51 protein-coding genes (2 of these 51 only partly in view) are annotated in these 57,500 nt (G+C 71.1%); 31 read left to right on the top strand and 20 right to left on the bottom strand.

Translation table 11 applies throughout. The features are described 5' to 3' along the window. The 12 genes from GA0070619_RS15025 to GA0070619_RS14970 form a co-directional block, all read left to right on the top strand. A protein-coding gene (locus GA0070619_RS15025) for an alpha/beta hydrolase family protein (protein WP_088951820.1) crosses the window boundary here: on the top strand, positions 1-879 show its 3' portion. The gene continues 21 nt to the left of window position 1, outside the view; the window shows 879 of its 900 coding nt (coding positions 22-900); its start codon lies off the left edge, out of view; the stop codon is at positions 877-879. Between the two features lie 136 nt (positions 880-1,015). Then, positions 1,016-1,801: an ABC transporter ATP-binding protein gene (locus GA0070619_RS15020; protein ID WP_088948641.1), complete on the top strand. Its 786-nt coding sequence runs from the start codon at positions 1,016-1,018 to the stop codon at positions 1,799-1,801. Beyond that, on the top strand, positions 1,798-2,529 hold the full coding sequence (locus GA0070619_RS15015; RefSeq protein WP_231927426.1) for an ABC transporter ATP-binding protein: 732 nt from the start codon (positions 1,798-1,800) through the stop codon (positions 2,527-2,529). Before GA0070619_RS15020 ends, GA0070619_RS15015 begins: the two co-directional genes overlap by 4 nt. A gap of 30 nt (positions 2,530-2,559) precedes the next feature. Beyond that, a complete protein-coding gene (locus GA0070619_RS15010; protein WP_088948640.1) occupies positions 2,560-3,438 on the top strand; it encodes a branched-chain amino acid ABC transporter permease in 879 nt (292 codons plus the stop codon). Further along, positions 3,435-4,532, top strand: coding sequence for a branched-chain amino acid ABC transporter permease (locus GA0070619_RS15005; protein WP_088948639.1), 1,098 nt, complete (start codon positions 3,435-3,437; stop codon positions 4,530-4,532). The genes GA0070619_RS15010 and GA0070619_RS15005 overlap by 4 nt, the downstream gene beginning before the upstream one ends. A gap of 83 nt (positions 4,533-4,615) precedes the next feature. Continuing rightward, positions 4,616-5,902: an ABC transporter substrate-binding protein gene (locus tag GA0070619_RS15000; RefSeq protein WP_088951818.1), complete on the top strand. Its 1,287-nt coding sequence runs from the start codon at positions 4,616-4,618 to the stop codon at positions 5,900-5,902. Between the two features lie 145 nt (positions 5,903-6,047). Continuing rightward, the gene (locus GA0070619_RS14995) at positions 6,048-6,815 is read left to right on the top strand and encodes an SDR family oxidoreductase (protein ID WP_088948638.1); all 768 of its coding nucleotides are present in this window, start codon (positions 6,048-6,050) and stop codon (positions 6,813-6,815) included. Between the two features lie 94 nt (positions 6,816-6,909). Next, entirely contained in the window at positions 6,910-7,521 is a 612-nt protein-coding gene (locus tag GA0070619_RS14990; RefSeq protein ID WP_088948637.1) for a TetR/AcrR family transcriptional regulator, read from the top strand. A 64-nt stretch (positions 7,522-7,585) separates the two neighbouring features. Beyond that, positions 7,586-10,408 (top strand): AAA family ATPase, encoded by a 2,823-nt coding sequence (locus GA0070619_RS14985; protein ID WP_088948636.1) that lies wholly within the window; start codon positions 7,586-7,588, stop codon positions 10,406-10,408. A gap of 46 nt (positions 10,409-10,454) precedes the next feature. After that, positions 10,455-11,603 carry an acyl-CoA dehydrogenase family protein gene (locus GA0070619_RS14980; protein WP_088948635.1) on the top strand — a complete coding sequence of 383 codons (1,149 nt, stop codon included), beginning with the start codon at positions 10,455-10,457 and terminating at the stop codon, positions 11,601-11,603. Between the two features lie 17 nt (positions 11,604-11,620). Continuing rightward, on the top strand, positions 11,621-12,085 hold the full coding sequence (locus GA0070619_RS14975) for a MaoC family dehydratase (protein WP_088948634.1): 465 nt from the start codon (positions 11,621-11,623) through the stop codon (positions 12,083-12,085). Positions 12,086-12,459: 374 nt separating this feature from the next. Beyond that, the gene (locus GA0070619_RS14970; RefSeq protein WP_088948633.1) at positions 12,460-13,827 is read left to right on the top strand and encodes an endo-1,4-beta-xylanase; all 1,368 of its coding nucleotides are present in this window, start codon (positions 12,460-12,462) and stop codon (positions 13,825-13,827) included. Positions 13,828-14,046: 219 nt separating this feature from the next. Here the strand turns inward: GA0070619_RS14970 and GA0070619_RS14965 are convergent, their stop codons facing one another. From GA0070619_RS14965 to GA0070619_RS14955, 3 genes are all read right to left on the bottom strand, one after another. Next, on the bottom strand, positions 14,047-15,186 hold the full coding sequence (locus GA0070619_RS14965) for a cellulose binding domain-containing protein (RefSeq protein WP_414855630.1): 1,140 nt from the start codon (positions 15,184-15,186) through the stop codon (positions 14,047-14,049). Positions 15,187-15,464: 278 nt separating this feature from the next. Then, positions 15,465-16,454 carry an acetylxylan esterase gene (locus GA0070619_RS14960; RefSeq protein ID WP_088948631.1) on the bottom strand — a complete coding sequence of 330 codons (990 nt, stop codon included), beginning with the start codon at positions 16,452-16,454 and terminating at the stop codon, positions 15,465-15,467. A gap of 22 nt (positions 16,455-16,476) precedes the next feature. Further along, a complete protein-coding gene (locus tag GA0070619_RS14955) occupies positions 16,477-17,514 on the bottom strand; it encodes a LacI family DNA-binding transcriptional regulator (RefSeq protein ID WP_088951817.1) in 1,038 nt (345 codons plus the stop codon). A 318-nt stretch (positions 17,515-17,832) separates the two neighbouring features. Here GA0070619_RS14955 and GA0070619_RS14950 point away from each other — a divergent pair, with 318 nt between their 5' ends. From GA0070619_RS14950 to GA0070619_RS14910, 9 genes are all read left to right on the top strand, one after another. Beyond that, complete coding sequence (locus GA0070619_RS14950; RefSeq protein WP_088948630.1) at positions 17,833-20,208, top strand: beta-xylosidase/alpha-l-arabinosidase; 2,376 nt, start codon at positions 17,833-17,835, stop codon at positions 20,206-20,208. A gap of 9 nt (positions 20,209-20,217) precedes the next feature. After that, positions 20,218-21,207 (top strand): ABC transporter permease, encoded by a 990-nt coding sequence (locus tag GA0070619_RS14945; RefSeq protein WP_088948629.1) that lies wholly within the window; start codon positions 20,218-20,220, stop codon positions 21,205-21,207. Beyond that, the gene (locus GA0070619_RS14940) at positions 21,204-22,115 is read left to right on the top strand and encodes a carbohydrate ABC transporter permease (RefSeq protein ID WP_088951816.1); all 912 of its coding nucleotides are present in this window, start codon (positions 21,204-21,206) and stop codon (positions 22,113-22,115) included. The genes GA0070619_RS14945 and GA0070619_RS14940 overlap by 4 nt, the downstream gene beginning before the upstream one ends. A gap of 55 nt (positions 22,116-22,170) precedes the next feature. Continuing rightward, complete coding sequence (locus GA0070619_RS14935; protein WP_088948628.1) at positions 22,171-23,808, top strand: ABC transporter substrate-binding protein; 1,638 nt, start codon at positions 22,171-22,173, stop codon at positions 23,806-23,808. Positions 23,809-23,934: 126 nt separating this feature from the next. Continuing rightward, positions 23,935-24,624 carry a DUF624 domain-containing protein gene (locus GA0070619_RS14930; RefSeq protein ID WP_088948627.1) on the top strand — a complete coding sequence of 230 codons (690 nt, stop codon included), beginning with the start codon at positions 23,935-23,937 and terminating at the stop codon, positions 24,622-24,624. Beyond that, positions 24,621-24,818, top strand: a complete 198-nt coding sequence (locus tag GA0070619_RS14925) for a hypothetical protein (RefSeq protein WP_088948626.1) — start codon at positions 24,621-24,623, stop codon at positions 24,816-24,818. The genes GA0070619_RS14930 and GA0070619_RS14925 overlap by 4 nt, the downstream gene beginning before the upstream one ends. Next, positions 24,815-26,950 carry an alpha-glucuronidase gene (locus GA0070619_RS14920; RefSeq protein ID WP_231927425.1) on the top strand — a complete coding sequence of 712 codons (2,136 nt, stop codon included), beginning with the start codon at positions 24,815-24,817 and terminating at the stop codon, positions 26,948-26,950. The genes GA0070619_RS14925 and GA0070619_RS14920 overlap by 4 nt, the downstream gene beginning before the upstream one ends. A gap of 306 nt (positions 26,951-27,256) precedes the next feature. Continuing rightward, the gene (locus GA0070619_RS14915) at positions 27,257-28,642 is read left to right on the top strand and encodes an extracellular catalytic domain type 1 short-chain-length polyhydroxyalkanoate depolymerase (RefSeq protein ID WP_088948625.1); all 1,386 of its coding nucleotides are present in this window, start codon (positions 27,257-27,259) and stop codon (positions 28,640-28,642) included. Positions 28,643-28,679: 37 nt separating this feature from the next. Further along, positions 28,680-30,062, top strand: coding sequence for an endo-1,4-beta-xylanase (locus GA0070619_RS14910; RefSeq protein ID WP_088948624.1), 1,383 nt, complete (start codon positions 28,680-28,682; stop codon positions 30,060-30,062). A gap of 160 nt (positions 30,063-30,222) precedes the next feature. Here GA0070619_RS14910 and GA0070619_RS14905 read toward each other — a convergent pair whose 3' ends face one another. Both GA0070619_RS14905 and GA0070619_RS14900 read right to left on the bottom strand, forming a co-directional pair. Next, a complete protein-coding gene (locus GA0070619_RS14905; RefSeq protein WP_088951814.1) occupies positions 30,223-30,666 on the bottom strand; it encodes a hypothetical protein in 444 nt (147 codons plus the stop codon). Positions 30,667-30,766: 100 nt separating this feature from the next. Beyond that, a complete protein-coding gene (locus tag GA0070619_RS14900) occupies positions 30,767-31,462 on the bottom strand; it encodes a methyltransferase domain-containing protein (RefSeq protein WP_088948623.1) in 696 nt (231 codons plus the stop codon). Positions 31,463-31,490: 28 nt separating this feature from the next. On the opposite strand from GA0070619_RS14900, the gene GA0070619_RS14895 reads away from it, so the two are divergent. Further along, positions 31,491-31,898 (top strand): MerR family transcriptional regulator, encoded by a 408-nt coding sequence (locus tag GA0070619_RS14895; protein WP_197699650.1) that lies wholly within the window; start codon positions 31,491-31,493, stop codon positions 31,896-31,898. On the opposite strand, the gene sthA is transcribed toward GA0070619_RS14895, so the two are convergent. From sthA to GA0070619_RS14880, 3 genes are all read right to left on the bottom strand, one after another. After that, positions 31,895-33,298 (bottom strand): Si-specific NAD(P)(+) transhydrogenase, encoded by a 1,404-nt coding sequence (gene sthA / locus GA0070619_RS14890; protein ID WP_088948621.1) that lies wholly within the window; start codon positions 33,296-33,298, stop codon positions 31,895-31,897. The genes GA0070619_RS14895 and sthA overlap by 4 nt on opposite strands. Positions 33,299-33,440: 142 nt before the next feature. Then, a complete protein-coding gene (locus GA0070619_RS14885) occupies positions 33,441-34,079 on the bottom strand; it encodes a response regulator (protein WP_088948620.1) in 639 nt (212 codons plus the stop codon). Further along, complete coding sequence (locus GA0070619_RS14880) at positions 34,076-35,278, bottom strand: sensor histidine kinase (RefSeq protein WP_088948619.1); 1,203 nt, start codon at positions 35,276-35,278, stop codon at positions 34,076-34,078. Before GA0070619_RS14880 ends, GA0070619_RS14885 begins: the two co-directional genes overlap by 4 nt. 146 nt (positions 35,279-35,424) lie before the next feature. Between GA0070619_RS14880 and GA0070619_RS14875 the strand changes: the two genes are divergently transcribed. After that, complete coding sequence (locus GA0070619_RS14875; RefSeq protein WP_088948618.1) at positions 35,425-36,183, top strand: ABC transporter ATP-binding protein; 759 nt, start codon at positions 35,425-35,427, stop codon at positions 36,181-36,183. Then, positions 36,180-38,711, top strand: a complete 2,532-nt coding sequence (locus GA0070619_RS14870; protein ID WP_088948617.1) for an FtsX-like permease family protein — start codon at positions 36,180-36,182, stop codon at positions 38,709-38,711. Before GA0070619_RS14875 ends, GA0070619_RS14870 begins: the two co-directional genes overlap by 4 nt. 23 nt (positions 38,712-38,734) lie before the next feature. Here the strand turns inward: GA0070619_RS14870 and GA0070619_RS14865 are convergent, their stop codons facing one another. Further along, entirely contained in the window at positions 38,735-39,157 is a 423-nt protein-coding gene (locus tag GA0070619_RS14865) for a DUF2000 domain-containing protein (protein WP_088948616.1), read from the bottom strand. A 50-nt stretch (positions 39,158-39,207) separates the two neighbouring features. On the opposite strand from GA0070619_RS14865, the gene GA0070619_RS14860 reads away from it, so the two are divergent. Next, on the top strand, positions 39,208-40,041 hold the full coding sequence (locus tag GA0070619_RS14860) for a helix-turn-helix transcriptional regulator (protein WP_088948615.1): 834 nt from the start codon (positions 39,208-39,210) through the stop codon (positions 40,039-40,041). On the opposite strand, the gene GA0070619_RS14855 is transcribed toward GA0070619_RS14860, so the two are convergent. From GA0070619_RS14855 to GA0070619_RS14825, 7 genes are all read right to left on the bottom strand, one after another. Then, positions 40,019-40,852 (bottom strand): helix-turn-helix transcriptional regulator, encoded by an 834-nt coding sequence (locus GA0070619_RS14855; protein WP_088951813.1) that lies wholly within the window; start codon positions 40,850-40,852, stop codon positions 40,019-40,021. The genes GA0070619_RS14860 and GA0070619_RS14855 overlap by 23 nt on opposite strands. 165 nt (positions 40,853-41,017) lie before the next feature. Beyond that, positions 41,018-42,442 carry an aldehyde dehydrogenase family protein gene (locus GA0070619_RS14850; RefSeq protein ID WP_088951812.1) on the bottom strand — a complete coding sequence of 475 codons (1,425 nt, stop codon included), beginning with the start codon at positions 42,440-42,442 and terminating at the stop codon, positions 41,018-41,020. Between the two features lie 84 nt (positions 42,443-42,526). Further along, entirely contained in the window at positions 42,527-43,492 is a 966-nt protein-coding gene (locus GA0070619_RS14845; RefSeq protein WP_088948614.1) for a quinone oxidoreductase family protein, read from the bottom strand. Continuing rightward, positions 43,489-43,851, bottom strand: a complete 363-nt coding sequence (locus GA0070619_RS14840) for a hypothetical protein (protein WP_088948613.1) — start codon at positions 43,849-43,851, stop codon at positions 43,489-43,491. Before GA0070619_RS14840 ends, GA0070619_RS14845 begins: the two co-directional genes overlap by 4 nt. Beyond that, entirely contained in the window at positions 43,848-44,714 is an 867-nt protein-coding gene (locus GA0070619_RS14835) for a DODA-type extradiol aromatic ring-opening family dioxygenase (protein ID WP_088948612.1), read from the bottom strand. Before GA0070619_RS14835 ends, GA0070619_RS14840 begins: the two co-directional genes overlap by 4 nt. Positions 44,715-44,744: 30 nt before the next feature. Next, positions 44,745-45,515 carry a citryl-CoA lyase gene (locus tag GA0070619_RS14830; protein WP_088951811.1) on the bottom strand — a complete coding sequence of 257 codons (771 nt, stop codon included), beginning with the start codon at positions 45,513-45,515 and terminating at the stop codon, positions 44,745-44,747. Further along, on the bottom strand, positions 45,500-46,636 hold the full coding sequence (locus tag GA0070619_RS14825; RefSeq protein ID WP_088948611.1) for a CaiB/BaiF CoA transferase family protein: 1,137 nt from the start codon (positions 46,634-46,636) through the stop codon (positions 45,500-45,502). Before GA0070619_RS14825 ends, GA0070619_RS14830 begins: the two co-directional genes overlap by 16 nt. Before the next feature lie 198 nt (positions 46,637-46,834). Between GA0070619_RS14825 and GA0070619_RS14820 the strand changes: the two genes are divergently transcribed. The 5 genes from GA0070619_RS14820 (at position 46,835) to GA0070619_RS14800 (ending at position 53,076) form a co-directional block, all read left to right on the top strand. Next, positions 46,835-48,271: an amidohydrolase family protein gene (locus GA0070619_RS14820; RefSeq protein WP_088948610.1), complete on the top strand. Its 1,437-nt coding sequence runs from the start codon at positions 46,835-46,837 to the stop codon at positions 48,269-48,271. A gap of 3 nt (positions 48,272-48,274) precedes the next feature. Next, positions 48,275-49,078: an IclR family transcriptional regulator domain-containing protein gene (locus GA0070619_RS14815; protein WP_088948609.1), complete on the top strand. Its 804-nt coding sequence runs from the start codon at positions 48,275-48,277 to the stop codon at positions 49,076-49,078. A gap of 79 nt (positions 49,079-49,157) precedes the next feature. Continuing rightward, on the top strand, positions 49,158-49,733 hold the full coding sequence (locus GA0070619_RS14810) for a DinB family protein (protein WP_088948608.1): 576 nt from the start codon (positions 49,158-49,160) through the stop codon (positions 49,731-49,733). Between the two features lie 109 nt (positions 49,734-49,842). Then, complete coding sequence (locus GA0070619_RS14805; RefSeq protein ID WP_088948607.1) at positions 49,843-51,093, top strand: HNH endonuclease signature motif containing protein; 1,251 nt, start codon at positions 49,843-49,845, stop codon at positions 51,091-51,093. A gap of 402 nt (positions 51,094-51,495) precedes the next feature. Next, positions 51,496-53,076 (top strand): DHA2 family efflux MFS transporter permease subunit, encoded by a 1,581-nt coding sequence (locus GA0070619_RS14800; RefSeq protein WP_088948606.1) that lies wholly within the window; start codon positions 51,496-51,498, stop codon positions 53,074-53,076. Between the two features lie 60 nt (positions 53,077-53,136). On the opposite strand, the gene GA0070619_RS14795 is transcribed toward GA0070619_RS14800, so the two are convergent. From GA0070619_RS14795 to GA0070619_RS14780, 4 genes are all read right to left on the bottom strand, one after another. Then, a complete protein-coding gene (locus tag GA0070619_RS14795) occupies positions 53,137-53,598 on the bottom strand; it encodes a DUF5709 domain-containing protein (RefSeq protein WP_088951810.1) in 462 nt (153 codons plus the stop codon). Between the two features lie 120 nt (positions 53,599-53,718). Beyond that, positions 53,719-54,603 (bottom strand): alpha/beta fold hydrolase, encoded by an 885-nt coding sequence (locus GA0070619_RS14790; RefSeq protein WP_088948605.1) that lies wholly within the window; start codon positions 54,601-54,603, stop codon positions 53,719-53,721. Positions 54,604-54,716: 113 nt separating this feature from the next. Further along, a complete protein-coding gene (locus GA0070619_RS14785; protein ID WP_088948604.1) occupies positions 54,717-55,640 on the bottom strand; it encodes an RNA polymerase sigma factor in 924 nt (307 codons plus the stop codon). Between the two features lie 94 nt (positions 55,641-55,734). Then, positions 55,735-56,703: a helix-turn-helix transcriptional regulator gene (locus GA0070619_RS14780; RefSeq protein ID WP_088948603.1), complete on the bottom strand. Its 969-nt coding sequence runs from the start codon at positions 56,701-56,703 to the stop codon at positions 55,735-55,737. Between the two features lie 62 nt (positions 56,704-56,765). Between GA0070619_RS14780 and GA0070619_RS14775 the strand changes: the two genes are divergently transcribed. Further along, positions 56,766-57,500, top strand: the 5' portion of a protein-coding gene (locus GA0070619_RS14775) for an epoxide hydrolase family protein (protein ID WP_088948602.1). It continues 399 nt past the right edge of the window; the window shows 735 of its 1,134 coding nt (coding positions 1-735); the start codon lies at positions 56,766-56,768; its stop codon lies off the right edge, out of view.

The raw sequence follows: 57,500 nt of genomic DNA, 5'->3' as shown, positions 1-57,500 counted from the left end.
CGTCCCCGTTCCGTCGCCGCCCGCGCGACCCGGTTCGCGCTGGCAGCCGTCCTGGCCGCCGGCGGCGTCCTGGCCGGATCGTCCGGCGCCGCCCAGGCCGCGGGCCCGTACGAGCGGGGCCCCGCCCCGACCACCGCGATCCTGGAGGCCAGTCGCGGTCCGTTCGCCACGGCCTCACAGAGCGTGTCCTCGCTCAGCGTCACCGGCTTCGGCGGCGGCGTCATCTACTACCCGACCAGCACCAGCGAGGGCACCTTCGGCGCCATCGCCATCTCGCCCGGCTACACCGCCTCCTGGTCCAGCATCAGCTGGCTCGGACCGCGGATCGCCTCGCACGGGTTCGTGGTGATCGGCATCGAGACCAACAGCCGGCTGGACCAGCCGGACAGCCGTGGCCGGCAGCTCCTCGCCGCGCTGGACTACCTCACCCAGCGCAGCTCGGTGCGTACCCGGATCGACAGCAGCCGACTCGCGGTGGCCGGTCACTCCATGGGTGGCGGGGGCAGCCTGGAGGCGGCCTCGTCCCGGCCGTCGTTGCAGGCCGCGGTGCCGCTCGCGCCGTGGAACCTGGACAAGAGCTGGTCCGAGCTGCGGGTGCCCACGCTGATCATCGGCGGGGAGAGCGACTCCGTGGCGCCGGTCTCGTCGCACTCGGTGCCGTTCTACAACAGCATCCCGGCCTCGGCCGAGAAGGCGTACCTGGAGCTGAACGGGGCGAGCCACTTCTTCCCGCAGACGACGAACACGCCGACCGCCCGGCAGATGGTGGCCTGGTTGAAGCGGTTCGTCGACGACGACACCCGCTACGAGCAGTTCCTGTGCCCCGGCCCGAGCGGTTCGCAGATCCAGGAGTACCGCAACACCTGTCCCAGCGCCTGACCGTGGTCGCGGGGCGGTCGCCGGTGGCGACCGCCCCGTCCGCGTGTGGGGCCGGGTATTGAAGGTCTTGACGCGATACCCGAGAAACGTACACTGCGAGTGTAAATAAACACCCGCCACGACAGAGGGATGGGTGATGGAGCGCGGCCTCGAACTGCACCACATCGGCGTCCGTTTCGGCGGCCTCACCGCCCTCGACGACGTCTCACTGCGCGTGCCACCCAACCGGGTGGTGGGCGTCATCGGGCCCAACGGCGCCGGCAAGACCACCTTGTTCAACGTGATCTGCGGCTTCGTCGCACCGGAGACGGGTTCGCTCACCCTCGACGGTCGACCGCTGCGGCCACGGCCGCACCGGCTGACCCGGCTCGGCATCGCCCGAACCCTCCAGGGGACCGGGCTCTTCGCCGGTCTGACCGTGCTGGAGAACGTGATGACCGGCGCCTCCCACACCGCCCGGGCGGGCTTCGTTCCGGCGCTGCTCGGGCTGCCGGCCAGCGACCGCGACGAGCGCCGACTGCGCCGCGACGCCCTGGACATCCTCGACGACCTGGGGATCGCCGGGCACGCCGAGGCCGCACCGACCACACTGCCCTTCGCCGTACGTCAGCGGGTCGCCCTGGCCCGTGCGCTCGCCGCGCGACCCCGGCTGCTGCTGCTCGACGAACCCGCCGGTGGCCTCGGTGCCGACGACATCGCCGAGCTGGCCGAGCTGGTCCGACAGCTGCCCCGGCGCGACGACAACCCCTGTGCGGTGCTGCTGGTCGAGCACCACATGGACCTGGTGATGGCGGTCTGCGACGAGCTCGTGGTGCTCGACTTCGGCCGGGTGATCGCCGCCGGCACCCCCGACGAGATCCGCGACGACCCGGCGGTGACGGACGCCTACCTCGGCGCCGCCGTCGAGGAGGCCTATCCGTGAGCGCGGACAGCACACCCGACCTGCTCGTGGTGCGCGGGCTGGTGGCCGGTTACGGTGCCGCGCCCGTGTTGCAGGCCATCGACCTCACCGTCCCGGCTGGCACGATCGCCGCGGTCGTCGGTGCCAACGGCGCCGGCAAGACCACACTGCTGCGCGCGCTCTCCGGCATGATCCGCCCGGTCGCCGGCCAGGTGCTCCTCGCCGGGGAGGACCTGCGCGGCACGCCTGTGGAGCAGCTCGTCCGACGCGGCATGGCGCACGTGCCGGAGGGACGGGGCGTGATCAGCGAACTGACGGTCGACGAGAACCTGCGCCTCGGCGGGTTGTGGCGACGCGACCGGGCCGACGCCGGGCGCGCCCTCGACGAGGTCTACGAACTCTTCGAGCCCCTGGCCCGGCGTCGCAAGCACCTCGGCCACCAGCTCTCCGGCGGTGAGCGGCAGATGCTCGCGCTCGGTCGGGCCCTCGTCGGCCGGCCCCGGCTGCTGCTGCTCGACGAGCCGTCGCTCGGCCTGGCGCCGCGGGTCGTCGCCCGGACCATGGCACTGCTTCGTCAGCTACGCGACCGCACCGGCCTGACCGTGCTGCTGGTCGAGCAGAACGTCCGCAGCGCGCTCGCCGTCGCCGACCAGGGCGTCGTGATGTCCCTCGGCCGGGTGGTGATCGCCGCCCCAGCGGCGAAGCTGCGTGACGACGTCGACCTGCGCCACGCGTACCTCGGTTTCTGACCACCACCTCGTCCCCCGGAGGGAGGACTGTTGGACCGCTTCGTCTTCCTCACCATCGACGGCCTGTCCCGAGGCGCGGTGTACGCCGCGTTCGCGCTGGCCCTGGTGCTCATCTGGCGGGCGGCGCGGGTCGTCAACTTCGCCCAGGGCGCGATGGCCGTCGCTGCCGCGTACGTCGCCTACACCGTCTCCGCCGCGACCGGTTCCTACTGGTTGGGCTTCGCGGTCGCGATCGTCGCTGGCCTGTTGCTCGGTGCGCTGGTGGACCGCGTCGTCATGCGGCACGTCGACCACACCTCACACCTCAACCCCGTGATCGTCGCGCTCGGTCTGGTGCTGTTGATCCAGGCAGTGCTGGGCATCGTGTACGGCAACGAGTTCCGCCCCGCCGAGGCGCCGTTCAGTCGGTCCGCTCTCACCGTGGGCGGGGTGGCCGTGCTGTCGCCGTACGACCTGTTCGTCTTCGCCACCATCGTGGTGGTGGTCAGCGGGCTGGCCTGGATGTTCGCCCGTACCCCGGTGGGGTTGCGGATGCGCGCGGCGGCCTTCGCCCCCGAGGTGTCCCGGCTGCTCGGGGTCAACGTCGGTGGCATGTTGACCCTCGGGTGGGCGCTCGCCTCCGGGGTGGGCGCGCTGGCCGCCATGCTGGTCATCCCGACCGAGCTGGGCCTGCACCCGCACGCGATGGACCTGGTGTTCGTCTCCGCGTTCACCGCGGCGGTGGTCGGTGGGCTGGACAGCCCACCAGGGGCGGTGGTCGGTGGCCTGGTGGTGGGTCTGTTGCTCTCCTACGTGAGCGGTTACGCCGGCAGTGACCTCACGCCGCTCGCGGTGCTGGTCCTGCTGCTGGCGGTGCTGCTGGTCCGGCCCGGTGGGCTGTTCGCCCCGGTCGCGGCGAGGCGGGTGTGAGCGCCACGAGGGCGGCCCTGCCGCCGACACAGCAGCTCGTCGACAAGGGCCGACCCGTCGACCGGCGACGCGGCTCGACATTGCTGCGCCACCTCGCGATCGTGCTCGTCGTCGGGCTCCTGCTGGTCGGGGTCAGCTACGCCGTCGAGCCGTTCCGCAACTTCCAGCTCGCCACCGTGGCGGCCTACCTCTGCGCGACCGCCGGGCTGACCGTCCTCACCGGCCTCAACGGTCAACTGTCGCTCGGGCACGGCGCGTTGATGGCCACCGGGGCGTACACCGTCGCGCTGTGCCAGAACGCGTTCGCCGAGCGGGGGATGACCGGCGGCTGGCTGTTGCCGCTCTCGCTGGTCGCGGCGATCGTCAGCACCGTCGCGATCGGCGCGGTCGTCGGCGTGGCGGCGGCCCGGCTGCGTGGTCCCTACCTGGCCGGGGTCACCCTGGCGGTGGCCGTCGTCGTGCCGGCGTTGGCCGTCACCTTCGACGGCGTCTTCAACGGTGAGCAGGGGCTGTCGGTGCCGGTGGAGCCGCCGCCGATGTCGCTCGGCCCGTACTTCCCCTACGAGCGGTGGCAGCTCTGGCTCACCGGCGCGGCCACCCTGCTCGCCCTGCTGCTGCTGGCCAACCTCATTCGCAGCCGGTACGGGCGCACCTTCCGGGCGGTCCGGGACGACGAGGTGGCGGCCCGCCTCGCCGGCATCCACGTGGCCCGCACCCAGGTCCTCGCATTCGTGGTCAGTGCCGCCACCGCCGGGCTCGGCGGGGCGTTGCTGGCGGTGCTCGCGCAGAGCGTCTCGCCCGGGGCGTTCTCGTTGACCCTGTCGCTGTTCCTGCTGATGGCCGTCGTGATCGGCGGTCTCGGCCGGCTCACCGGCGCGCTCTGGGGGGCCGTCCTGCTGGTCGCGCTGCCCGACCTCACCCACTCCGCGACCGAGATGCTCACGCTCTCGCCCGCGGTGGCGCAGCGGCTGGAGGGAAACCTGCCGCTGGCGATCTTCGGCCTCACCCTGATCGTCGTCATGATCGCCGCACCCGGTGGCATCCACGGGCTGCTGTCCCGTCTTGGTCGGCGCCTGCGGGCCCGGCGTTCCTGAGCTGCTCCGCGCCCGGCCCCGGCCGGGCGTTCCACCACACACACCGTTCCCCCGAACCGGACCGAGAAAGGTCGGTGTTCTCCATGCACCGTTTGGCACAACGTGGTCTCGCGATCGCCAGCACCATTGCCCTGTTGGCCGCCGCCGCTGGTTGCAGTGGTGACGACGGCTCCGGTCCCGGCGCGGCGTCGGTGCCGGGCGTGACCGACACCGAGATCGTCGTCGGCACCCACATGCCGCTCACCGGGCCGGCCTCGGCCGGCTACTCGAAGATCTCCCCGGCGACGAAGGCGTACTTCGACTACGTCAACGCCAACGGCGGTGTGCACGGTCGGAAGATCACCTACAAGGTCATGGACGACGGCTACAACCCGGCGAACACCCAGCAGGTGGTCCGTCAGCTCGTCCTCCAGGACAAGGTCTTCGCGATCCTCAACGGCCTCGGCACACCGACGCACAGTGGCGTGCTCGACTTCCTGAAGACCAACCGGGTCCCGGACCTCTTCGTCGCCTCCGGCAGCCGCAGCTGGGACCAGCCGGACAAGTATCCCGGGACGTTCGGGTTCAACCCGGACTACACGGTGGAGGGCAAGATCCTCGCCACCTACGCGAAGACGAACCTGGCCGGTCAGAAGGTCTGCTTCCTCGGGCAGGACGACGACTTCGGCCGGGACAGCCTGGCCGGCGTGGAGAAGGTGCTCGGCGCGTCGGCCGTGGCGGTCAAGCAGACGTACGTCACCAGCAACACCAACGTGGCGCCGCAGATCGGCGCGTTCAAGGCGGCTGGTTGCCAGGTCGTCGTGCTCGCCACAGTGCCCGGCTTCACCGCGCTGTCCGTCGGCACCGCCGCTCGGCTGGGCTTCAAGCCGCAGTGGCTGGTGTCCAACGTCGGCGCCGACCACCCGACCCTGGCCAAGCAGCTCGGTGCCGCGGCCCCGCTGCTGGAGGGCATGGTCGGCACCAACTACCTGCCGATGCAGAACGACACCGCGAACCCGTGGGTGCAGCTCTTCACTAAGATCAACAAGGAGCACAACGGGGACGCGCCGTTCGACGGCAACACCGTCTACGGCATGTCGGTCGGCTACCTCTTCGTGCAGGTGCTGCTCGCCGCCGGCAAGGACGTCACCCGGGAGAAGGTGCTGGACGCTGTGCAGAAGGGCGGCTTCCAGGGCCCCGGGCTGGTGCCGCTGCGCTTCTCCGCCAAGGACCACTCCGGCTACGGCGGCCAGCGGCTGAGCCGGGTGACCGGGGGAGTGCAGACCTACTTCGGGCCCGCGTACGAGACCGACGAGGCGGACGGGCCGGTCAACGAGTACACCGCCACCCCGGCCGCGCCGCCGGCGAACGGGGTGCCGACCGTCTCCTGATTGCCCGCACCAGCGACGCCCGACCGGGCGTGGTCTCGCGTGACCACGCCCGGTCGGACGGCTGTGCGCGCTCGGGTGACCGGGCCTCGTGACCGGCTGTCCGGGACGTTGACCGACACCGATCAGTCCTCCTACTATCTGCACCGTGAATGCATATTCGGGTCGGCTCGCGGAACGGGTCGCCATCGTGACCGGCGCCAGTCGGGGCATCGGTCTGGCCATCGCCCAACGCCTCGTCGCCGAAGGCGCCCGGGTCGGGCTGACCGCCCGACATCCCGAGGCGCTCGCCGAGGCGGTCGCGGCCCTGGGCGGGTCGGCGTACGCCGTCGCCGTGCCCGGCCGCTCCGACGACCCCGAGCATCGCGCCCAGGCGGTGCTCCAGGTCAGTCAGGCGTTCGGGCCGGTGGACCTGCTGGTCAACAACACCGGCATCAACCCGGTGCACGGTCCGCTGATCGGGCTGGACCCGGCCGCGGCCCGCAAGATCCTGGACGTCAACGTCGTCGCCGCACTCGGCTGGGTGCAGGAGGTGTGCGCCGCCGGCATGACCGAGCGCGGCGGCTGCGTGGTCAACGTCTCGTCGATCGCCGGTCTCACGCCGTCGCCCGGCATCGCCTTCTACGGGGTGAGCAAGGCCGCGCTCAACCACCTCACCGCCAGTCTCGCCGTGGAGCTGGGGCCGACGGTCCGGGTCAACGCCGTCGCACCCGGCGTGGTGAAGACCCGCTTCGCCGCCGCGCTCTACGAGGGTCGCGAGGACGAGGTCGCGGCACGGTACCCGCTGGGCCGCCTCGGCCTGCCGCAGGACGTGGCGGGCGCGGTCGCCTTCCTCGCCTCCGACGACGCCAGCTGGATCACCGGGCAGACCATCGTCTGCGACGGCGGCGTCACGCTGACCGGTCGAGCCGGATGACAGCCCCGGCGGTCGGCCCGGAACCGCTGATCACCGCCTGTCTAGACTCGGCGGTGCGTCAGGAGGCGCCGTGGCGGTGAGAGGGCGGGGGCGGATGGACGGGGTCGAGGTCGCGAGCCGGGTCGACGGGCGTACCGCCCGGGCCGAGCGCACCCGCGCGGCCATCGTCGAGGCTCATCTCGCGCTCATCGGCGAGGGGGACCTCCGCCCGACCGGGGAGCGCATCGCCGAACGGGCCGGCATCTCGCTGCGGACGCTCTGGACCAACTTCAAGGACATGGAGACGCTCTTCGAGGCGAGCGGCGCGGAGGTGCTCCGCCAGCAGGACGCCGCCTACCGGCCGGTCTCGCCCGGGTTGCCGCTGGCGAAGCGGGTCGACGCGTACTGCCGGCAGCGGGCCCGGCTGCTCCAGCTCATCACGCCGTCGGCGCGTGCCGCGCAGATGCGCGAGCCGGTCTCCGACCAACTGCACCGCAACCGCCTCAAGCACATCGACCGGGTCCGTGACGAGGTCGAGGAGCTCTTCGCCGCCGAGTTGGCCCAGGCTGGTCGGGGTCGGGAGCAACTGCTCAACGCCCTGATCGCGGCGAGCATGTGGCCAGCCTGGTCGATGCTGCGCTACGGCCTCGGGCTGGGCGTGGACCAGGCCCGCGCGGTGATGACCCGGACGGTGGGGGCCCTGTTGGCGGAGGTCGCGGCCGACTGACTCAGGTCCGGCCCGATATCGCCCCCTCTTTCCATTCGGTTTCCGATGAGTGACACTGACATGCATGGTTACTGCATCGAGAGTGCAACTAACCGTGCTGCGTGGCCGGGACGACGAGTGCCGGTCTGTCCGGAGCCTCCTCGACGGCATGCCCAACGGCGGCGGTGCCCTGCTGCTGCACGGTGAGCCCGGATCGGGTCGGACGGCGCTGGTCGGCTACGCCCACCGGCACGCCGAGGGCTGCACCGTGCTCGCCGGGAGCGGGCTCGCCGAGGAGGCCGCCCTGCCGTACGCCGGCCTGCAACGTCTGGTCGACCCCGTGCTCGACCGGCTCACCGTCCTCCCGGACGAGCAGCGTCGACTGCTGCGGCGCGCGCTGGGCGGCGAGAGCTGCCCGGCCGACCGCCGGCTGACGCTGTCGATGGCGGTGCTCGGGTTGCTCACCGCCGCCGCCCGCGACCGTCCGCTGCTCGCCACGATGGACGACGTCGACCGAGGTGACCCGCAGAGCGCCCAGGTGCTGGCCTTCGTGGCCCGCCGGCTGCGCCACCTGCCGATCGCCATCCTGCTCACCGCGGACGTGACCGCCACCGTCGACGGGATACCGGCACACCGGCTTCGCGCCCTGACCGAGCACGAGAGCGCCGCCGTCCTCACCGACAGACTCCGATCGTTGATCGAGCGGGGCAGCGGCGACCGGCTCCCCGAGCGGCCCGCCGAGTCGGTCGTGGCCGCGCTGACCACGATCGGCGGCGGCAACCCGCAGGCCCTGGTGGACCTCGTCGACGTGCTCAGTCCCGGCCAGTGGCGGGGGGAGGAGTCGCTACCCGCCGCGCCACCGGCGGACGGTGCTCTGGGCCGCGCGTACCGGGCCCGGCTGGACCGGCTGCCACCGGACACCCGACGGATGCTGCTGCTCGCGGCGCTCGACGAGGACGGCGAGCCGGGCACCCTGATCCGGGCCGCGGCAGTCGCCGGGTCCGAGATCGAGGCGCTCGCCCCGGCGGAAGTCGCCGGCCTGGTCCGCGTCGAGCCGCGAGGCGTCACCTTTCCTCAGCCCCTGGTGCGCACGATGATCGCGGCCAGCGCCCCACTCGCGGAGCGGCGCGCGGCGCACCGACTGCTCGCCGGCGTGCTGGTGGCCGACGGGCAGCGGCTGCGCCGGGCGATGCACCTCGCCGCCGCGGCGGCGGGTGCCGACCCCGACCTCGCCGACGAGCTGGAAGCGGCGGCAGCCGGCGGCGCCGACGGTTGGGCCACCGCCTCGGCGGCGCTGCGCTGGGCCGCGGACCTCAGCGACCAGCCGACCCAGTCAGCCGCCCGCCTGCTGACCGCCGCCCACTACGCCTGGACCGGGGGCCAGCCCGACGTGGCCCGGCTCCTGCTCGACCGTCTCCGCGCGGTCTACCGGGACCCGGCCGTCCGGGGTCGCGCCGACCTGCTGCGCGGTGAGTTGGAGCTGCGGTGCGGCACCGCCGCTCGGGCGTCGGCCAGGTTGCTGGCCTCGGCCGGAGCGGTGGCCGGCACCGACCGCTCGCTGGCGATGTCCGGGCTCGTACGGGCCGGCGAGGCGGTCTGCTTCGCCGGTGACCAGTACCGGTACGCCGAGGTCGGCCGCCGGGCGTCGGCGTTGCGGCGGCCGAACGATCCTCCGTCCATGGAGCTGATGGGCAGTCTGGTCGGCGGGGTGGCGGCGACCCTGCGGGGCGATCACGAGCGGGCCGGCCCCGCACTGCGTCGCGCCGTCGTGCTGGGTGGCCGACTGACCGGGTCGGCGTTGACCCCCACCGCGCTGAGCTGTGCCGCGGCGGCCGGCCTGGTGGTCGCCGTGGACGGCGCGGCACACCGGCTGGCCGATCGTGCCGTGGCGCTGGCCCGGGAGCGGGGTGAGCTGTCCATGCTGTCCCGGGCGCTGGAGTTGCGGGCGGTCGCCGAGTACTGGTTGGGCCGGCACGAGGCGGCGGCGGAAACCTCTCGCGACGGGCTGCGGGTCGCCCGGGCCACCGGTCAGGCCAACTGCGCCAACGTCCACCTCGGCATGCTCGCCGTGCTCGCCGCCGTGCGGGCCGACCGGGACACCAGCCTGCGGCGCATCCGTGAGATGGGCGAGACGCCGACGCCGGGCAGCCGTCCGCACGCGTTTGCCGGGTGGGCCCTTGCGGTGCTCGACCTGGTCGACGGCCGGCATGCCGAGGCCGCGAACCGGCTGGCGTCACTGGCCCGGCTGGGCACCGGGCGCGGTCAGGTTCTCGTGCAGGTGATGGCCACCCCCTACCTGGTGGAGGCGGCGGCCCACCTGCCCTGCCGACCTGCGGCGACGGCTGCGCTCGCCGTGTTCGACAGGTGGGCCAGCAGCACCGCGAGCCCGTTGCGCCGGGCCCTGTCCGCGCGGTGCCACGCGTTGCTCGCGCCGCGCGGCGGCCCCGAGGCCGAGCAGGAGTTCCAGACGGCGCTGCGGCTGCACCCGACGGAGGCCGGCACGTTCGAACGGGCCCGCACCGAGCTGCTCTTCGGTCAGGAGCTGCGCCGCAGCCGGCGCCCGCGCGACGCGCGTACGCACCTGCACCAGGCCCGTGAGATGTTCACGCTGCTCGGGGTGAGTTGCTGGGCCGAGCAGGCGACCACCGAGCTGCGGGCGGCCGGGGAGTCGGTCGGTCCGCCGGACCTGCCGGCGGCGCGGTTGCTGACCGGCCAGCAACTGAAGATCGCCGAGCTGGTCGCGGAGGGGGCGACCAACCGTGAGATCGCGGCCCGGATGTTCCTCTCCACCCGTACGGTCGACCACCACCTGCGCAACGTCTTCCACCGGCTGGGCATCCGCTCGCGTACCGAGCTGGCGCGGGCGTTCGCCACCGAGCGGCAGGTCGGGCTGGCCTCGGATCGGTGATCGTCCGGTCTGGACGCGGTAAACTATCACCGCTAGTTTAAGCGTCATGGAGCTCACTCTCTCCGCCGAGCAGGCGGCGGTGCGCCGACTGGCCGCCGAGTTCGCCGACCGGGAGCTGTTGCCGCACGCGGCCGCCTGGGATCGACGTGAGTTGGTCGACCCCGCCATCGTCGGCAAGCTCGGTGACCTGGGCTTCCTGGGGCTGACCATCGCCGAGGCCGACGGCGGCTCCGGTGGCGACCACCTCGCGTACTGCCTGGTCCTGGAGGAGCTCGGCCGGGGCGACTCGGCGGTGCGCGGCATCGTCTCGGTCTCCCTCGGCCTGGTCGCGAAGTCCATCGCCGCCCACGGGTCGGCCGAGCAGCGGGCCGAGTGGCTGCCCCGGCTCTGCGCCGGCACCGCCCTCGGCTGTTTCGCGCTCACCGAGCCGGACAGCGGCTCGGACGCCGCCGCGCTGCGCACCCGCGCGGTCCGCGACGGCGACGACTGGCTGCTCACGGGCACGAAGATGTTCATCACCAATGGCACCACCGCCGACGTCGCGCTGGTCTTCGCCCGGACCGGCGGCCCCGGGCACCGGGGCATCACCGCGTTCCTGGTGCCCACCGACAGCCCGGGGCTGACCCGACGCGAGATCCACGGCAAGCTGGGCCTGCGCGGCCAGGCCACCGGCGAGTTGGGCTTCGACGAGGTACGCGTGCCCGACGCGGCCCGCCTCGGCGCCGAGGGCGGCGGGTTTCGGCTGGCACTGGCGACCCTCGCCAAGGGACGGATGTCGGTGGCCGCCGGGTGCGTCGGCATCGCCCAGGGCTGCCTCGACGCGGCGGTCGGCTACGCCGGGCAGCGAACCCAGTTCGGCAAGCCGATCGCCGGGCACCAGCTCGTCCAACAGCTCCTCGCCGCCATCGCGGTCGACACCGCCGCCGCCCGGCTGCTGGTGTGGCAGGTGGCCGACCTGATCGACCGCGACCAGCCGTTCGCCACCGAGGCGTCGATGGCCAAGCTCTTCGCCAGCGAGGCCGCCGTCCGCGCGGCCAACAACGCGGTCCAGGTCTTCGGTGGGTACGGCTACATCGACGAGTACCCGGTCGGCAAGTACCTGCGCGACGCCCGGGTCGCCACCCTCTACGAGGGCACCAGCCAGATCCAGCAACTCCTCATCGGACGCGCGCTCACCGGCGTCAACGCCTTCTAGGTTCAAGGAGACCCGGCATGAGAGTCTTCGGCTCGTTCGAGGAGCTGGCCGCCGCTGTCGGCGAGACCATCGGGCCCGGCCCGTGGCAGCGCATCGAGCAGAGCCGCGTCGACCTCTTCGCCGATGCCACCGACGACCACCAGTGGATCCACCTCGACCCGGAGCGGGCCGCGGCGGGGCCGTTCGGCGGCACGATCGCCCACGGCTACCTGACCCTGTCGCTGCTGCCGGCCCTGGCTGGCCGGCTCTACCGGGTCGAGGGGGTGGCCATGGGGGTCAACTACGGGCTGAACAAGGTGCGTTTTCCCGCGCCGGTCCGGGTCGGCGCCGCCGTGCGCGCCACCGTCGTCATCGCCGAGGTGTCGCCGGTCAGCGGCGGTGTGCAGATGGTCGCGACGGTCACCGTGGAGAGCGACACCGGCGGCAAGCCCGTCTGCGTGGCCGAGACCGTGAGCCGGCTCTACCCCGCCGCCGGTCGGTGATCATCTAGCGGGAACGTCGCTCTGCCCGTACGGCGGGTGGCGTTGCGGAACAAGTTCCGGAACTTGCGGCGGCGGTTTCCTCTCGCTCCCTCCTGGGTCGATGCACCACGACCTCACCGTGCTGCGGCATGGGGCGCCACCTGGGCAGCAGTCTCTTGGTGTGATGACCGGGGCGGTCCACGTCTCGTTAAACTTCCGGAAATTCTTGCTCGTCGATGAACGGCGCTGACATACTCCTCATCCACCGGAGTCGATGACCGAGGGTTGGCGCCTCTTCCCGGACGCCTTTTCCGTGCGCGGTCCCGACCCGGCACCCACCACCGCCGGAGCGGTGCGTCAGTTGCCCCGCCCCGGGCCCCACGGAAGGAAGAGACATGACCGAAAGGTGCCAGGGGGACACCCGTCCACGGACGGGCCCCCGAGCGCGTACGGCGATCGTTCTCGCCGCCGCGGCTCTGCTCGCCGCCACGAGCGCCGCGTTCCTGCCCGGCACGGCGAGCGCCGGGACGACCCTTGGCGCTTCTGCCGCGGAGAAGGGCCGGTATTTCGGTACGGCGGTGGCGGCGAGCAGGTTGTCGGATGGCAACTACACGACGATCCTCAACCGAGAGTTCAATTCGGTGACGCCCGAGAACGAGATGAAGATCGACGCGACGGAGCCGCAGCAGGGTCGGTTCAGTTACGGCGCCGCGGAGCAGATCGTGAACCACGCGCGGAGTCGGGGGATGAGCGTGCGTGGTCACACCCTGGCGTGGCACTCGCAGCAGCCGCCCTGGATGGAGAGCATGAGTGGCAGCGCGCTGCGGTCGGCGATGCTCAACCACGTGACGCAGGTGGCGACCCATTTCCGGGGTCAGGTCGTGGCGTGGGACGTCGTGAACGAGGCGTTCGAGGACGGCACCTCCGGTGCGCGGCGTAACTCGAACCTTCAGCGCACGGGCAACGACTGGATCGAGGCGGCGTTCCGGGCCGCGCGTGCGGCTGATCCGGGTGCGAAGCTCTGTTACAACGACTACAACACCGACAACTGGACGCACGCCAAGACGCAGGCTGTGTACAACATGGTCCGCGACTTCAAGTCTCGCGGTGTGCCGATCGACTGCGTCGGTTTCCAGTCGCACTTCAACAACGACTCGCCGTACGTGAGCAACTACCGCACCACGCTGTCGAGCTTCGCGGCACTGGGTGTGGATGTGCAGGTCACCGAGTTGGACATCCAGGGTGCCCCGGCGGCCACCTACCGCAGCGTGGTGGAGGACTGCCTGGCTGTGGCCCGCTGCAACGGCGTCACGGTGTGGGGCATCCGCGACAGTGACTCGTGGCGGGCTTCGCAGACGCCGTTGCTGTTCAACAGCAGCGGTCAGAAGAAGGCGGCGTACGACGCCGTGCTGGCGGCGTTGAACAACGGCACCACGCCGACCGACCCGCCCACCACTCCGCCCACCACCCCACCGACGACCCCGCCCAGCGGCAGTTGCACCGCGACGCTGCAGGACAGCACTCGATGGGGCGACCGGTTCAACAGCCAGGTGACCGTCAGCGGGGCGAGCAACTGGACCGTCGTGGTCGCCGTCACCCCGCCCCAGAAGGTCTCCAACACCTGGAACGGCACCCCGACCTGGGACAGCAGCGGGAACGTCATGACCATGCGGTCGAACGGCAGCGGCAACGTCTTCGGCTTCACCACAATGGCGAACGGCACCTGGACCCGTCCGGTGGTGCGCTCCTGCACCGTCTCCTGAGCACCACCACACGCTGATGGGGCGGCGACGGATCCCGTCGCCGCCCTGTCGTCTGTGCACTCGCGGACAGCGCTGACATCCAGCTCCACAATCCCGCGGGCATGGCGACGTGGACGACGGAGTCGGCCTCGCGACGGGGGAGCGCCCGCCAGGGGTCGGCGATGGCGGGCGCTCCCCATCGCGGTGCCGAGCCTCTGCTGCCCGGCACCGCGACGGGTGTCAGACGGTCGTACAGGCCGTGCCGTTGAGGGTGAATGCGGACGGTCGGCCGGCGTTGCCCGTGTGGGTTGCCTGGAAACCGACGTCGACCGAGGTGTTCGGCGCGATCGTCGCGTTGTAGGAGACGTTGCGGGCGGTGACCGCTCCGCTGGACGGGGTGTAGCTGGCGTTCCAACCGCTGGTGATGCTCTGCCCGCCCGGGAGCGTGAACGCCAGGGCCCAGCCGTTGACCGGCGTGCTGCTCGTGTTGGTCACCGAGATGGACGCGGTGAGACCGCTGTTCCACGCGTTGACCGTGTAGGCGACACGGCAGCCGTCCGACGTGGGCGGCGTGGTCGGTGGGGTGGTGGTCGGAGGCGTGGTGGTCGGAGGTGTGTCGCCCCCGATGCTGCCGGGCACGGTCCGCAGCGCGTCGTACCAGGCCGCGGCCATCTTGCGGTAGCCCGTGGCGTTGGGGTGCACGCCGTCGGCCAGGTCGCTGAGCGTCAGTGCGCGGTACATGTCGACCAGGTGGACGCGCTTCCCGGCGGCGGCCCGGGTCTGCACGATCCCGGGAATCGCGGCGTTGTACGCCCGGACCTGGTTGTCCGCGCCGGACTTCGGGACGATCGTCGCGACGAACACGTCCGCGTTCGGTGCGTTGTTGGTGATCTTGTCGACCAGTGCGGCAAGCCGGCCCGGGGCGCCCGACGTGTCGCCGTACATGTCGTTGGTGCCGATGTGCAGCAGTACGGTCCGGGGATTCGTGGCCCGCAACCAGTTGACGACGTTGGCGTCGATCTGCGCGATCGTCCATCCGGAATGGCCCTGGTGGTCGTGGTCGCCGAGGCTGGCGGGACCGTTGAACTGGGAGCCGACGAAGTCGACGCGGTACCCGCCGGTCGTGAACCGTTGCCAGAGCTCGATCCGGTAACCGCCGGGAACGTTGAACCCGTCGGTGATCGAGTCGCCGAGGGGCATCACGCGTACACCGCCGTTGGACTCCGCGCTCGCGGGTGTGGTCGCGATCGGCACGGCGGCAACCATGGCGGCGACGGCGGCCAGGACGGCCCACCACCGGCGAGCCCGGCGGGGTCGCGACGTCGTCGCGCTGGTGGCGGGTGGGGGAGGGACGGGACGGTCGAGGGTCGAACTGTTCACGGGCTGCTCCTGGTGGGTGTACGCGGTAGCGGCCACCGAGGGACGGCTGCCGCCACGACGCGGTACGCGGAGGTGGGGGTGCGCGCAACGACCGGAACCCGGACATCTTCACTGGTGGTCGTGGCGGTGAACCTGGCACCGGCCGTGGAGGATCTGGCGCGATGGGCGGTGGGCGGGAGTGTGCCCTGCACCCCGCCCGATGCACCATAGCGTGTTATCGCTAACATCGGCAATGCATCAATGCTCGACTATGGCTCAGCGGTGAGCCGCGCCACCTGTCAGGGTTGGAGCACCGAGTCGAGCCAGCGCAGCTGCCGCCGGACGTGGACGGCCTCGCCGCCCTCGTGGCCGTTGAACGGGTAGACGTGCATCTCCCGCTCCGGCCGGATCGGCCTCCCGTTGCCGGCGCCGTAGTGGTTGTAGGCGGCAAAAGCCGTGCGCGGCGGGCAGACGGTGTCGCGTCGGCCCACCCCGAAGTGCGCCGGTGCCGTCGCGCGTCGTGCGAAGTTCACACCGTCGACGTAGGACAGGGTGCGCCACACGGACTCCTCGGCCTCCCGCTGCACGGCCAGGTAACGCGCGATCTCGCCGTACGGCGCGGGTTCACTGAGCTGGACGGCCCGTCGCATGTCGCAGAGGAACGGCGCGGTGGTCAGCACCGCGCTCAGGTCGGCGACGAGACCGGCCACCGCTAGGGCCAGACCGCCGCCCTGGCTGTTGCCGACCACGGTGACCCGGTCGACGTCGACCCCCGGCAGGGCGCGGACCGCCTCGACCGCCCGCACCGCGTCGGTGATCAACCGGCGGAAGTGGTAGTCACGCGGGTCGTGGATGCCCCACGTGACCGGCGAGGGTCCGCCCGGCGCGCCGTGCGGGTCGGGGGTGTCCCCGGCCCCGTACTGACCCGCCTGACCCCGGTTGTCCATCAGCAGGTGCGCGTAGCCGGCCACCGGCCAGGTCAGCCGCTCGTGCGGCAGGCCACGGCCGCGGCCGTACCCGGCGTACTCGACCACGGTGGGCAGCGGCTCGGGTCGACCGGCCGGGCGGGTGTACCAGGCCCGCACGGGGTCACCGCCGAAGCCCGCGAACGTGACGTCCCACGAGTCGAGCAGTCGCAGGTCGGTGGGCTCCGGCCGGACGTCGACGAGCACCGGTCGGGCAGCCGCCTCGGCGAGCGTGTCCCGCCAGAACGTGTCGAAGTCGTGGGGTTCGGCGACCTCGGGGGCGTACCGCTGGAGTTCGTCGGGGATGAAGGCGGAGTCAGACACGGGTCCTCGCAGGGGGCCGGGATCAGTGCGGGTCGGCGGGGGGTGCGGTGCTCTCCCGGACGACCAGCTCGGTCACCAGGTCGATGCGGCTGGTCGCTGGCTCGTTGCCCCGGGTCAGGTCGAGCAACATCTGGGTGGCGATGCCAGCCATGTCGCGCAACGGCTGGTTGATCGTGGTGAGAGCCGGGTCGGTCCAGGCGGAGACGGGCAGATTGTCGTACCCGATCACCGAAAGGTCCTCGGGGACTCGGAGGCCGCACTGGCGTGCGGCCCGGAGCACCCCCATGGCCTGGATGTCCGACCCGGCGAAGATCGCCGTCGGTCGGGACGGCTGGCGTAGCAGTTGCAGCCCGTGGGCGTGCCCGGCGCCGGCGGAGAAACTGCCGTAGCGGACCAGCTCGCGGTCGACCGTTATCCCGGCTTCCTCGTGGGCCGACTGGAAGCCGGCGGCGCGGGCGCGGCTGCAGAGCACGTCGGGTGGCCCGGAGATGATGGCGATCCGCCGGTGGCCCAGATCCAGCAGGTGCCGGGCGGCGAGCAGGCCGCCGTTCCAGTTGTTCGAGCCGACGGTGGGCACGGAGGCCGAGGTCGCGCTGTCGGTGTCGACGACGACGAACGGTATGCCCTGGCGCCGCAGGTGCTGTTGTTGCGCCTCGGCCAGGTGAGAGAGGACGAACACCACGCCCAACGGTCGGTCGGCGAGCAACGCCTCCAGCCATCGGGCCGGCGGTCGGTGCGCGCCGTCGAGTTGGGCGACCGACAACCCGATGCCGGCTGCCGTGGTCACCGCCTCCACGCCTCGCAGGATCTCCATCGCCCATCCCGTGTCGAACTCGTGGAAGACGAGTTCGACACGTCCTCCGCCGGGCGAGGGCCGGCGGGCGCGGCGCTGGTACTGGTGGCGGTCGAGACTCGCCTCCACGCGGGCTCTGGTGCCGGGAGCGACATCGCCGCGTCCGTTGAGGACCTTGGACACCGTCGCGACCGAGACGCCGACATCGTTGGCGATGGTCGCGATGGTGGTGGAGGCGGGTGGGTCGAGCGGGCGGTGCTCTGTCATCGCGACCTCAAGCAGCATCCGAAAGTTTCGGCAGACCTTAACACGATCAGTCGGCCACACCAGCCGGTGCGACAGTCGGTCCGGCCGTAGGTGGGCCCGTACGGGGCGCGTGCGCCACGGAGTGCTGTCGGCAGAGTCACTGTGTGCAGGATGTGGCCGTCGGACGTCCGATTGAGACTCTTGACACACATCGATGGGGACCTTAGGTTGCCGAAAAGGTTGCGCGGATTTCCGGAAAGTTTCGGATCGTGAAAATGTCCGCCACGGAACGGGTTCCACGAGGGCACGGGGACGTGGCCGGAGCTGAGGGGTCAAGGCATGAGTAGTCAGTTGCCCGGGGACAGCGACACCGCGCCGTGGCGCGATCCGCGGCTGACGCCGGCCGAGCGGGCCGACGCGCTCCTGCCGAAGATGTCGCTGGAGGAGAAGATCGCCCAACTCGTCGGCGTGTGGGTCGGCGCGGAGGCCACCGGTGAGGGTGTGGCGCCACACCAGTCCGACATGATCAGCGAGCTGCCGCAGTGGAGCACCGTCATCCAGCACGGGCTGGGCCAGCTCACCCGCCCGTTCGGCACCGCGCCGGTCGACCCGGTGCTCGGCGCCCGGTCGCTGGCGGCCTCGCAGGCGCAGATCGTGGCCGCCAGTCGGTTCGGCATCCCGGCGCAGGTGCACGAGGAATGCCTGACCGGGTTCGCCGCGTGGCGGGCCACCGTCTACCCGACCCCGCTGAGCTGGGGCGCGTCCTTCGACCCCGACCTGGTCGAGGCGATGGCCGACCGGATCGCACGGTCCATGCGCGCCGCCGGCGTACACCAGGGTCTCGCCCCGGTCCTGGACGTCACCCGCGACTACCGCTGGGGCCGCACCGAGGAGACGATCGGCGAGGATCCCTACCTGGTGGGGACGACCGGTGCCGCGTACGTGCGGGGCCTGGAGCGGGCCGGCGTGGTCGCCACGCTGAAGCACTTCGCCGGTTACTCCGCCTCCCGTGGCGGACGCAACCTCGCGCCGGTGCCGATGGGCCCCCGGGAGTTGGCCGACGTCATCCTGCCGCCGTTCGAGATGGCGCTGCGCCAGGGCGGCGCCCGCTCGGTGATGAACTCCTACGCCGAGATCGACGGCCTGCCCGTGGCCGCCGACCACGGGCTGCTGACCGGGCTGTTGCGCGACGAGTGGGGCTTCACCGGCACCGTGGTCGCCGACTACTTCTCCGTACGCTTCCTGGAGACCCTGCACGGTGTCGCCGACGGCCCCGCCGACGCGGCAAGGCTCGCCCTGCGGGCCGGGATCGACGTCGAACTGCCCACAGTGGACACCTTCGGCAACCCGCTGGTGGAGGCCGTGCGCCGTGGCGAGGTCGACGAGGCGTTGATCGACGGCGCGCTGCGTCGGGTGCTGATCCAGAAGATCGAGATCGGTCTGCTCGACGAGGGCTGGCAGGAACTGCCCGACGACGTGGCGTCGCTGCGTCTCGACGACGAGGCCAGCCAGGACGTCGCCGTACGCCTCGCCCGGGAGGCCGTCGTCCTGCTGCGCAACACCGGCGTCCTCCCGTTGCCCGTGGGCAACCGGGTGGCCCTCGTCGGCCCCGTCGCCGACGACCCGATGGCCATGCTCGGCTGCTACTCGTTCCCCAACCACGTCGGCGTGCACCACAGCGAGTTCGGGCTGGGCCTGGACATCCCCTCGCTGCGCGACGAGCTGGCCCGACGCGTCCCGCTGCTCAGCCACGAGCAGGGCTGCACCATCACCGGTGAGGACACCTCGGGCATCCCGGCCGCGGTCGCCGCCGCTGCCGCCGCCGACGTGTGCGTGCTCGCCGTCGGCGACCGGGCGGGGATGTTCGGTCGGGGCACCTCCGGCGAGGGGTGCGACGCCGCCGACCTGCGACTGCCCGGTGTGCAGGCCGACCTGGTCCGTGCCGTCCTCGCCACCGGCACCCCGGTCGTCCTGGTGCTGATGACCGGCCGCCCCTACGCGCTCGGCCCGGAGTTCGACGCCGCGGCGGCCGTCGTGCAGGCGTTCTTCCTCGGCCAGCTCGGCGGGCAGGCGCTCGCAGAGGTGCTCACCGGCGCGGTCAACCCGTCCGGGCGACTGCCGGTGAGTGTGCCCCGGGACGCCGGCGGACTGCCGAGCACCTACCTGGCACCCCCGCTCGGCCGGCGCAACAAGGTGTCCTCGATCGACCCGACGCCGGCCTACCCGTTCGGTCACGGGCTGAGCTACACCACCTTCGACTGGTCCGACGCCACGGTTGTCGAGCCGGCGGGTGGCACGCACGACAAGCCGGCGGCGTGGCCGACCGACGGCGAGGTGCGGGTGCGGATCACTGTCGCCAACACCGGCGACCGGGCCGGCACCGAGGTGGTCCAGCTCTACCTGCACGATCCGGTCGCGCAGACCACCCGCCCGGTGGTCCGCCTGGTCGGCTACACCCGACTGCCGTTGGAGCCCGGCGAGGTGGCGCACGTGACGTTCGGCGTACCGGCCGACGTGGCGTCGTTCATCGGGCTGTCCGGTCGGCGGATCGTCGAGCCCGGCGAGGTCGAGCTGCGGTTCGGCCGGTCCAGCGGTGATGTGGCGGCGGCCCTGGCGCTGCGGCTGACCGGAGTCGAGCGCGAGCTGGGCCACCACCGGGAGCTGTTCACGTCGGTGCGGGTCGAGCCCCTCGTGGCCGTTCCGCAGTCCGCCTAGGAGGCGAGGATGACATCCACCTTGCGGCCACCGCCGCCGGCGCCGCCCCGGTCTCCGGCGGCGGCTCCCAGCCCCGCCCCGCGCTCGCCGCGCCGCCGCCGCAGCTGGCGGCAGGCGCTGCGCCGGGACTGGCAGCTCTACTCCCTGGCCATCCTTCCGCTGCTGTTCTTCCTGGTCTTCCGCTACCTGCCGATGCTCGGGAACATCATCGCGTTCCGTCGTTTCAAGCCGGGCGGCAGCATCTTCGGCGAGTACTGGGTGGGGCTGCGGTACTTCCGGATGTTCTTCACCGACCCGACGTTCTGGGAGGTCTTCACCAACACCCTGGTGCTCGGGACGCTGACCCTGCTGTTCTGCTTCCCGCTGCCGATCGTGCTGGCGCTGCTGCTCAACGAGGTGCGCGCCCGCCGGTTCAAGCGGTTCGTCCAGTCGGTGTCGTACCTGCCGCACTTCCTGTCAATCGTGATCGTGGCGGCGATGGTCATGCAGTTGACCTCGATCGACGGCACGGCCAATCAGCTGGTCCGGATCGTCGGCGGCGATCCCGTGGCGTTCCTCCAGCAGGCGGAATGGTTCCGCACCATCTACGTCTCGTCCGAGGTCTGGCAGACCGTCGGCTGGGGAACGATCCTCTACCTCGCCGCCCTCACCACCATCGACGAGGACCTGTACGAGGCCGCCCGGATCGACGGAGCCAGCCGGCTGCGGCAAACCTGGCATGTGACGTTGCCGGGCATCCGGCCCACGATGGTGACCCTGTTGATCCTCAACATCGGCAGCTTCATGGCCGTCGGGTTCGAGAAGATCCTGCTGCTCTACAACCCGCTGACGTACCCGACCGCGGACGTGATCTCCACCTACCTGTTCCGGATGGGCTTCCAGTCCAGCAACTTCAGCTACGCGGCCGCCATCGGTCTCTTCGAGGCGGTGATCGGGCTGATCCTGGTGCTTTCGGCGAACCTCATCTCCCGTCGCACGGTGGGGACGAGCCTGTGGTGACCCTCGGTACGAAGCGCGAGGCCCCGAAGACGCGCGGGCCGGTGGACAGCCGGGGCTACCGGATCTTCCGGATCGTCAACACGGTCGTCCTCATCGGCGTCGTGATCGTGACGCTGTACCCGTTCCTCAACATCGTGGCCCGCTCGCTCAGCGAGGAGGCGTACATCCTCGCCGGGAAGGTGAGCATCGTCCCGCGCGGGTTCGACGTGACCGCGTACAAGCTGGTGATGTCCGACTCGCTGTTCTGGACGAACTACCGCAACACCCTGGTGTACACGGTGGTCGCCACGCTCATCTCGATCGTGCTGACCACGTGCTACGCGTACGTGCTGTCCAAGCCGCAGCTCAAGGGCCGCGGGGTCCTCGTCGGCATCGCGTTGTTCACCATGTTCTTCTCCGGTGGCCTGATCCCCAACTACGTGCTGGTCACCAGCCTGGGAATGAAGAACACCATCTGGGCCGTGGTGATCCCCAACGCCATCAGTGTCTTCAACCTGCTGGTCATGAAGGCGTTCTTCGAAAGCCTGCCGACCGAGTTGGAGGAGGCCGCGGCAGTCGACGGGTTGAACACCTACGGCATCCTGCTGCGGATCGTGCTGCCGCTGTCGAAGGCGATCATCGCGACGATGGTGCTCTTCTACGCGGTCTCGTTCTGGAACTCGTGGTTCACCGCGTTCCTCTACATCGACCAGCAGGATCTGCTGCCGGTCACCGTGTACCTGCGCAACCTCATCGCGGGTGCCACCGACGCACAGCAGTCCGGCGCCGCCGACGCCGACGTCGTGCAGGCCGCGGCCACGCTCCAGGCCGTGACGATCGTGCTCACCACTCTGCCCATCCTGGCGGTCTACCCCTTCGTCCAGAGGTACTTCGTCTCCGGCGTGATGCTCGGCGCGGTCAAGGGATGACGCCGGGCGCTGCATCGCATCACTTCCTTCACCCCCACCACCGAAAGGACGAGCCATGCTCCACAAGACGTGGCGCCGGGTGGCGATAGCCACCGCGGGTGTGCTCGCGCTCAGCCTCACCACCGCCTGTTCCGAGGATCCCGGCGAGTCGAAGGACCTCTCCGAGAACCGGGCCGGCGCGATGGCCAACTACGGCGTCGGCGACCAGTTCAAGGCCACCGAGGCGCTCTCCTTCTCCACGCTCTACAACAACCACACCTTCTATCCGCTCAAGGAGGACTGGCTGTTCTGGTCCGAGCTGACCAAGCGGACCAACGTCAAGATCGAGCCGGTCGCCGTCCCGCTGAGTGACTACGAGCAGAAGCGCAGCCTCCTCATCGGCGCCGGTGACGCTCCGCTGATCATCCCGAAGACGTACCACCCGCAGGAGAACGCGTTCGTGTCGTCCGGGGCGGTCCTCCCGGTGAGCGACTACCTGGATCTGATGCCCAACCTCAAGGACAAGATCGCCAAGTGGAACCTCAAGCCGGAGATCGACAACCTGCGGCAGTCCGACGGTAAGTTCTACCTGCTGCCCGGCATGCACGAGAAGCCCACGCAGGACTACACGGTGCTGGTGCGCACCGACATCATGCAGGAGCTCAACCTCGCGGTCCCGAAGACCTGGGACGATTTGTACACAGTGCTCAAGGCGATGAAGGCCAAGTACCCGAACGTCTACCCGTACTCCGACCTCTTCAGCAAGCCCAACCCGACCGGCGCGCTGCTCAACATCCTCGGCTCCGCCCACGGCACCCAGGCCGGCTGGGACTACCAGCACGCCACATGGGACCCGGCGGCGAAGAAGTTCAACTACACCGGGGCGTCCGAGCAGTACCGGCAGATGGTCACGTTCCTGCACAAGCTCGTCGCCGAGGGCCTGCTCGACCCGGAGAGCTTCACCCAGACCGACGACCAGGCACGCCAGAAGCTCGCCAACGGCAAGTCCTTCGTGGTTACCGGCAACGCGCAGACCCTGGTCAACAACCACCGGCCCGACCTGGCCAAGACCCTGCCGAATGCGAAGATGGCCAAGATCCCGCTGCCGATCGGCCCGGCCGGCGAGGTCAACCCGTTCCCCCGACTGGAGAACGGCATCATGATCTCCTCGAAGGCCCGGGAGAGCAAGAACTTCGTGGCCATGATGCAGTTCATCGACTGGCTGTGGTATTCCGACGCCGGCTTGGAGTTCGCCCGCTGGGGCATCGAGGGCACGACCTTCACCAAGGACGCGTCCGGCAAGCGCACGCTCAACCCCGGAGTCGACTTCCTCGGCCTCAACCCGAAGGCCCCCAAGCACCTGCAGAAGGACTTCGGCTTCCAGAACGGCGTCTTCGCCTACGGTGGCAGCCCAGACCTGGTGCGTGGGTTCTTCTCCCCGGAGGAGCTGGAGTTCCAGAAGGTGATGGACGCCCGCCCGCCCAGGGTGGTGCCCCCGCCCGCCCCGTTGACCGACGATGAGCGCGAGCAGGTGTCGCTCTGGGAGACCCCGTTGAAGGACTTCGTCACCCAGAACACGCTCAAGTTCGCTCTGGGCCAGCGGCCCCTCACCGAGTGGGACGCGTACGTGGCCGAGCTGAAGGCCAAGAACTCCGAGCAGTACATCGACGTGGTCAACAAGGCGTACGAACGGTTCCAGAAGAACAACGGCTGATCAGCGGGAGATCCGGTCGGGCGCGCACCCGCGGCCCGACCGGACCTCCCGGCCACCACCGGCCGGTACGACGCGCGCGACCCACCGCGCTCTGCCGGTCGTCGGGACCGACCGGAAGGAGCAACAGTGAGCGACACCGCCCAGGTCTGGCGACAGTTCGGCGACGGGCCGCTGTCGCGGATCACCTCCCGCGTCTACATCCTGCTCGTGGTCGAGCTGCTGCTTCTGCTCACCACAGTGCCCGGCCTGCTCCCACTGCTGTTGCTGGGTCGTGACCCCAGCAACCTGCCACTGGTCGCGCTGTTCCTCCTGCCGGTCGGCCCGGCGATCTCCGCCGCCCTGTACGCCCTGCGCCACCAGCGCCTCGACCTGACCGACCTGCGGCCCGCCGCCCTGTTCTGGCGCGGGTACCGGGCGAACCTGTCCGGCACGCTGCGCGTCTGGGTGCCGACGCTGCTGTGGCTGACCGTGCTCGCCCTGAACCTCGCCTACCGGGGTGCCGTCGGCCTCGCGGGCTGGTGGGTGGTGCCGCTGGTCCTGCTCGCCGTGGGAGTGACGCTCTGTGCGGCCAACGCCCTGGTGATCACCGCGTTGTTCGACTTCCGCACCCGGGACGTGCTCCGGCTGGCCGTGCACTTCCTCGTGCGTACCCCCGGTGTCACCGTCGGCACGGCGTTGCTGCTGGCTGCGGCGGCCGGGATCACGGCGGTCTTCTCCGAGGCGGTGCTGGCGATGCTCGGCTCGGTCGCGATCCTCGCGTTCCTGCGCGTCAGTGACCCGATGATCCACCTGATCCGGAAGGAGTTCACCCCATGAGCCTGCCCGTCACCGCCAAGGTGCCCTTCGGGGGCGACCACAACCCGGAGCAGTGGCCCGAGGACGTGTGGAAGCAGGACCACCGTCTCTTCGACAGCGCCCGGATCGACCTGGTCACCGGTGACCGGGCACTGACCGGTTCGGCCCTGCGCCTGCCGGCGTTCGGTGTCGTCGTCGTGCGGGAGGACGGGTGAACGCCGAGGAGTCCGTCCACCTGGAGCACCTGATGTTCGTCGAGGAACCGATGGAACCCCGCGAGCCGCACGTCCACGCGGCCTGGCTGCCCCCGGAGGCGTTCCGGTCGCTCGGCGCGCGCCGCGTCCTCGTCCACGGCGACGGCCTGCTCGTCGACACCGTCCTGGACGAGGTCTCGCGTGCCTGTGCGCGCTACGGCGGACGGGTGTGGCACTCACCCTCGTGGGACGTCGACGTCGACCTGGTGCTCGCCCTGCGCGGTGCCGACGAGCTGCCCAGCCGGGCGGTGCAGGCGGCGCGGTCGGCGGCCGAGGCGGCGCTGACCGGGATCGGCGGTGAGCCGCTCGGCGACGAGGGCTTCCTGCTGGCCCGCGACGGCGAGGTGACAGTGGTGCTGGCCGACGCGCCCGCCGGCCTGCTGTACGGGCTGTTCCACGTGGTCCGGCTCTGCGCGGCGGCCTTCGATCCGGCCCGCCCGCCGGAGCGGCACCGGCCGGCGCTGCGCCGGCGGATGCTGAACCACTGGGACAACGTGGCCGTGCACCCGGTGATGGGCCAGGTCGAACGGGGGTACGCGGGCGGTTCGATCTTCTGGCAGGACGGCCGCCCGCGCGGCGACCTGGCCCGGGTCCGGGAGTACGGGCGGCTGCTGGCCGCCAGCGGTGTCAACGCGATCTCGGTGAACAACGTCAACGTGGCCCGGACGGAGGCGCTGCTGCTCACCGACCGGCTCGGCGACGTGGCCGAGATCGCGGACGTGCTGCGGCCGTACAACATCCGGGTGCACCTGTCGATCACCTTCGCCGCGCCGGTGGTCCTCGGTGGCCTGTCCACCGCCGACCCCTTGGACGAGGCGGTGCGGGTCTGGTGGGCCGCGACCACCCGAAGGGTGTACGAGCGCATCCCGGACTTCGGCGGTTACGTGGTGAAGGCCGACTCGGAGGGGCAGCCCGGCCCGTTCACCTACGGGCGAGACCACGCCGACGGGGCGAACGTGCTGGCCGAGGCGTTGGCCCCGCTCGGGGGAGTGGTGCACTGGCGGGCGTTCGTCTACAACCACCACCAGGACTGGCGGGACCGGTCCACCGACCGGGCGCGCGCCGCGTACGACCACTTCGCCCCGCTCGACGGGCGCTTCCGGACCAACGTGGTCGTGCAGGTGAAGTTCGGCCCGGTGGACTTCCAGACCCGGGAACCGGTCTCCCCGGTGATCGCCGCGATGCCCGCCACCCGGCTGGCGGTGGAGTTGCAGGTCACCCAGGAATACACCGGTCAGCAGCGACACGTCTGCCACCTCGGCCCGTGGTGGGGTGAGGTGCTGCGGTTCGCGCCGTGGGGGCCCGGCGGGCGGACGGTCGCCGACATCGCCGCGGGGGAGTCGGGCGCGGGCGGTGGTCTGGTCGCGGTCGCCAACGTGGGCGATGACCTCTTCTGGACCGGGCACCCGTTGGCGCAGGCCAACCTGTACACGTTCGGGCGGCTCGCCTGGGATCCGCGACTGGATCCGCGGGCGGTCCTCGACGAGTGGATCGCGCTGACCTTCCCGCCGTCGGCGACCGCCGAACCGGAGCTGGTGGGGCGGACCCTGCACGAGATCATGGACGACTCGTGGCGCACCTACGAGCGTTACACCGCGCCGCTGGGTGTCGGTTTCATGGTCAACCCGGGCGACCACTACGGTCCCGGCGTCGACGGGTACGAGTACACGCGGTGGGGCACCTACCACTTCGCCGACCGCGACGGTGTGGGCGTCGACCGCAGCCGTGCGTCGGGCACCGGCTTCGCCGGCCAGTACCCGCCGTACTGGGCCCAGGTGTACGAGTCGCCGCAGAGCTGCCCCGACGAGCTGCTGCTCTTCTTCCACCACGTGCCGTACGGGCACGTCCTGCACAGCGGGTCGACAGTCATCCAGCACATCTACGACACCCACTTCGCCGGTGTCGAGGAGGTGGTGGCGATGCGACGGCGGTGGCAGACCCTGAACGGGATGATCGACCCGGCCGTGTACGAGAGGGTCGCCGAGCGCCTCGACGAGCAGGTGCGCTGTGCCACCGAGTGGCGCGACCAGATCAACACGTACTTCCACCGCAAGTCCGGGGTGCCCGACGAGCGAGGGCGCACCATCTACTGATCGGCACGACGGGGAGGCGCGGCCATCCGGTCGGGCCTTCCCGCGGTGTCTCCGGTAGGCCCGGTACGTTTCGAGAACGTCCCGATAATTACTCGCCACCAGTCGCCGGTGCTCACGCCCGTCGATACCGATCGGAGCGCAGGTGGCCGCCGGATGTGTTGCGGCGAAAGGTTTCCGGAACTCTTGACAATCGAGTGGTCTCGATTGAAGCTGGCATGGTCACGCGAGCCGCGGTCAAGGTCGGGCGAAGGGCAGTCCTCGACTTAAGTCCCCTTCCACGCGCCTTTTTCGCAAGGGATCGCGACGATGACACTGAAGACAAGGACGCTTGGCGTCGTGCTGGCGGCCGTGACGCTGGCCGCCGCAGCGTTGACGTTCCCCACACCGGCGTCGGCGGCGACGCTCACGCAGGTGACCAACTTCGGCACCAACCCCACCAACCTGCAGATGCACCTCTACGTCCCGGACCGGGTGGCGACCCGGCCGGCGATCCTCCTGGCCATGCACTACTGCACCGGAACGGGCCCGGCGTTCCATTCGGGCACCCAGTACGCATCCCTCGCGGACCGGTACGGGTTCATCGTGATCTACCCGTCGGCCACCCGCAGCAGCAAGTGCTGGGACGTCTACTCGCCGCAGGCGTTACGTCGTGGCGGTGGCAGCGATCCGGTAGGGCTCATGTCGATGGTCGAGTACGTGCGTCAGCGCTACTCGGCCGACCCCGCGCGGATCTTCGCCACCGGCACCTCCTCCGGGGCGATGATGACCAACGTCATGCTGGGCGTCTACCCGGACGTGTTCGCGGCGGGCGCGTCCTTCGCCGGGGTGCCGTTCGGTTGCTTCGCCACCGGCGGCAGCTCCGAGTGGAACAGCCAGTGCGCGAACGGGCAGCTCGTCAACACCCCACAGCAGTGGGGTGACCTCGTCCGCGAGGCGTACCCGGGCTACACCGGCCAGCGACCGCGGATGCAGATCTGGCACGGCACCAACGACGAGACGCTGCGCTATCCGAACTTCGGTGAGCAGGTCAAGCAGTGGACCAACGTGCACGGGCTGAGCCAGACCCCGACGTTCACCGACACCCCGCAGTCCGGCTACACCCGCACCCGCTACGGCAGCAGCGGCGCGATGGCGCCGGTCGAGGCGATCAGCATGCAGGGTGTCTCGCACAACCTGCCGGTCGACGCCGCGCAGGTGATCCGCTTCTTCGGGCTGGACGGCACCACGCCGCCGACCACTCCACCCCCGACGACTCCGCCTCCGACCACTCCGCCTCCGACCACGCCGCCTCCGACCACGCCGCCTCCGACCACGCCGCCCCCGACCACGCCGCCCCCGACCACGCCGCCCCCGACGACTCCGCCGCCCAGCGCGGGCGCCTGCCGGGTCGGCTACACGGTCAATGCCTGGAACAACGGGCTCACCGCGAGCGTGACCATCACCAACACCGGCACGGCCGCCGTGAACGGGTGGGCGTTGGCCTTCACGCTGCCCAGCGGACAGGTCATCACCAGCGGCTGGAACGCCCAGTACGCCCCGACGAGCGGTGCGGTCACCGCCCGCAACGTCTCCTACAACGCCGCCATCGCCCCGAACGCGTCGGTCGAGATCGGCTTCCAGGCCACCCATGCCGGCGGCACCGGCAAGCCCTCGTCGTTCGCCCTGAACGGTGCCGTCTGCTCGGTGTCCTGATTCCCCACCACCCCATCACCACAGAAGGAGTCGCACGATGAGAAGAACGAAGTGGAAGGCGGCATCGAGAGCCGCGCTCGCGCTGGCCGGCGCGGGTGCGCTCGCCGCCGGCATGGCGCTGTTCACGACGGCACCCGCCGCCGCCGGGACCACTCTCGGCGCGTCCGCCGCCGAGAAGGGTCGCTATTTCGGTACGGCCGTGGCCGGATTCAAGCTCTCCGACAGCGCCTACACGACGATATTGAACCGTGAGTTCAATATGGTGACGGCCGAGAACGAAATGAAGATGAACGCCACCGAGCCGCAGCAGGGCCAGTTCAGCTACGGGGCGGCGGACCAGATCGTCAACCACGCGCGCAGCCGCGGCATGAACGTGCGTGGTCACACGCTGGCGTGGCATTCCCAGCAGCCTGGCTGGATGGAGAGCATGAGTGGCACCGCTCTGCGGTCGGCGATGCTCAACCACGTGACGCAGGTGGCGACCCATTTCCGGGGTCAGGTCGTGGCGTGGGACGTGGTGAACGAGGCGTTCGCGGACGGCAGCTCCGGCGGCCGCCGGGACTCCAACCTCCAGCGCACGGGCAACGACTGGATCGAGGCGGCGTTCCGGGCCGCGCGTGCCGCCGACCCGAACGCCAAGCTCTGTTACAACGACTACAACACCGACAACTGGACGCACGCCAAGACGCAGGGCGTGTACAACATGGTCCGCGACTTCAAGGCCCGTGGCGTGCCGATCGACTGCGTCGGTTTCCAGTCGCACTTCAACAACGACTCCCCGTACGTGAGCAACTACCGCACCACGCTGTCGAGCTTCGCCGCGTTGGGTGTGGACGTGCAGATCACCGAACTGGACATCCAGGGCGCATCTGCGGCCACCTACCGCAGCGTGGTGGAGGACTGCCTCGCGGTGCCCCGCTGCAACGGCATCACCGTGTGGGGCATCCGCGACAGTGACTCGTGGCGGGCGTCGCAGACGCCGCTGCTGTTCAACAGCAACGGGTCCAAGAAGCCGGCGTACGACGCGGTCCTCGCCGCACTGAACAACGGCACCACGCCGACGGACCCGCCCACCGATCCGCCGACCGATCCGCCGACCGACCCGCCCACGACCCCGCCTCCGGGGCAGGGCGGATGCACCGCGACGGTGTCGGTGAACCAGTGGACGGGTGGCTTCGTGGCCACGGTGAAGGTGACGGCCGGCTCGTCGGCCATCAACGGCTGGACGGTCGGCATCGCGTTGCCGTCCGGCGCGACGGTCACCAACGCCTGGAACGCCAACCGCAGTGGTAGCACGGGCTCGACCAGTTGGACCAACGTCGCCTACAACGGCCAGGTCGGCGCCGGCCAGTTCACCGAGTGGGGCTTCCAGGCCAACGGCACCGCCGGCACCCTGACCCCAACCTGCTCAGCAAGCTAAAGCCCCACCGGCCGGTGCGGGGCGATCCCGAACCTCGCACCGGCCCCCAGCCCTCGGTGATCAAGAAGTTTGCGTCACGACAGGCCAGGCCGGACGACGCAAACCTCTTGATCATCGGGCGTGGTGCGGCGTGGTGCGGCGTGGTGCGCCGGTGCTCTGGTTAGTCGCCGGAGAAGCCCCAGAAGTAGATTTCCTCCGGCTTGCCCTGCCCGTCGTGCAGGACCGCGCAGCGGCCGAACCATCTCCGTGCGGCCAGCCCCTTGACGGCGTCCAGGTGCTCGCGGGTGAGCCGCTCGGTGCCGACACTGCGCAGCGCCTCGGCGGCGCTCACCGGCTCAACCGTGCCGTAGTCGGGCCTCTCGCCCTCGTTGAGGACCCGGTAGACGTCGAGGATGGAGTGGGTGCCCGACTCCTGCACCCACTCGTCGTTGAACAGCTCCTCCATCGTGGCCGGACGGTTCGGATAGTCGCTCGCCGAGTTGGGGGTCTCACCCCGGGCCCACCAGTACTCGCCCTCCGCGAAGACCCTGTCCCGCAGGGCGTCCAACGCCGCGTCCAGGTCTGGCTGGTACTCGACGAAGTAGCTCCACCCGGATGCGCCCACCACTGCCTCTTTCCTCCACGGGTCAACAGTGCCGGCACGGTAGCGGGCAGCACCGACATCGGTCGAGGAGCAGTTCACCGAGTCCGATCCCCGTTCGCTGTCAGGCCTGGGCGGCGACGAGGAACATCGGCACGACGACGAGGATCCGGTTCGCGCGGGCGCGCTCGATCTGCCCGGCGAGCCAGGTTTCCTCGTCGGTGATCCGTTTCACCAGGTCCAGCGCGGTGGCGTCGGTGAACACGGCGGTGTGCACCTCGACGGTCGGGTCGGTGAAGCCGGCGTCGAGCAGCAGGTTGCGATACCGCCGGGCAACGCGCGGCGACGGGAGCGAGTCGGCCTTCGCGTGGATCAGCCGGCGGGTGGTTTCCGGCTCGTCCGAGTCGATGGCGATCAGGTCCCAGTCCTGGCCGATCAGTACGGCTCGGCCGCCCGGTGCGAGCACTCGCCGCGCCTCGGCTACGGCCCGCGCCGGGTCGTCGAGCACGTGCAACACCTTGTCCGCCCGGTAGTAGCTGGCCGATCCGGTCTCGAGCGGCAGTTCGGTGGCGTCGCCGACATGGAACTCGTCGGCAGGCCAGCGCTTGCGGGCCACGGCGATCATCACGGGGTCGAGGTCGACGCCGACCGCGTGGGCTCCGCGCTCGGCCAGCTCGGCGACGGCCCGGCCACTGCCACAGCCAGCGTCGACCACGGTTCGGCCAGTGAGGTCACCGAGCAACTCGTAGGAACGGGCACGTAGTTTGACGGCCGCAGGCTCGCTCTCGATGGCATCGAGGACAGCTAGAAGACTGGACATGCTTGCCATGGTCGGACTTAATGTCGACATGAAGTCAAGCACGATGACGATCGGCGACGTGGCCGACCACTTCGGCCTGCCGGCGCACGTACTGCGGCACTGGGAGTCGGTGGGCCTGCTCCGCCCCGCCCGGGTCACCGGCGGTCGTCGCCGCTACACCCGCGACGACCTGTTCCGGGTGGCCTCGATTCTGCGCGCGAAGCAGGCCGGCCTGTCGCTGCCGGACATCCGGGCGTTCCTCGCCGCGGGCGACCCGGCCGCCCGCAAGGACGTGCTGCGCCGGAACCACAGCGCGCTCCAGGCCAGGATGGCGGCGCTGCGGTCGGCGCTCGACCTGCTTGAGGCCGGGCTGAACTGCTCACACGAGGACATCTCGACCTGCCCGAACTACCGCAGCCAGTTGGCGGAGCTGGTGGAGGTCGGGGGCAGTGACTAGCCGTCTATGCGGGTTATGTTGCGGATCTTGTTGGAGGCGTCCAGGGCGGCGACCTTGTACGCCTCGGCCAGCGTCGGGTAGTTGAACACCGCGTCTATCAGGTAGTCGATCGTGCCGCCGCAGCCCATCACCGCCTGACCGATGTGGACGATCTCGGTGGCGGCGGTGCCGAACACGTGCACCCCGAGCAGTCGGCCGTCGTCGGGGGAGACCAGCAGTTTCAGCATGCCGTACGAGTCGCCCACGATCTGGCCCCGGGCCAGCTCCCGGTAGCGCGCGATGCCCACCTCGAACGGTGTCGAGGTGTCGGTGAGCTGCGCCTCGGTCTGCCCGACGAAGCTGATCTCCGGGATCGTGTAGATGCCGATCGGTTGCAGCCCGTGCATCTCCCGGATCGGCTCGCCGCAGGCGTGCTGCGCGGCCAACCGGCCCTGCTCCATCGAGGTGGACGCGAGGGCGGGAAAGCCGATCACGTCGCCGACGGCGTAGATGTTGTCGACCGGGGTGCGGTAGTTGGCGTCGACAGCGATCCGGCCGCGTCGGTCCGCTTCCAGCCCGGCCGCCTCCAGCGCGAGGTCGTCGGTCTGGCCCTGCCGGCCGGCCGAGTACATGACCGTGTCCGCGACGATCTTCTTGCCGCTCTTGAGGATGCAGAGCGCGGCCGTCTGGTGCTTCTCCACGGCGGCGACCTCCTCGCCGAAGCGGAACGCCACGGACAGGTCGCGCAGGTGGTACTTCAGCGACTCGACGACCTCCTCGTCGCAGAACTCGAGCATCCGGTCGCGGCGTTCCACGACTGTCACCTTGGTGCCGAGCGCGGCGAACATCGACGCGTACTCCATGCCGATCACGCCGGCGCCGACCACGACCATGCTGCGGGGCACGGCCTGGAGGTTGATGACGCCGTCGGAGTCCACGATCGTCCGGTCGTCGAAGTCGACGCTGTCCGGGCGGGCCGGGCGCGTGCCGGCAGCAATAATGATCTTGTCGAAGGTCACTCTGGACTCGCGGCCGGAGCCGCCGTCGACCCAGATCGTGTGCGCGTCCGCGAAGCGCCCGGTGCCGGTGATCATCGCGACCCGGTTGCGGGCCAGTTGATTGCGGATGACGTCGGTCTGCCGGGCGATCACGTGCTGCGTCCGGGCCGCCAGGTCGCTGACCGTGATCTCGTCCTTGACCCGGTAGCTGCTGCCGTAGAGGTCGCGCTGGCTCAGCCCGGTCAGGTAGAGCACGGCCTCGCGCAGGGTCTTGGAGGGGACGGTGCCGGTGTTGATGCACACCCCACCGATCATGTCGCGGCGGTCCACGATGCCGACCCGCCTGCCGAGCTTGGCGGCGGCGATCGCGGCCTTCTGACCACTGGGTCCGGAGCCCAGCACCAACAGGTCGTAGTCATACACAGGCGTTAGCGTCGCAATATGTCGCGGCGCGCGCCAGACCCCGGAGTCGAGCGTTATTCGTCCGCCACCGTGCAGAGGCCGCCAGGCGGGTGGTGTTCGGTCACCACCCAACCCCATTCCGCCCGCCAGCCATCGCGCGCCTCTAGCCGACGAGGCGTCGTTCCCAGGCCCAGGCGGCGATCTCGACCCGGTTGCGGGCCTTGAGCTTCATCTGCACGCTGGCCAGGTGGGTCTTGACCGTGCCGACGGCGATGAAGAGCTGGGCGGCGATCTCGGCGTTGGTCAGGCCCCGGGCGACGAGCTTCACCACGTCGCGTTCCCGTGGTGACAGCCCGGCGTCGTCGTGGGCCGGAGCGGGGGAGCTGAGGTGCTCCAGCAGCCGTACCGTGATGGACGGGCTGATCAGCGCGTCACCGGACACGGCCGCGCGGACCGCCTCGATGAGCAGCGCCGGGCCGGAGTCCTTGAGCAGGAAGCCGCAGGCGCCGTTTGACAGCGCGGTGTGCACGTACTCGTCCAGGTCGAAGGTGGTCACCACGACCACCCGGATCGGGTCGGCGACGCCCGGCCCCGCGAGCAGCCGCAGTGCCTCCAGACCGTCGAGGCGGGGCATCCGGATGTCCAGCAGCACCACGTCCGGGCGCAGCCGCCGGGCCAGTTCCACGGCCGCGACTCCGTCGGCGGCCTCGCCGACCACCGTCATGTCCGACTGCGACCCGATGATCATGCCGAAGCCGGTCCGGACCATCGCCTGGTCGTCGGCGATCAACACCCGGATCACCGCCCCACCGCCGTGCGCAGCGGGAACGCCGCATCGAGCACCCACCCACCGGCGACGCCCGGTCCGGCGGTGATCGTGCCACCGAGGGCGCGTACCCGCTCGGTGAGGCCGATCAGACCGAAGCCGTGCCCCCGGGCCGGCGCGGTGCGCCCGGTGGCGCCGTCGTCGGCCACCCGGACCAGAAGCCAGTCGGGGGTACGTCGCACGGCCACGTCCACCGATCGGGCGTCCGGCGCGTGCTGGCGGGTGTTGGTCAGCCCCTCCATCACCACCCGGTACGCCGAGGTCGAGACCTCCACCGGCAGTCCGCCCAGGTCGCCGTCGACGTGCAGCCGGGCCGGCGCGTTCGCTGCCCCGTTGAACCCCGTCACCAGTGGCTCCAACTCGCTCACCCCGGCGAGTGGGGCCAACGGCGCGTCCGGTGGGGCGTTCGGGTTACGCAGGATCCCGACCATCCGCCGCATCGAGGCCATCGTCTCCGCACCGGCCCGCTCGATCTGCTCCAGGGCGACGATGACCCGTTGCGGGTCCTGTTCGGCGACGAACCGGGCGCCCTGCGCCTGCACCACAATGCCGGTCACGTGGTGGGCGATGAAGTCGTGTAGGTCCCGGGCGAACTCGGCACGCTGCTCGGCCCGGACCAGCGCGATCGCCCGTTCCCGACCGGCGGCCACGATCCGCAGGTAGAGCCCCACCCCGGCGGCGCCCGCCGCGGCGATTACCTGGAGCAGACCGAAGATCACCAGCAGGTTCTCGGTGCCGACGCGCAGCGGCATCGCGGCGACGGCGAGCCCGGCCGCCACCGCCGCCCACGGAGCGAGCCGGGGCGCGCCCCAGCGGCTCACCACGAAGACCACGCCGATCAGCCCCGCCGACTCGGCGAGCCCCCAGGTGCGGGCGGGCAGGATGCCACCGCCTCCGGAGAGGAGCACCACCCCCGCGGTCACGGCCAGTGAGGCGGTGGCCAGTGCCAGCGCGGCCACCGGCAGCCGGCGGGAACCCGGCCGGTGCACCGGCAGCCAGAGTGGCACCGTCGCCACCGCCAACCCCATCGGCACCAGCAGGAGCAGGAGACCGACGATCCCGCGGTCATCCGCCGTGCTGGCCGCGAAGTCGAAGAGAGCGAGCAGGCCAAAGGCCACCAGCCCGGCAGCCTGGGCCAGACGTATCCACCACAGTCGAAGATCCGGCGCGCTCATGATGACCCAGCGTAGCCAACCGGACGGAGGTGGCAGATCGGCCGAAAGACAGACCCGGCGACCGCGATACCCGGCCCCGGGCCGATGCGCCGACCCGTCGTCGGCGGCGAGGCTTCCCGGGTCACATCGCAGCCACTGGAGGAACAATGACGACCCACGCCCCACCGGACACCAGCCAAGCGGCCGTCGCCGCCGTCGACCTGGTGAAGGTGTACGGCAGCGGGGACACCTCGGTCCGTGCCCTGGACGGCGTCTCGGTCGGCTTCGGCCGGGCCGAGTTCACCGCGATCATGGGTTCGTCCGGGTCCGGCAAGTCGACACTGATGCACTGCCTCGCCGGCCTCGACACCGCCACCTCCGGCCGTGTCCTGCTCGGCGGCACGGAGCTGACCGGCCAGTCGGACCGGACGCTGACGCGGGTACGCCGGGAGCGGATCGGGTTCGTCTTCCAGTCCTTCAACCTGCTGCCGCAGCTGACCGCCGCGCAGAACATCACCCTGCCGCTTGACCTCGCCGGCCGGCAGCCCGATGCCGAACTCCTGGCGCGCCTGGTCGACCTGCTGGGCCTCGGTGACCGCCTGAAGCACCGGCCGAGCGAGCTGTCCGGCGGTCAGCAGCAGCGCGTGGCGCTGGCCCGGGCGTTGGTGGCCCGGCCCGAGGTGGTCTTCGCCGACGAGCCGACCGGCAACCTCGACTCCCGCTCCGGCGCGGAGGTGCTCACCATCCTGCGCGACTCGGTGCGCGACCTCGGTCAGACCGTCGTCATGGTGACCCACGACCCGATCGCCGCCGCGTACGCCGACCGGGTGGTGCTGCTCGCCGACGGTCGGATCGCCGGCGAGATCGACAAGCCGGACCAGGGTTCGGTCACCGACGCGCTGCGTGATCTGGCGGCCCGCGCATGAGGGCGACAGTGCTGCGTACCCAGACGAGCGCCGCGGCCCGACGACCCGGCCGGCTGATCCTGACCGGTCTGGCGATCCTGGTCGCGTCCTTCGTCGTCTTCGGCACCGTGCTGGTGCAGCAGATCACCGAACGGACCGTGCGCGACAACCTGAGCGGCACCCCGGCCGCCACCGACCTGGTGATCGGCGACTTCGACCACGCGCCACCCACTGTGGCGGATCTGGAGCGCGTCCGCGCCGTGCCCGGTGTGGCCGAGGCGGTGAGCCGGGTGTCGATCGGGGTGTCCATCGGTGAGGGGTACCTGAACCTCCAGGCCGATCCGGGCACCGGCCCGCTGACCAGGGTCCGGGTCATCGAGGGCAGCTACCCGGACGCCCCCGGCGAGATCGCGGTCACCCCGCGTACCGCCGAGCGGCTCGGGCTGCCGGTCGGCGCCACGACCAGCGGCACGGGCGGTGAACTCACCACGCCCGCCCGGCTCACCGTGACCGGGTTGGTCGACAGCGCGGCCGACGCCGGGTACGACGCGTACGCCCCGGACACCGTCGTGACGTCCTGGGGACGCCTGACGGCCCTGGAGCGCGTCGACGTGCGGGTGGCGCCGGGCACGTCGACGGAGACCATCCGCCAACAGGTGGTCGCGGCGGTCGCCGGCCAGCCGATCCGGACCGGTGCGCAGGTGCGCCAGGCGGAGGCCAACGCGGCGGCCGAGGAGGTCGGGAGGCTCTTCATCCTGGTCGGCATGTTCGTCTCGATCGCTGTCGTCGCGGCGGCGCTGGTGGTCACCTCGACCTTCCGAATCGTCTTCGCCCAGCGGATGCGGCAGCTCGCGTTGCTGCGTGCGGTCGGCGCGGACCGGGGCGCCCTGGTGGGGGCGATGACCGCCGAGGGGGCGCTGACCGGGCTGGTCGCCGGCGTCATCGGGGTGGCCAGCGCACTCGCCCTCGGGTACGCGCTGCCGGCCATCCTGCGCGCCTCCGGCATGGCCGTCTCCTCGCCGGGTCTGCCACTGGCGACGGCGGGCGTGGTGGTGATCGGCGCCGTCGTGGTCACCGTGCTGGCCGTCCTGGCGCCGGCGCTCTCGGCCGCCCGGGTCTCCCCACTGGAGGCATTGCGGACGGCGAGCACCACCTCCGGCCGGCGCGGCATCGGGGTGCTCCGCCTGGTGTTCGGGCTGCTCCTGGCAGTCGGCGCGGTGCTGGCCGCCGTCGTGACGGTCAGCCAGTTGCCGGAGCCGGACCAGTCGACGTACGACCCCGTGATGCCGCTGCTCCTGCTGGTCGGGTCCGGCGGGCTGGCGTTCTTCGCGCTGGTGGCCCTCGGGCCGCTGCTGGTGCGGCCGGTGCTGGCCGTGGTGGGTTGGCCGCTGCGCCAGCTCGGACCGCTCGGGCGGATGTCGGTCGGCGGGATCGGTGGGGCGCCGCGTCGGGCGGCAGCGGTCTCCGTCGTCGTCGCGCTCGGCGTCACCCTGATCTCCGGGGTGGTCATCGGCGGCGCGTCGCTTCAGGTCCTCGCCGACCGCGAGGTGGCGCTGTCCGCGCCGACCGACTTCGAGGTCACCAGCAACGGCGGGACGCTGCCGGGGGCCCTCGTGACCCAGGCGAAGGCAGCGGACGGGGCGCTGGCCCGGGTGGTGCCGTACCGGCGGGTCGGCGACGTCACCCTGACGCGCGGCGGTGATCAGCTCGGCGACATCGAGTCCGGTTACCCGACGAGCGACCTGGACGTGGCCGCGTTGCCGACGATCCGGGACCTGGACGTGGCGCAGGGTGCCCTGGCCGATCGTGGTCCGGGTCGGATCGTGCTCGCCGGTTGGGTCGGCCGGGACGCCGGACTGCACGTCGGCGACACCGCCACGCTCGCCCTCGGCGGGCGGACCGTCGACGTACGCGTCGCCGCGGTCCTCCCCGCCGAAGGCCCCCTGCACGTCGGCATCCTGGCCGACCGGGGCGACCTCGACCGGCTCGGCGTCCCCACGGCGTACACCGGTCTGCTCGCCGACGCGGCCGGAGCCGGCGAGGACGGTCGGACCGCCGGCGTGCGGGCGCTGCGGCAGGCGATCGCCGGCACCGACGGGGTGGGCCTCGCGGTGCTCGCCGACGAACGGGACCGCAACGACGCCCTGGTGCGCACCCTGGTCTGGATCGCTGTCGGTCTGGTCAGCCTGACCGTGCTGATCGCGGTCGTCGGCGTGGGTTCCACCACCGCGCTGTCGGTAGTGGAGCGGATCCGCGAGTCCGGGTTGCTGCGGGCGATCGGCCTGTCCCGGACCGGCCTGCGCACCATGTTGACCGTCGAGTCCGGCCTGTACGGGGTGATCGGGGCGACCATCGGTCTGCTGCTCGGCGTCCCGTACGCCTGGTTGGCGGTGCACGCCCTCGGGATCAACGCACCGCTGACCGTGCCGGTGCTGCCGCTGGTCGGGCTCTTCGTGACGCTGGTCGGGCTGACCGCGTTGGCCGGAGTGCTGCCGGCACGACGGGCGTCGCGGGTCAGCCCGGTGGCGGCGTTGGGGGCCGACGGATGACCCCCGTGGTGACACGGTCAGCGTCACGGGTGCATCGACGCGCCCTTGAGCACCTTGTCCACCACGTTGCGCGGGGCGTGCAGCGCCAGGCCCACCAGGTCGAGCTTCTCCCGACCGACCGCCTGCACGGCCGCGCGGTTGTCCCGGTCGTTGCCGGTGGCGAACAGGTCGGCCGTGAAGACCGCGAGCCGCAGCCCGCGGGAGAGGGCTCGCGAGTGCGCGCCGACCAGCGTCGCCCGATCCCCGGCGAAGACCAGCACGGGCTGGCCGAACATCGGCAGGTACCGGGTGCCGTCCGCGTCGCGGTACTCCTCGCCGAGCAGCTCCGGCTGGGCGTTCGCGATGCCGCTGACCAGGAAGGCGGTGACGTTCAGCCGCTGCCAGCTCGCCAGGTCGTCACGGAGCAGCACAGCGGTCTTGGTGGGAAAGCGAATCGGTTCGGTCATGGCGTCGAGCCTGCCCGCCCCGAGACCGACCGGTCTTGTACGTTCTTAGCGTGGCCACCCGCCCGGCGGGCTCGCACGTCAACGCGTGGCGACCCCTGGTAGCCGGGGTCGCCGAGGTCTTCCACGCCCATTTCGTGGATCACGCCTATCCCCGACACATCCACGACGTGTGGACGCTGCTGATCGTCGACGACGGAGCGGTCCGCTTCGACCTGGACCGGCACCGGCACGGTGCGCTGCGCACGTCGGTCACCCTGCTGCCGCCGTACGTGCCGCACGACGGCAGCTCCGCCACACCGGGCGGGTTCCGTAAACGGGTCCTGTATCTCGACACCTCGGCGCTCGGTGCCGAACTGGTCGGCCGGGCGGTCGACGAACCGGACCTGGCCGACCCGCAGCTACGCGACCGGATCCACCACCTGCACCAGGTGCTCGCCGCACCCGGGGACGAGTTCGAGGCTGAGAGTCGGCTCGCGCTCATCCTGGAGCGGCTGCGCGGCCAGCTCCGTCAGCGCCCCCCGGTCGAGGGTCAGCCGTCCGGACCGGGCCTCGCCGTCCGACTGCGGGAGCTGCTGGACGCCCGCACCGTCGAGGGCGTCACGCTGGGCGAGGCCGCCGAGCTTCTGCACGCCCACCCGACCCACCTGGTCCGGACGTTCACCCACGTGCACGGCGTGCCGCCGCACTCGTACCTGACCGGCCGCCGGGTCGAGCTGGTCCGTCGCCTGCTCCTCGCCGGGCAGCGACCGGCCGAGGCCGCCGTCGCGGCCGGATTCTTCGACCAGGCGCATCTGACCCGCCACTTCCGGCGGTACCTGGGCGTCAGCCCGGCCCGCTACCTCGGCGGGCCGGTCACCGGGATCAGACGAGCTGGCCGCCGATGACGGCGAGCAGCCGCAGCTTCTCGTCGCTCTCCGAGCCGGGCACGGCGGTGAAGACCAGCAGCGTCTGGGAGTGGTCGGGGTCCACCAGGGTCTGGCAGTGCAGCTCCAACGCCCCGACCTCCGGGTGCAGGAAGTGCTTCGACGGGCAGTAGCCGGTCGGCACCGGGTGCTCGCGCCACAGCTGCGCGAACTCCGGGCTCCTGGCCAGCAGGTCGTCGACGAGGGCGGCGGCCCGCGATCCGCGCCCGTCACGGGTGTACGACGCCCGCAGGTCCGCCACGAGCAGGCGGCTCTGCGTCCGGTGATCCTCCGCCGGGTGCAGTTGCCGTGCGGTCGGGTCGGTGAACCAGCGGTGGTGCGCGCTACGCGCCAGCCCGGCGTACCGGGTCTCGTCGCCGAGCAGGGCGACGGCCGGCGCGGTCTGCGCCAGGGTCTCGCCGAGGTGGTTCACCACCTGGGCAGGGGTGTCGTGCATCCGGTCGAGGATGCGCATCATCCCCGGGTTGACGTGGTCGGCCCGTACCGCCCGGTGGGGGATCGCGTGGCCGGCGAGCTGGAACAGGTGGTCGCGTTCGGTCAGGGAGAGCCGCAGGCCACGGGCCAGGGCGGCGAGCATCTGCTCCGACGGGTGCGGCCCCCGCTGCTGCTCCAACCGGCTGTAGTAGTCGGTGGACATCCCGCTCAACGTGGCGACTTCCTCGCGCCGCAGCCCACCGGTACGCCGACGCGGCCCCCGGGGCAACCCCACATCCTCGGGCTGGAGCGCCTCCCGTCGGGTGCGCAGGAAACTGGCCAGTTGGGCGCGGTCCACGGTGTCTCCGATCACTGCGTGCCGGCAGGGGCCGGCCTTTTCACTGCAACAGGCGAGCCCGGCGACGGTGTTCCGCCTGCCCCAAGATCGCACGGGATCCTGGGGCAGGCGGGCCAGCGGGACGCGGGGCCGGTGCGTCCCGCGGGTGGGGGTTGTCCGGTTCGGTCAGCGCTGGATGGACTTGGTCTCCAGGAACTCCTCCAGGCCGAAGCGGCCGAATTCGCGGCCGTTGCCGGACTGCTTGTAGCCGCCGAACGGCGCGAGCGGGTTCCAGTGCCCGGCGTTCACGTCGACCTGGCCCACGCGCAGCCGCCGCGCCACGGCGAGGGCATGCTCCGGCTCGCCGAAGACACCGCTGGTCAGGCCGTACAGGGTGCCGTTGGCGATGGCCACGGCCTCCTCCTCGTCGGCGTACGGGATGATCGTCAGCACCGGCCCGAAGATCTCCTCCTGAGCGATCGCGGAGGACGGGTCGACGTCGGCGAAGATCGTCGGCTGGACGTAGGCGCCGTTCGTCAGGCCCTCCGGCCGGTCCGGCCCGCCGAACACCAGCCGGGCACCGTCGGCGCTGCCCCGCTCGATGTAGCCGACGACCTTCTGCCGGTGTGCCTCGGAGGCCATCGGACCGATCCGGGTGGCCTCGTCGTTCGGGTCGCCGACGGTGTACTGCTTCGCCGCCTCGACGGCCAACGCCACGACCTCGTCCTGACGGGAGGCGGGCACCAGCATCCTCGGCCACGCGCCGCAGACCTGACCGCCGTTGCTGAACGCCATCATGAGACCCCGCTCGACCGCGGCGGGCAGGTCGGCGTCGTCGAGGATGATGTTCGCGCCCTTGCCGCCCAGCTCCAGTGCGACCCGCTTGACGGTCGCCGCGGCCACCGAGGAGATCCGCTGCCCGGCCCGGGTGGAGCCGGTGAAGGAGATCATGTCGATGTCCGGGTGGGCGGAGATCGCCTCCCCGACGGTCGCCCCGGTGCCGTAGACGACGTTGAACACACCCGCCGGTACGCCGGCCTCGGCGGCGACCTCGGCGAGGATGCGCGCGGTCAGCGGGGCGTTCTCGGACGGCTTGAAGACCATCGTGTTGCCGGCGAGCAGCGCCGGCGCCAGCTTGGAGACGATCTGCTGCAACGGGAAGTTCCACGGTGTGATCGCACCGACCACACCGATCGGCTCACGAACGATCAGCGAGTTGCCGACCTCCTCGGTCCACGCGAAGTCGTCGGCCAGGCCGGCGACGGACTCGACCACGGCGGCCGGGAAGGCGACCTGGGCGGTCCGGGACATCCCGATCGGGGAGCCCATCTCGGCGGTGATCGCCTGGGCGATCTCCTCCGTGCGGGCGGCGAGGCCCGCGCCGAGGCGGCGCAGGACGTCCGCCCGGTGCTGCGGCGTGGTCGCCGCCCAAGCCGGGAAGGCTGCCCGAGCGGCGGCGACGGCACTGTCGACGTCATCGGCGGTGCCGGCCGGGGTCTCGGCGACGACCTTGCCGGTGGCGGGGTTCACGACGGGAAGGGTGCCGGCGGAGCCGGCGACGGTCTCGCCACCGATCCAGTGGCCGGTGACGGCGTAGGTGGAAGTTGTCATGGACCGACCGTCGCACCGGCCCGGCACCCCAACCAGGTGCGCTCTATCCAGGGTCTCGCGGTCCCTGGCTGGGACCCGGCCCGGTCAGAGCGCCAGCACGATTCGCCCGGCGGCGATGCCGGCGTCCTGCCGGGCCCAGGCGTCCGCGACCGAGTCGAACGGCACGATCTCGTGGTCGACGGTGAGCCGCCCCGCCGCCGCGTGCCCGGCCACCACGCCCAGCGCCGCCGCCCGTTGCGCGGTCGACAGCCCGTTGTTGGTGTAGCCGACCAGGCGCAGCGAGCCGCCGCGCAGCACGGCGGACTCGATCGGCGCGGTGGCCCCCGCCGCGCTGCCCAGGTTGACCAGCCGGCCACCGGGGCGCAGCACCCGCAGGGCCGCCGCCGCCGGGACACCGAAGACCGGGTCGAGGACGAGGTCGACCGGACCGTCGGCGACCGCACGGAGTCGGTCGGCCATCGACGCGACGTCGTCGTCGGGCAGCAGCGGGATGGCGACCGCCGCGCCGAGCTCCTCGGCGCGGGCCCGTGCCACAGCAGAGCGGGCCACGGCGATGACCCGGCGGGCGCCGCCGAGCAGGGCCAGCTGGACGGCGGCCTGGCCGACCACGCCGCCGGCCCCGAGCACGATGACCTGCTCGCCGGCGGTCAGGCCACCGCCGTGGGTCAGCGCCGCGTGGGCGGCCACCGCGGAGAGACCCAGGGCCGCGAGCAGGGTCAGCGGTACGCCGGACGGCAGCGCCACCACGTCGGCGGAGGGCACCGCGACAGTGGTCGCCATGCTGCCGTCGACGCCGGACCTCATCCCGGCCGACGTGCCGAACCAGACGGCCGAGCCGTCGGCGAGCCGGCCGACACCCTGCACACCCGGCACGTACGGGGTGCTCGGCGCGCCGAAGTAGCTGGTGCCGCTGGCGCAGAGCAGGTCCAGCGGGGTGATCGGCACAGCCTCGACGGTGACCGCCACCTCGCCGTCGTTCGGCACGGGCGCCGGCCGCTCGGTGATCGTCGGCGGTGTGCCGCAGGCGTTGAGCACTGCCGCGCGGATCACGTCGCGATGTCCGGGTAGGGCATCGGGAAGTGCGCCAGCCGTGCGCCGTAGGACTTCTGGTATTCCAGCGGCTCGGTGTTGTCCCGTTCGAAGAGGGCGATGAAGAGGGTCAGGGTGAGGAACGGGTGTGCCCCCAACTCGAACAGCTTCACGTGGTCGTGGGTGGCCAACGCCTCCCGCTCCACGTCGTCGAAGCGCAACCAGGTGCTCGCCTCGCCGGTGTGGCAGTTCAGCACTGTGTTGGCGCACTCGGCCTCCCACCAGGTGACCAGCTCGCGCGGCTCGCTGCGGTAGCGCTCGACCAGCTCAGGGTCCCGGTCGACCATGAAGAGGAACTTGTTCAGCAGGTACTTGCTCATGCCGCCGGCGCTCCGTTCGGGTACCAGGTGAAGTAGGCCTCCATGGTGTGGAACAGATCGAGGGTGTCGACGTAGTCGGCCTTCGCGCCGGCCCCGGCCACGCCCATCATGAGCATGAAGTCCATGAAGCCGTGGGTGGCGTTGCCCGGTGAGTGCAGGCTGTCCAACGTGACCTCGCGCAGGCAGCCGTCCAGGTCGCCGTTGGCGATCCACTCGACGGCCCGCTGGTCGAACTCCGGGTCCGGGCCGTGCGGGCCGAACTGTCGGGGGCCGCCCAGCTCCAGCGACAGGTGACCGGTGCCGATGACGGCCACCCGCAGGTGCGAGGGCCACGACTCGACGATCTCCCGGATGGCCTCGCCGAGCTGCACGAAGCGCTTCGGCTGCGGCAGCGGCGGCGCGAAGATGTTCGTGTAGATCGGCACGATCGGCAGGTCGGCCTCGGGCCGCAGCGTGATGATCGGGCAGGTGATGCTGTGGTCGATGCGCAGCTCGTTGCTGAACGCGAGGTCGAAACCGGAGTCGAGCCCGGCCCGCAGGATGTGCCCGGACAGGTCCTCCTGGCCCTTGAGCAGCATCCGGGGCAGCCCGAACTCGCGTTCCTCGTTGTACCAGTTCGCGTCGTACGAGGGTGCCTTGCCGACCAGGAACTGCGGCATGTTGTCCAGCCAGAGCTGGTGGAAGTGGTCGGAGCCGACCATCACCAGCACGTCGGGCCGGGCCCGGGTCAACGTCTCCCGGAAGGCCAGGATCTTGCTGGTCCACTCGTCGGCGAACGGCGGCCGGTCATCGCCGGTGGCCGTGCTGGCCCGGTAGTAGAAGGGGTGGTGGGTGGAGGCGATGACCGCGACGACGGTGGCCATTGGGCTCCTTTCGCTGGCAGCAGAGGGGGATCAGGGCTCGTAGACGGCGTTGCGGTCCACGGTGCGGTAGATGTCCATGCCGAGCGGGCGGCGCCGCTCCTCGGCGAGGTGCCCGAGCAGCCCCGCCGCGCGGGCCAGCAGGGCGAAACCGCGCAGCATCTCGACGGGGAGCCCGAGGTCGGCGAGCGCCGCGCCGCAGACCCCGGCGCCGTTGAGGGGCAGGGTCCGGCCGAGCACCTGCGGGTGCACCCGCCCGATCGCCTCGAACAGCCGCAGGTGCGGGCCGTGCAGACCCTCCTCGGTGGCGATCCGGATCAGCACGGGCGTGCGCGGGTCCTGCTCCTTGTGCACCGGATGCCCGAGCCCGGGGACCAGTCGGCGCTCCTGCCTGGCCCGGGTGACCGCGTCGAGCGCCAGCGCGTCGTAGTCGGTCACCTCACCGGCCCCCGCGAGGGTGTCGGCGAGGAAGCGTCCACAGTCCTCGGTGACACCGAGGAAGCGGGAGCCGCCGCCGAGCAGGCCGGCGGCGAGCGCGCCCTGCAACGACTCCGGCGCCGACAGGTACGTCAGCCGGGCCGCGATCGCTGTCGGTGTGAAGCCGTGATCGGCGAGTGCCACCAGCACCGCCTCGAAGACCCGCACCTCACCCCGGGTGGGCCGGCGGCCGGCGACCAGCCAGTACGCCAGCTCGCCGAAGCCGACCTCGCCCATCAGGTCGCCGGCCAGGTCCTGCCCGAGCAGGGAGATGCTCGTCGGGTCGGACGTGCCGATCCCGGTCGGAAAGCTCAGTTCTTCAGCCACGCGCGGATCTCCTCGCCGTGTTCGTCGAGCCCGGGCGGCGGCAGCTCGTAGCGCGCCGGGGTGTCGGAGAAGGTGATGGGGTTGCGGACGCCGGGCACGTCACCGACGGCCACGACCGGGTCGAGCCCCAGCTCCTCGGCGAGCGCCACGCCGCCGTCGATGGTGTTGATCGGCGCGCAGGGGACGCCCGCGGCGAGCAGGTCCCGGAACCACTCGTCCTTGGTCCGCTGGGCGAGTCGTTGCACCAGCAGCGGCCGCAGCTCCTCGCGGTTGGCGGTGCGGTCCTGGTTGCGCCCGAAGCGCGGGTCGTCGGGCAGTTCGGGCAGGTCGAGCACCTGGCAGAGCTTGCGGAACTGCCCGTCGTTGCCGGCGATGACGATCAGCTCGCCGTCGGCGGTGGGCAGCGGCTCGTACGGGAAGAGGCTGGGGTGCGCGTTGCCCATCCGGAACGGGACGGTGCCGCCGGCGACGTAGCCGCTGGAGTGGTTGACCAGCCCGGACAGCGCCGAGCTGAGCAGGTTGACCTCGACGTGCTGACCCCGCCCGGTCTCGCCACGGTGGCGCAGCGCGGCGAGGATGCCGATGTTCGCGTGCAGCCCGGCCATGACGTCGAAGACGGAGATCCCGGCCCGGTACGGCGAGCCGTCCGGGTCGCCGGTGAGGCTCATCAGGCCCGAGATCGCCTGCACCATCAGGTCGTAGCCGGGGAAGTCCCTACCCGCGCCGGTGCCGAAACCGCTGATGCTCGCGTACACGATCCTGTTGTTGCTCGCGGCGACGCTGTCGTAGTCGAGGCCGAACCGGGCGAGGCCGCCCGGCCGGAAGTTCTCGATCATCACGTCGGCGCGGCGGGCCAGCTCCTGCGCGGCGGCCACGTCGTCCGGCTTCTTAAGATCCAGGGCGACCGACCGCTTGTTGCGGTTGATGCCGAGGTAGTACGTCGAGACGCCGTCGCGGGTGGGCGGCATCCAGGTGCGGGTGTCGTCGCCACCGGGACTCTCCACTTTGATCACCTGTGCGCCCAGGTCGGCCAGGAGCATCGTCGCGTACGGCCCGGCGAGGATCCGGGAGAAGTCCGCGACGAGCAGGCCGGCCAGTGGCCCCGTCGATTGCTGCACCATGTTTCCGCCCGTCCTGCGGACACCTGTCCGCCGGAACAGCTTGCGACACCGCAGGGGGCCTGTCAACGGTGCGTTCATCGCGCGGAAACACGCTCTTGACACGTCTCGTGACCGGGACCACACTTGCGCCACTCGGGCTGGCCGCACAGCGGACAAGAGTCCGGACTCCCCTCGTACCCCGGAAAGGAATGGGTGGCGATGAGCGCAACCGACCGGCCGGTGGTCTTCCGAAACGGCCTGGTTCTCACCATGGACGACGCCCACACGGTGCTGCCCGGCGCCGACGTGCTGGTCGTCGGCGACCGGATCGCGGAGGTCGGCGTCGGCCTCACCGCGCCCGACGACGCCCTGGAGATCGACGCCACCGGCGGCATCCTGATGCCGGGCATGGTCGACACCCACCGGCACATGTGGCAGACCGCCATGCGTGGGTACGGCGCCGACTGGACCCTGACCCAGTACTTCGTCTGGTACTACCTCGAATCCGGCAAGCTGTTCCGTCCCGAGGACGTCTACGCCGGCAACCTGCTCGGCGCCATCGAGGCGATCGACGCGGGTGTCACCACCACCGTCGACTGGTCACACGGGCTCCAGACGCCTGAGCACGCCGACGCGGCAGTGGACGCCCTGGAGGCGGTCGACGGACGGTTCGTGCTCGCCTACGGAAACATCCAGCAGGGGCCCTGGCAGTGGGCCACCTCGCCGGAGTTCCGCGACTTCCACCGCCGCCGCATCGACGGCGGCAAGCTGGCCGGCTTTCAGATGGCGTTCGACGTCACCGGCGACCCGGCCTTCCCGGAGCGGGCCGCCTTCGAGGTGGCCCGGGAGTTGGGCGCCGCGGTGACCACCCACGCCGGAGTCTGGGGCGCCACCAACGACGACGGCATCCGGCTGATGCACGAGAACGGGTTCATGACCCCGTCGACGGTCTACGTGCACGCGGCGACGCTCACCCACGACTCGTACAACCGGATCGCCGCGACCGGCGGCTCCGTCTCCGTCTCCACCGAGAGCGAGCAGAGCGCCGGTCAGGGCTACCCGCCCACCTGGCAGTTGCGCCACCACGACATCCCGGTGTCGCTGTCGATGGACACCAGCGTGTGGTGGAGCGGCGACCTCTTCTCGGCGATGCGGAGCACGCTCGGCGCGGACCGCTCCCGCGAGCACCTGGAGGCGCACGCCAAGCAGGAGACCATCACCCACTGTCACCTGCGCGCCGAGCAGGTCGTCGAGTGGGCCACCCGAGGCGGCGCCCGCGCGCTCGGCATGGACTCCACGATCGGCGCCCTCACCGCCGGCCGACAGGCCGACGTGGTTCTGATCAAGAACGACGCGTCGCCGGTGATGTTCCCGATCCTGAACCCGCACGGTCACGTCGTCTTCCAGGCCCAGCGCGGCGACGTGCACACCGTGCTGGTCGGTGGGCGAATCGTCAAGCAGGACGGCCGCCTCGTCGGCGTCGACCTCGCCGCCGCGCGGGCCGCGGTGGCGTCGACCATCGACCACCTCCGCGAGACGATGGGGGAGGAGGCGTGGCAGCGGGGCATGAACCCGGACGTCCCCGAGACCGCGATCCTGGAGAACCCCTACCAGTACACCGAGTGGGACGCCGGCTCGGCGCAATGGAAGCATTAGGACATGAGTGACAACGGAAGGGGCGCCGGGCCCGACTTCATCGAGGCTCTCGCCCGTGGCCTCGACGTCCTGCGCTCCTTCCGTCCGGCCTGCCCGTCGATGACGCTCAGCGAGATCGCCGCCGCCACCGGCCTCGCCCGGCCCACCGTCCGGCGCATCCTCATCACGCTCGAATCGCTGGGCTACGTCCGCGCGGTCGGCCGTGGCCACACCCTCACGCCGCGCGTCCTGGAGCTGGGGATGGCGTACGTCAACGCGCTGAACATGTGGGACGTGGCCCGCCCGCACATGGAGAAGCTGGTCGCCCAGACCAACGAGTCGACCTCGATGGCACAGCTGGACGGCAGCGACATCGTCTACGTCGCCCGGGTGGCCGTCCCGAAGATCGTGACGCTCGGCGTCACCATCGGCACCCGGTTCCCGGCTCCCGCGACCTCGATGGGCAAGGTGCTGCTCGCGGCACTGCCACCGGAAACCCTGGCCGCCGTGCTCGCCGAGCCGACCCGCTCCGGCATCACACCACGCTGGCAGCCCTCTCCGGGCGACCTCGACGCCGTGCTGCGCGAGGTGCGGGCGAAGGGCTGGGCCCTCGCCGACCAGGACCTGGCCCCGGGAATCCGGTCCGTCGCGACCGGCGTACGCGACGGCGACGGGCGTGTCGTCGCCGCCATCAACGTGACAGTGCACGCGGCCGAGACCTCGCTGGAGACCCTGCGGGAAGAGCATCTGCCGAGGCTGCTGCGCGCCGCCGCCGACATCGGGCACGACTGGGCGCTGACCGCCGCCGTGCCGGTGGTCACCGTCTAGGTGCGCTGGCCTGCCGGTCATGAGGTCCGCGGATCGTCCGGGGCGGCGCCGACACCCGGCCGGATGCCATAGTGCCGCGATGAAGGCAGACCTGCACAGTTACTTGAGGGGCGGCCGCGACACGCTGCTGTGGAAGCTCGACGGGCTCGGTGAATACGATATTCGGCGTCCATTGACCCCGACCGGGACCAACCTGCTCGGTCTGGTGAAGCACGCGGCGGCCATGGAGATCCTCTACTTCGGCGTCGTGTTCGGCCGACCGTTCGACCAGGAGCTGGCGTACGTCGGCGACGGTGCGGAGGCCAATGCCGACATGTGGGCGACCGCGGATGAGACCCGCGAGGAGATCGTCGGGGTGTACCGTCGCGCGATCGCCCACGCCGACACCACCATCGAAGCCCTCGCGCTGGACGAGGTCGGCCGCGTGCCGTGGTGGGGTGACGCAGCGGTCACGTTGCACCACGTCCTGGTTCACGTCATCGCGGAAACACAACGGCACGCCGGCCACGCTGACATCGTGCGCGAACTCATCGACGGCGCGGCCGGGCTGCTGCCCAGCAACGACACCCTGCCCCCCGCCGACGAGTCGTGGTGGCTGGACCACCGCCAGCGGGTGGAGCAGGCTGCCCTCGACGCCGGCAAACGCAGCAACTAGGTCCTTTGTCGATCATGGCAGCCAGATGGCGGCGATGAGGGCCAGGTGGGCCTGCTACGGATCGATCATGATGACTGAAAGTGTCGTACACGTGTTCTAGATTCAGGTCATGGTCGAGGAGTTGCCGCAGGCAGAGGATGCCATCGCGGCCTGCGCCGACACGGCCATCTGGGCACTGCCAGAGGGCGAGCTGATCGCCGCGCTCGACACCGCGTACCGCATCGAGCAGCGACTCGCGGCGGTGAAGCTGGCCCTGATCCGTGAGCTCGACGGCCGAGGCACCGCCACCACGCAGGGTGCCTCCTCCACCGCGGTCTGGCTCCGCGAACGGTTACGCCTCACCATCCCGGCCGCTCGCCGCCTCGTCGACCTCGCCGCCGTCCTGGACACCGGCAACCCTGGCGTACGTCACGCACTGGCCGATGGCCACATCACCGTGGAGCAGGCCCGGGTCATCACCGACACGATCGACACCGTGCAGACCGCCGCCGGTCCCGAGGCCGCTGACAAGGCCCTCGGAGTGCTCGTCGAGTGGGCCGGGCAATTCGACCCCACCCTTCTCCGCAAACTCAGCACCCGCATCCTCGACCACGTCGCACCCGACATCGCCGATGCCGCCGCAAAGGCCGCCCTGGACGCCGAAGCCCGCCGCGCGACCCGCGACCGCCACCTCACCCTCTCCACCCTCACCGACGGCCGTCTGCGACTCACCGGCATCCTCGACACCGAGACAGCCGGGCTGCTCCGCGCCGCCATCGACCCCCTGAGCGCACCGTCGGGCCCTGATGACCAGCGCTCTCCCGGGCAGCGCCGGCACGACGCCCTCAGCGATGTGTGCCGCCTCGCCCTGCGCACCGGCGAGCTGCCCGAGCACGGCGGCGATTGCGCCCAGGTCGTCGTCACCACCAGCTACGACGGGTTGACCCGGCAACTGGGCAGCGGCACTATCGACACCGGCCTGCACCTCACCCCCGAGGCCGTGCGCCGACTCGCCTGCGACGCAGGCATCCTTCCCGCCGTCCTCAGCGGAGCCGGCCAGCCACTCGACATCGGCCGGCAACGCCGTCTCATCACCGGCACCCTCCGGCGAGCCCTGGTGCTGCGGGACGGTGGCTGCGCCTTCCCGGGCTGCGATCGACCACCGCGCTGGTGCGACGCACACCACATCGAGCACTGGGCCGACGGCGGCCAGACCAGCCTCACCAACGCCGTCCTGCTCTGCGGCCACCATCACCGGCACCTGCACCACAGTGAATGGACCGTGCGCCTGGCAGGCGACGGCCACCCAGAATTCGTCCCACCGGCCTGGCTCGACCCCGAACAACTACCCCGTCGCAACCACTACCACCGACGAACGTGAGCACCACGAGCACAGAACGATCCCCCCGGTAGCCAGCACAGCACGCCCTGATTCCGCCCGGCCACCGAGGCGAGGAGAGGCGCGGGACCAGGATCCGCACGCTGCTGTCGCCCTGACCTTGGCCGGCTCGGTGCTGCTGGTCGAGGGCCGGGCTGATCCGGACCGCTGCCCGTCCGGCTGGTGGTTCTGCTGGTTGGTCGCCACCCCGACGAGTGGCTGTAAATGGACGGCCGTTCGGATACGCGGCCCGGCGGTCACGAAAACCGGCGGCGAATCGTCACAACCGACAGTTAGTCTGCCTGCGCGCGTCGTCGTCCTGGCACGTCGCGCCCCGCGCCTGGTCGGCGCGGCATCGCCGCCACCGCCCACCATTGGCCGGCTCAATCGACTTCAGGAGAGTCAGTGACACAGCAATCCGTCGCGACAGCGGACAAACTCGACGCCGCGGTGCTCAAGGTGGCGGGCGTCGTCGTCCTCGGCGCGATCATGTCGATCCTCGACGTGACGGTGGTCAGCGTGGCGCTGCCCACCTTCCAGAGCGAGTTCGACGCGTCGTACGCCCGCGTCGCGTGGACGATGACCGCCTACACCCTGGCCCTGGCCACCGTGATCCCGCTCAGCGGTTGGGCGGCCGACCGGTTCGGCACCAAACGCCTCTACATGGTGGCGTTGGCCCTGTTCACCATCGGCTCGGGTCTGTGCGCCACGGCCGACACGATCGGCGAGCTGATCGGCTACCGCGTGCTTCAGGGCCTCGGCGGCGGCATGCTCATGCCGCTGGGCATGACCATCATGACCCGCGCGGCGGGGCCGCACCGGATCGGCCGACTGATGGCCGTCCTCGGCATCCCGATGCTGCTCGGGCCGATCGGTGGCCCGATCCTCGGCGGCTGGTTGATCGACACCGCGAGCTGGCACTGGATCTTCCTGATCAACCTGCCGATCGGCGTCGTCGCACTGATCTACGCGCAGATGGCGCTGCCGAAGGACGCCCCCGAGCCGTCCGAGTCGTTCGACTTCGTCGGCATGCTCATGCTCTCGCCGGGCCTGGCGCTCTTCCTCTACGGCGTCTCGTCGCTGCCGGAGGCGGGCACCTTCACCGAGGCCAAGGTCTGGGCCCCGATGCTCGTCGGTGGCGCGCTGGTGGTGGCGTTCGTGCTCTACTCGTTCAAGCCCCGGCACCCGCTGCTCGACCTGCGGCTGTTCCGCAACCGCAGCCTGACCATCGCGTCGCTGACTTTGTTCGTGTTCATCATCGCGTTCATGGGCGCCGGCCTGCTGTTCCCGAGCTACTTCCTCCAGGTGCGCGGCGAGACAACGCTGGCGGCCGGTCTGCTGATGGCCCCGCAGGGCATCGGCGCGATGATCACCATGCCGATCGCCGGCACGTTGGCCGACCGGGTGCCGATCGGCCGCACCGTGCCGTTCGCGCTGGGGCTCATCGTCGTCGGGTTCTTCAGCTTCACCCAGGTCGACCCGCAGACCTCGTACTGGCTGCTCGGCGGGTCGCTGTTCGTGATGGGCCTGGGCATGGGCGGCACGATGATGCCGATCATGACGTCCGCGTTGCGGACGTTGCAGGCTCAGGAGGTGGCACGCGGCTCCACCCTGGTCAACATCCTCCAGCAGATCGGCGGGTCGGTCGGCGCTGCCGTGATGTCGGTGATCCTCACCAACGAGCTGAACGGCTCCCGGCCGATCCCCGGCCTGGTGGACGAGAGCGGCAAGCCGGTCACCGAGGCCGGGCTGGCCATCGCCTCCCAGCAGCGGCCGGAGCTGCTCCAGCAGATGCCGGTGGACCCGTCCATCATCGAACGAGGGCTCGACTTCGCCGCCAAGTCGTTCGCCACCACGTTCTGGGTCGCGTTCGCGCTGGTCGTGCTCACGTTCATCCCTGCGGCCCTGCTGCCGCGCCGACGTCAGCCGGCTCAGCTCGACGACCCGCAGGGCGAGCTGGTCAAGACGCCCGTCGTCATCCACTGAGCAACCCGCCCGCCGCGCTCACCATCCACGGATGGTGAGCGCGGCGCTTTCGGACGATCGTCAGCGCAGCGGACCGTCGCCGGGGCCGTCCGGGTCCTCGACCACGTGGACCGCCGCTTCCTCCGCGCTGGCGGCACCCGCGTCGATCCCGGCGTCCCACGCCACCGACTCGGCCTCGTCGTCCTCGCGGACGCCCTCGTCGTACGCGACGAGACGGCCGGCGCGCGCCTCGGCCTCGTAGCCCCGGCGGGTCAGCTCGTCCTCGTCGTCGCCGCCCTCGGCGTACGGGTCGACATCCGGCACCTCCTGGGTGAGGCGCTGCTCCAGGGACTCGCCCGCCCGCTCCTCGGCCGGCGTGGTGCCGAACCGGTTCGCCGCCGTCCAGTGGTCCTCGGCGACGATGCCGGTGTCGAGGGGGTCGCCGACGCGGTCGTCGTCCAGGGTGTCCGAGGCGTCCAGGACCCCGTCGTCCTCGGCCACGTTCCACTCGTCGACGGAATCCATCCGTTCGGTCTGGCTCACGGCGGTCTCCTCTTCGTCACGGTGCACCAAAGTGCCCAGCCTATGACCGTCCAACGCCGGCGCAGCCCGAGGCCTGCCCGCTGTGACGAACGGACCTCGGGCTGCGACGCCGGTGCCGGGTCAGCGGCTCAGCAGCCCCACCACGGCCTCGGTGAACTCCGTCGGCTGCTCGATGTGCCCGAAGTGCCCGCTGTGCTCCAGCACGACCAGCCGTGAGTCCTTGAGGCCCGCGTGCGCCTGCTCGGCCCAGCGGGGACCGCAGATGAAGTCGTACGCGCCCACGATCACCACGACGGGCACGGTGATCTCGCCGAGGTTGTCCCGTACGTCGAAGGGCGTGGGGTCCTGCGCGCCGGCCGGCGCCGACCAGATGCGTACGGCGGCCTGGAACGGGACAAACTCGTCCTGTCGGCCCCAGAAGTCCGCGAAATACACCGGGAGGGCGGCACGCAGGGCGGCCCCCAACGACTCGTCGTCCGTCGCCGCGCCGATCTGCCCGAAGGCGGCCGGAACCGCCGCCGCCTCCGGCCGGTCCGGGTGCCGCTGCGGGTACGCGGCCAGACCGGCCATCGCCTCGGCCCAGAACTCTGCGCCGGTGACGGGTGAGGTGTCGTACAGGGCGAGACCGGCGACCCGGTCCGGGTGTGCGAGGGCGTAGCGCTGGACGACGAAACCGCCGTGCGAGTGCCCGAGGAGGTGGACCCGGGGTGCGTCGAGGTGCTCGACGACGGCGTGCAGGAACCGGACGTACGTGTCGAGACGGTAGTCGGCGGCGTCGTCGAGGCGCCCCGAGGCGCCGGTGCCGACCGGCTCGACGTACACCATCGTGAAGTGCTCTTCCAGGCTCGGTGCCCGCAGGTAGGCCCACTCGATGCCGGGGCCGCCGGAGTGCGCCACACAGACCGGGCCGGTGCCGGCGACGTGGTAGACCTGCCGAACGCCGTCGACGGTGAAGGTGTGGGCGCCCGGTGCGAGGGCGCTGACGTCGTGGCTGGTGGAACCCATGAACTATCTCCCGTTCCGAGACCCGTGCGGCGAATGCCCGCACGGCAACTGGCGCATGACGCGGACCAGATGCGCGGGACGAAGGAAAAGTTCGCTCGGTCGGGGAAGTTTCTTCAGACCAGCGCCGGGACGGGGTGGAAGAGGGTGAGGCGGCGCACTCGCCCCTCGCGCAGCACCTGCAACCACAGCGCCGCGGGTGGGCAGTGCTCCGGGTCGTCGGGCGGGCTGATCAGGTCGGTCTCCCAGATCAGCACGTCGCCGCTGGCGGCCACGTTGCGCAGCCGTTGGCGTACCCCTGCTGTCAGGTCTCGGTTCATGCCCTGGATCGCCAGGTCACGACCGCCGCGCGGGCCGCCCGGCACGACCATCTCGGCGTCCGGCCACCAGCTCTCACGAACCACCCGGTCGAAGTCGCCGCCCATCGCCGTCGCGATCATGTCGCGACCCTCCCGCCACCGCGATTCGGTCGCCGCGGTGACGTCGGTGTGCGCCGCGGTCGCCGCCGCGCGGAGGCCGCCGGCTAGCGCGCGGCGGGCGTGGCTGAGGCGGCTGCGGACGGTGCCGACCGGCACGCCGCACACGGCCGCGATCTGCTCGTACGACGACGCGTCGCTGAAGTAGCGCAACAGGGTGACCAGCCGGTCCGGCTCGGACAACTGCCCGATGGCGTGCCACACCCAGTTACGCATCGCGCCCCGGTCCAGTGCCTCCTCGGGGGTGGGTGTGTCGGCGGGGCGGGCGAACCAATCCGGTTCGGCGACCGGGACGGCTCTGGGCCCGCGCACGGTCATCCGACTGTTGTTGCGGACGATGGCACGCAGCCACGCGCCGACGGCGGCGGGGTCGCGGACCTCGCCGATGCGACGCAGCGCCACCACCATGGCGTCCTGCACCGCGTCCTCGGCGTCCGGGCCGTAACCGAGGACGCTCAACGCGACGGCCCGCATCTCGGCCTCGTGCCGGGCCAGCAGCGCTCCGAGTGCCGCCGCGTCTCCCGCCTGCGCGAGCGCGACCAGTTCCGCGTCGCTCTGCGTCACGCCCAGTTCCTCCCCGAAATACCGATTTAGTACGCTTGTGCTCGACCAAGCGTACGGCGGGTCGGCGGGCCGATGCCCCGGCTCGGCGGCCGTCCTACGGTGTGGATGGGCTGGCGGCGCGGGTGGCTCGGACCCCGAGCTGCCGCAGGTGCGCGATCAACTCCGGCGGCTCGTGCACCTCCACGTCGCAACCGAGAGTCAGCAGGCGCCACGCCAACCACTCCAGCGTGTCAGCGTTGCTGCGCAACCGGCAGGAGGTCGCGTCGATCGGCTCCAGATCGACGCCGGCGCCACCGAGCAGGCCCGCCATCCGCTCGACCGGCGCGTACAGCGTCACCACCGCCCGGTAGACGGGCGTCAGCTCAAGCAGCTTCTCCGTCATGAACGAGGCGGCGTCCGACGCCGGCAGTTGCCGGGCGGCGACCCGGGTCCGGGTGTGCCGCAGGTCGGTGATCCGGTCGACCCGGAAGATCCGCCAGTCGTCGCGGTCGTTGTCGTAGCCCACCAGATACCAGCGTCGACCCGCCGACACCAGCTTGTACGGCTCGACGAGCCGTTCGGTGTCCACGCCGTCACGACGGCGGTAGGTGAACCGCAGTTGCTCCCGGTTGTTGACGGCGCCGGCCAGCGCGCTCAGGTGCGCCGGGTCGACCGTCGGTCCCGCCCAGGTGAGCAGCGGTTCGGTGGCCGCCCCGAGTGCGCTGACGCGGTGCCGCAGCCGGGACGGCAGCACCTGTTCGAGCTTTGTCAGCGCCCGTACCGAGGCCTCCTCGATGCCGGCCACCGCGTGACCGGCGGCGGTGCGCAGACCGACAGCGATCGCCACCGCCTCGTCGTCGTCGAGCAACAGCGGAGGCATCGCCTTGCCGGCCACCAGGCGGTAACCGCCGATCGCCCCCATCGTCGCCTGCACCGGGTAGCCGAGGTCGCGCAGTCGCTCCACGTCGCGGCGAATGGTGCGCAGGCTGACGCCGAGCCGGGTGGCGAGTTCGCTGCCGGGCCACTCGCGCGGCGTCTGCAACAGCGACAGCAGGCCCAGCAGTCGGGCGGGGGTGTCGGACATGACCTCAGCTTGCCAGCGATGTGTGACAGAACCTGTCCTATATGGCCCGTAGCGTTTCCGGCATGACGCCATTTCGCATCGACATACCGCAGTCGGACCTGGACGACCTGAGTGACCGGCTCGCCCGCACCCGGTGGCCCCGCTCGTTGCCCGGCACCGGCTGGAGCCGCGGGGTGCCGGTGGACTACCTCCGCGAGCTGACCGAACACTGGGCGAGCGGTTACGACTGGCGGGCGCACGAGGCGCGGCTCAACGACCTGCCCCAGTTCGTCACCGAGATCGACGGCTTGGACGTGCACCTGCTGCACGTCCGCTCGCCGGAGCCGGACGCGCTGCCGTTGCTGCTGACACACGGCTGGCCGAACTCCGTGGTCGAGTTCACCGAGCTGATCGGCCCGCTGACCGACCCGCGCGCCCACGGCGCGGACCCCACGCAGGCGTTTCACCTCGTGGTGCCGTCGGTGCCCGGCTACGGTTTCTCGCAGGCGCCGCCGGCCGGGTTCACGATCGACCGGCTCGCCCGGATGTGGGCCGAGCTGATGGCCAACCTCGGCTACCACCGCTACGGCACCCAGGGCGGGGACCTCGGTGCGTACGTCGCCCCGCGGGTGGCGGCGGTGGCGCCGGAGCAGGTGGTCGGCGTACACATCGACGGTGGGTTTGGCTTTCCGACCGCCGCCGACGTGCCGGAGATGAGCGCGACGGAACGCGCCGAGTGGGAGCAGATGCAGCAGTGGATGAGCAGTGGCGTGGACCATCACGCCCTGCTGCGAGCGGCGCCGCAGACGTTCTCGTAC

Source organism: Micromonospora zamorensis (genome assembly GCF_900090275.1).
Lineage (GTDB): Bacteria > Actinomycetota > Actinomycetes > Mycobacteriales > Micromonosporaceae > Micromonospora > Micromonospora zamorensis.
This window is presented reverse-complemented; position numbering and strand designations above follow the sequence as displayed.

Excerpts from the sequence above, each read along its gene's own strand:
- GA0070619_RS15020 (WP_088948641.1), top strand. The coding sequence starts at position 1,016 with ATGGAGCGCGGCCTCGAACTGCACCACATCGGCGTCCGTTTCGGCGGC.
- GA0070619_RS15000 (WP_088951818.1), top strand. The coding sequence starts at position 4,616 with ATGCACCGTTTGGCACAACGTGGTCTCGCGATCGCCAGCACCATTGCC.
- GA0070619_RS14990 (WP_088948637.1), top strand. The coding sequence starts at position 6,910 with ATGGACGGGGTCGAGGTCGCGAGCCGGGTCGACGGGCGTACCGCCCGG.
- GA0070619_RS14985 (WP_088948636.1), top strand. The coding sequence starts at position 7,586 with ATGGTTACTGCATCGAGAGTGCAACTAACCGTGCTGCGTGGCCGGGAC.
- GA0070619_RS14980 (WP_088948635.1), top strand. The coding sequence starts at position 10,455 with ATGGAGCTCACTCTCTCCGCCGAGCAGGCGGCGGTGCGCCGACTGGCC.
- GA0070619_RS14975 (WP_088948634.1), top strand. The coding sequence starts at position 11,621 with ATGAGAGTCTTCGGCTCGTTCGAGGAGCTGGCCGCCGCTGTCGGCGAG.
- GA0070619_RS14970 (WP_088948633.1), top strand. The coding sequence starts at position 12,460 with ATGACCGAAAGGTGCCAGGGGGACACCCGTCCACGGACGGGCCCCCGA.
- GA0070619_RS14955 (WP_088951817.1), bottom strand. The coding sequence starts at position 17,514 with ATGACAGAGCACCGCCCGCTCGACCCACCCGCCTCCACCACCATCGCG.
- GA0070619_RS14950 (WP_088948630.1), top strand. The coding sequence starts at position 17,833 with ATGAGTAGTCAGTTGCCCGGGGACAGCGACACCGCGCCGTGGCGCGAT.
- GA0070619_RS14945 (WP_088948629.1), top strand. The coding sequence starts at position 20,218 with ATGACATCCACCTTGCGGCCACCGCCGCCGGCGCCGCCCCGGTCTCCG.
- GA0070619_RS14935 (WP_088948628.1), top strand. The coding sequence starts at position 22,171 with ATGCTCCACAAGACGTGGCGCCGGGTGGCGATAGCCACCGCGGGTGTG.
- GA0070619_RS14925 (WP_088948626.1), top strand. The coding sequence starts at position 24,621 with ATGAGCCTGCCCGTCACCGCCAAGGTGCCCTTCGGGGGCGACCACAAC.
- GA0070619_RS14915 (WP_088948625.1), top strand. The coding sequence starts at position 27,257 with ATGACACTGAAGACAAGGACGCTTGGCGTCGTGCTGGCGGCCGTGACG.
- GA0070619_RS14910 (WP_088948624.1), top strand. The coding sequence starts at position 28,680 with ATGAGAAGAACGAAGTGGAAGGCGGCATCGAGAGCCGCGCTCGCGCTG.
- GA0070619_RS14900 (WP_088948623.1), bottom strand. The coding sequence starts at position 31,462 with ATGTCCAGTCTTCTAGCTGTCCTCGATGCCATCGAGAGCGAGCCTGCG.
- GA0070619_RS14895 (WP_197699650.1), top strand. The coding sequence starts at position 31,491 with ATGAAGTCAAGCACGATGACGATCGGCGACGTGGCCGACCACTTCGGC.
- GA0070619_RS14880 (WP_088948619.1), bottom strand. The coding sequence starts at position 35,278 with ATGAGCGCGCCGGATCTTCGACTGTGGTGGATACGTCTGGCCCAGGCT.
- GA0070619_RS14875 (WP_088948618.1), top strand. The coding sequence starts at position 35,425 with ATGACGACCCACGCCCCACCGGACACCAGCCAAGCGGCCGTCGCCGCC.
- GA0070619_RS14870 (WP_088948617.1), top strand. The coding sequence starts at position 36,180 with ATGAGGGCGACAGTGCTGCGTACCCAGACGAGCGCCGCGGCCCGACGA.
- GA0070619_RS14865 (WP_088948616.1), bottom strand. The coding sequence starts at position 39,157 with ATGACCGAACCGATTCGCTTTCCCACCAAGACCGCTGTGCTGCTCCGT.
- GA0070619_RS14850 (WP_088951812.1), bottom strand. The coding sequence starts at position 42,442 with ATGACAACTTCCACCTACGCCGTCACCGGCCACTGGATCGGTGGCGAG.
- GA0070619_RS14840 (WP_088948613.1), bottom strand. The coding sequence starts at position 43,851 with ATGAGCAAGTACCTGCTGAACAAGTTCCTCTTCATGGTCGACCGGGAC.
- GA0070619_RS14835 (WP_088948612.1), bottom strand. The coding sequence starts at position 44,714 with ATGGCCACCGTCGTCGCGGTCATCGCCTCCACCCACCACCCCTTCTAC.
- GA0070619_RS14825 (WP_088948611.1), bottom strand. The coding sequence starts at position 46,636 with ATGGTGCAGCAATCGACGGGGCCACTGGCCGGCCTGCTCGTCGCGGAC.
- GA0070619_RS14820 (WP_088948610.1), top strand. The coding sequence starts at position 46,835 with ATGAGCGCAACCGACCGGCCGGTGGTCTTCCGAAACGGCCTGGTTCTC.
- GA0070619_RS14815 (WP_088948609.1), top strand. The coding sequence starts at position 48,275 with ATGAGTGACAACGGAAGGGGCGCCGGGCCCGACTTCATCGAGGCTCTC.
- GA0070619_RS14810 (WP_088948608.1), top strand. The coding sequence starts at position 49,158 with ATGAAGGCAGACCTGCACAGTTACTTGAGGGGCGGCCGCGACACGCTG.
- GA0070619_RS14805 (WP_088948607.1), top strand. The coding sequence starts at position 49,843 with ATGGTCGAGGAGTTGCCGCAGGCAGAGGATGCCATCGCGGCCTGCGCC.
- GA0070619_RS14790 (WP_088948605.1), bottom strand. The coding sequence starts at position 54,603 with ATGGGTTCCACCAGCCACGACGTCAGCGCCCTCGCACCGGGCGCCCAC.
- GA0070619_RS14780 (WP_088948603.1), bottom strand. The coding sequence starts at position 56,703 with ATGTCCGACACCCCCGCCCGACTGCTGGGCCTGCTGTCGCTGTTGCAG.